We start from the raw sequence: 57,671 nt of genomic DNA on the forward strand, positions 1-57,671 counted from the left end.
GTATCTGCATCAAATAAAAGTGCAGCAGCTGCCTCAATATGTATTTTTTCTTCTGCATGGGATGTTGTTACTCCTAAGGAAGAAATTGACAATACAAACAATAGTAAAATAGACAAGATTTTTTTCATATAGATTATCACCTTCGCATCGTTATTTAGCATATAGCTCGTATCATTTTAGCATATCTTTACATATAAAAAGGTTACAATTTTACAATAAATTTGAAAAAATGTCGGTTTTTCTTCAAAAGTGCAGAAAAAAGGAGATTTTTGAGGATAAATATAGAGAAAAATAAAAAAAGGAACGAATTTCGTCCCTTTTTCAATATTATATGTGTAAAAATTTCTCTACTTTTTCGTCTGGTAAGATGTTTCCAACGAAGAATGTTCCGAATTCACCATAACGAGCACTTACTTCATCAAATCGCATTTCATATATAAGTTTCTTAAATTGAAGAACATCGTCAGCGAATAATGTTACGCCCCACTCGAAATCATCGAATCCAACAGATCCTGAAATAACTTGGCGTACTTTACCTGCGTATTGACGACCAATTTTACTATGACTGTACATCATTTTTTTACGCTCTTCCATAGGAAGCATGTACCAGTTATCATCACCTTGGCGACGCTTATCCATTGGATAGAAGCAAATATGATTTGCTTTCGGCAATTCAGGATATAAGCGAGCTAAAATTTGTGGGTTTTGGTATGGATCCTCATCAGCTGGAAGATAGTTGCTTAATTCAACAACAGATACGTAAGAATATGCAGGAACCATATATTCAGCTAAAGTTGTTTTATTCAATTCTGTCTCAATTTCATTTAACTCTTCCATTGTTGGACGTAAAATCATAAGCATAATATCAGCTTTTTGACCAACAACTGTATACATTGCGTGACTACCATTTTTCGCAGTAGTTACTTCGTTCCATTTTTCAACGACATTTAAAAATTCAGACACTGCTTGTCCGCGTTCGTCGCTAGATAATGTTTTCCATGCAGCCCAATCAATAGAACGTAAATCATGTAAACAATACCAGCCATCTAACGTTGTTGTTGCTTCACTCATTCTATTCACCTCAGTTAATGATAGTTTTACACGTTAACTATAGCATATATAGTTTTAAAATCATCTATATAAAATCTTGGCGCATAAAATTGTCACATTTAAGGGTTTAAGTAAGGTGAATTAGACGGCTGAATTTTATGAAAATATAATCATTTTTATTTTATCTATTTTTTGGGAGCTATAAGTTTAAAATATAGAAGAAAAGCAGTATTCTTAAAGATAGAGTTTTTTAACATATGTAGGAGGGTTTATTCGTGAGCAACTTATTTACAACAGTAAAAGAAAAAGTTCAAGGAAAAGGCATTTCTATCGTACTTCCTGAAGGAACTGATGAAAGAATTTTAGGCGCTGCAGAGCGTTTAGCAAAAGAAGAGTTAGTAAAACCAATCTTAGTTGGTAATAAGGAAGAAATTAGCGCAAAAGCTGCTAGCATGAATTTAACATTAGCAGGCGTTGATATTTACGACCCAGCTACATACGAAGAAATGGATGCAATGGTAGCATCTTTCGTTGAACGCCGTAAAGGTAAAGCAACTGAAGAAGACGCTCGCAAAATCCTTAAAGACGAAAACTACTTCGGTACAATGCTTGTATACATGGGCAAAGCACACGGTTTAGTAAGTGGTGCAGCTCACTCTACAGCTGATACAGTTCGTCCAGCACTTCAAATTATTAAAACAAAACCAGGCGTTACAAAAACTTCTGGCGTATTCATCATGGTACGTGAAGAAGAGAAATATGTATTCGCTGATTGCGCAATTAACATTGCACCAAACAGCCAAGATTTAGCTGAAATCGGTATCGAAAGTGCGAAAACTGCTGAGTTATTCGGCATTGATCCACGCGTTGCTATGTTAAGCTTCTCTACAAAAGGTTCTGCGAAATCTCCAGAAACAGAAAAAGTTGTAGAAGCAACTCGCATTGCAAAAGAAATGGCTCCTGAGTTAACTTTAGATGGAGAATTCCAATTCGATGCTGCATTCGTACCATCTGTAGCTGAGAAAAAAGCTCCAGGTTCTACAATTAAAGGTGATGCTAACGTATTCGTATTCCCAAGCTTAGAAGCGGGTAATATCGGCTACAAAATCGCTCAACGTTTAGGTAACTTCGAAGCAGTAGGACCAATTTTACAAGGCTTAAACATGCCTGTAAATGATCTGTCTCGTGGATGTAACGAAGAAGAAGTGTACAAGTTAGCTTTAATTACAGCAGCTCAAGCACTTTAATTCTAAAATGAATTAGTATGGAAAATGACCACCCTTAGGGTGGTCATTTTTATTTTTCTAAGCCAAGTGCTTTATTATTACGATCAATAATACGTTGTAAATTCGTCTCATATAAAGGAATCTCATCTATTGTTAATTGAGATGGTGTTAACTTTGGAGCGAATTGCTGCAATGTTTTTAAAAGACGCATCATCAAATCTTGTACTGTAATGGTTTCGCCAAGTAATTCTGAGAGTGAGGCCATCGTACTTGGTACAATTTCAGGGTACGTAAAGCGTGTTTCTTCTCCTTGAATTGCTAGGTTGTAGAAATCACGAACGAGTGCGGCACGCTCAGAGCCACTTCCGGTAGCACAGAGATAAATTTGGACAGCGACACCGCCGCGAATACGACGTTGTGAAATACCAGCGAATTTTTGATCGCGAATACTTAAGTCATAACTACCAGGACAGTAAGAGCCAACAATTTCTTTTGCCTCGATAGTAACGTCGTAATCCTTTAACATCTCCTTAATTAAATGCCACATCGTATCGTATCCAAGATCAATATCGATACCTTTTTCTGTTTCTTGGAATAAAAGTGATACGTTTAAAACACCTTCATCAAGCACGACTGCAAGCCCGCCAGAATTACGAACAATAACATTGAAGTTGTGTTGTTTTAAAAAAGAAATACCTTCTTCTAAATGCGGAAGGCGTGAATCTTGAATGCCAAGGACAATTGTATTGTGATGAACCCAAGAACGCATTGTTGCGGCTGACTTGCCATTTCCAATGCTTGTGCATAATGTGTCATCCATTGCGAATGACTGAAGTGCATGGAATGTTGGTCCCAAACTAGACTGATCTACAATGCGCCACTCTGGCTGAGATAAAATGGAACGGGAATTGCTCATATAACTAACCCCTTATCTTTAAAATGACAATCTCTATTATAGCAAAAAATGAAGAATGGAGTTTTCTCACATATAAAGGGGGAGCTTAGAGGTGAAATAATAAAAAGGATGCATTACATGCATCCTTTTTATTCTGCAATTTTTTCTAAATTACCGTTTCGGTCCATTCGGAAAGATGTTTGAGAACGTTCTTCGTCATCCATGACTGCCAATTTACGAGCTCGGTTCATAATGTTCATAAGTGTTTCGTAATCTTCTTGTACAGTATGAGATTGCTTTTCTAACTTTTCTAGTTTCTTTTCTAGTTCCTCATTCCGAAGGATTTGTGCTTTAATTTCTTGTTTCAATCTCGTATTCTCGTTTTCAAGAGCTGTTACTTTTATATTTGAAGATCCGACTGTTTGTAAAAAATAAATAACATCTTGCATTGTCATAGAGCTTCTTGCAGCAGGAGCAGTAGATTCTTGATATGGAATAGCTTCTTTATATTGTACGATTGATTCCTCTTGTACTAATTCTTCATAATCATTTATCGAATCTGAAGCTGGTGGTGTATAAAGTAAACGTTTTTTCGCTTGTTCACCGCTTGCAGCACGCATTTTATCTTTACGATGTTTTTTTGCTAGTTGAAGAGCTTGTTCATAGCTATAGCGAACGACAGCATTCCAGCGGAAACCACAAGCAGCAGATGTACGATTTAACTGATCTCCTACTTCCTCAAATGCATTTAATTGCGTACTTCCTTCTCGAACATGACGAAGTACCGTTTCAGCAAGTAATAAATCATCCTCATCTGTCCAAGCATCTTGTCTTACTTTCATAGATTCAACTCCCTTTCTTTTTATGAACTTCCTATTTTTATAATGGGCAAAAAAATAAACTTTTATACAAAGCTTTTAAAAATATGGTAGATTTCGATGAAAGGTAAAAATTTTCCCATGAATGGTGAGCTCTTCTGTAGGAGAGCATATAAATATGTAGCATTATGTAGAGAATAGGCTTTGTAGGGAAACTTGCAACGAGCTTCAAAGAGCGGTAAAATACCATTTAGTGTTTATTTTTAAACGTACTTGAGAAAAGTTTAAAATAGAGGAAGTGTTATATAATGGGAAACGAATTTCGCGTGTGCGATGACTGTCAGGCAACGAACGTTAAAACGTTAGTTCCGAAGTTAAAAAAAGTAGATTCATGTGCAACGATTGAAGTTGGATGTCAGTCTTACTGTGGTCCTGGTCGTAAAAAATCATTCGCATTTGTAAATAACCGTCCAGTTGCGGCTCCAACGGAAGATGAGTTAATCATAAAAATTGAAGCAAAGTTAAATAAGTAAGAAAAAGAAGAGTGAAAAGATTACTCTTCTTTTTTTATGCCCATAAGAGGAAAGATTTATTCTGCGAAAGTACTCTTGTGTGGACGAACGTTTTCTAAAGGATGGATATAACTTTTGTATTAAAGTTCCAATTTATATAAATTTATATTTCAAAATAATGGTTGACAGTCTTTTAAAGCGATAGGTAGAATAGAAGTGTCTGATTCTGAGAATCATTATCAGGAAAATAACAATTCACCTAATTTTTTTTATTACTATTTGAGAATAAATTTCATTTTAATAAATATATGTTGTTGGTTAGGATGGTTGAGGGATGGAAGCGAGCGCAAGCAGTATAGAACAGCAAGAAGAGAATGTTAAAGAGATTAAGAGCAGACCGCTCATCGCTTCTATTATTTTAGTAGCGGGTACAGTTTTGTTAGCTTTAAGCATGGCAGTTTCTATTTCTTTTGGGGCTGCAGATATTAGTTTAAAGACTGTATGGCAAGCTGTATTTCAGTTTGATGGATCTATTACACATCATAACGTAATTCAAGAGCTTCGCATGCCTAGAGCAATAGGGGGCGTAGTTGCAGGTGCCTTTTTAGCGGTATCAGGAGCAATTATGCAAGGCATGACGCGAAATCCACTTGCTTCACCATCGTTAATGGGAATTACAGATGGGGCTGTATTTGGAATTGCAATTATGTATGCATTTTTCCCTAATTCACCTTATTTAATGTTTGTTATCGCATCTTTTATTGGAGCTGCGTTTGGTGCAAGCATTGTATATGGAATTGGGTCTTCTTCACCAGGTGGATTAACACCTGTGAAATTAGCTTTAGCAGGTGCAGCTATTAGTGCTTTATTAGGGGCAATTTCATCTGGAATCGCATTGTATTTTAATCTTGCCCAAGAGGTGAGCATGTGGAATGCAGGCGGAGTTGCTGGAGTGAAATGGCAAAGTATTAATATGTTAGTGCCAATTGGCTTTGTTTGTCTCTTTATCGCAATTATGATGTCGAGATATATTACAATTTTGAGCTTCGGTGAAGAAATTGCGATTGGACTTGGTCAAAATACGACATTAATTAAATTTATCGGAACAGTACTTGTTCTTGTTTTAACGGGTTCCGCAGTTTCCATGGCAGGATCAGTTGGATTTGTTGGTCTTGTAATCCCGCATATGACTCGTTTCCTCGTAGGCTCGGACTATAGATGGGTTATTCCATGTTCTGCGGTCTTAGGCGGACTGTTAATTGAATGTGCAGATATGTTATCTCGCGTTATTAACCCACCATTTGAAACGCCAATTGGAGCAATTACAGCGCTAATTGGGGTTCCATTCTTCCTCTACTTAGCACGTAATGAAGGGAGAGGAAAGATGTGAGGACGAGTGTCTTAACAAAAAAGAACATTTCTATATTAACGATTTTAGTAGGACTAATCGTTTCTATATTTCTTATTAGTTTAAATACAGGAACTTTTAAAATACCCCCAATTGACGTATTAAAGTCATTGGTTGGACTAGGGGCTGAAGATCAGTCTGTTATTTTATTTGAATTCCGTATGCCACGTATGGTAATTGCTATACTAGTCGGATCTGCTTTAGCTATGTCAGGTGCGATTTTGCAAGGTTTATCACGAAATCCGCTTGCTGATCCAGGTATTATAGGGATTAATGCTGGAGCGGGATTAACAGTTGTTATATTCGTCTACTTCTTCTTCGGGAAAGTAGGGACTGGTACATTTTTATCTGTATTCATTCTTCCATTTTTCGCACTAGTTGGAGCGATATTAGCAGCGGTAATTATTTATTTACTAGCATGGAAAGACGGCGTTTCATCGACTCGATTAATACTTGTCGGTATTGCCGTTGCAGCTGGATTTGGAGCTGTTAGTTTAATTTTCTCTATGAAGATGACATCTAACGATTTTCGTTTTGCTACGATTTGGCTGGCGGGAAGTCTGTGGGGTACAGATTGGAAATTTGTATTAAGTGTACTTCCATGGATGGTTATTTTCTTACCGCTTGCTATAAGTAAAGCACACATATTAAATGTAATGAACCTAGGCGATTCTACAGCAGTTGGCCTTGGTGTAAATGTAGAAAAAGAAAGACGTAAATTATTATTTATTGCAGTTTGTTTAGCAGGTGCATCTGTTGCTGTTGCCGGTGGAATTGGCTTTATCGGTTTAATGGCCCCGCATTTAGCAAGGCGCCTTGTTGGTGGCAAACATCAAATCATGTTGCCCACAGCTGCGCTAATAGGAACGTTTTTACTTTTATTCGCAGATGTAATTTCAAGAAGTGTACTAACAACTTCAGAAATACCAGTCGGTCTTGTTATTTCTGTAATTGGTGCACCGTATTTCATTTATTTACTTATGAGGACAAAATAAAGGGAGGCTTTTCGTATGGCAACTTTAGCGGTTGATGCGGTATCTGTTGGCTATAATGAAGGTTTAATTATTGATGGATTAACAGTTGAAATTCCGGAAGGGAAAATTACAACAATTATTGGACCAAATGGTTGTGGGAAGTCCACATTATTAAAAACGGCGTCTCGTATTTTGAAGGCAAAGCAAGGTACTGTTTATCTTGACGGAAAAGCAATTGAGAAACAGCCAACGAAAGAAATTGCAAAGAAAATGGCGATTTTACCACAAACTGCAGAAGTACCAACGGGTCTTACTGTATTTGAGCTTGTGTCATACGGAAGATTCCCTCATCAAAAAGGGTTTGGCACGTTGAAAGAAGAGGATTATCGCTACATTAACTGGGCACTTGAAGTGACAGGAATGAAAGAATTTGCGAATCGTCCAGCAGAAGCGCTATCTGGTGGTCAACGTCAACGTGTTTGGATTGCAATGGCTCTTGCACAAGGAACAGAATTACTTGTATTGGATGAACCAACAACGTACTTAGATATGGCTCATCAATTAGAAGTACTAAACTTATTGAAAAAGTTAAATGAAGAAGAAGGTAGAACGATTGTTATGGTTATCCATGACTTAAACCACGCTTCTCGTTTCTCAGATCATATGATTGCATTAAAAGCAGGTAAGTTAATGAAACAAGGAACGCCAGATGAAGTTATGACAAGTGAAACACTTCGTAACGTATTTGAGATTGAAGCTCAAATCGTTCCATGTCCAGTAAACTGTAAGCCAATTTGCTTAACATATGATTTAGCGATGATTAGTAATCAATTGCGTAAAAAAGCATAAGTAGAACCCCCTCGTGAAGAGGGGGGACTTCTAATGGACGTTGAGCTTCTTATATAAGAATGGGAAGTTGAACGCCCGTTAGAATGGGGTATTAACAACAATTAATAAAAATATATTGATTAATTGTTATCTTCGTTTCTTATAGTTCATTGCAACTTATAAGATAAATACAGCTAGAAGGAGTGGGAACATGAAGAATTTTAAAATGGCACTATTAGCAATGGTATTAGTTGTGACTTCTGTACTATTTGCTGCTTGTTCTAACAAAGAAGAAGAAAAGAAAGCAGATGCAAAGACTGAAGAGCGCACTGTAAAACATGCAAAAGGGGAAATTAAAATTCCTGCAAACCCAAAGAAAATTGCTGACCTTAGTGGTTCAACAGAAGAATTATTAATTTTCGGTATGAAACCGGTTATTACTGCTAATACATCTCAAGAAAAAATTGATGCACATATTGAAAAGAAACTAAAAGACGTTAAACCAGTTGGTTCTGCTTGGGGCGATAAAATTAACATCGAAGCAGTAGCTGCTGCAAAACCAGATTTAATTCTTGTAAATAATCGTCAAGAAAAGATTTATGATCAATTATCTAAAATTGCACCAACAGTTATGTTAAACACTCCATTAGATCAATGGCGTCCAAAATTCGAAGAAGTAGGTCAAATCTTCGGTAAAGAAAAAGAAACAAAAGAATGGTTCAAAAAGTATGATGAAAAAGCAAGCAAATTACATGACAAAATCGTCGCTAAAACTGGTGAAGCAACATTCATGAAAATGGCTGCGTATCCAAATGCTTTCCGCGTATACGGTGACTACGGTTACGGTAGCGTAATCTTTAATGATTTAAAACTACCAGCAGTTAAAGGTACACCAACTGATAAACCACTAGTACAAGTACAAAAAGAAGCTTTAATCGATTACAACCCAGATTACTTATTCGTATTTACAACTGGTGACGGTTCTCAGCGCTTAAAAGAATTCCAAGAAGAATCAATTTGGAAAAACATGAACGCTGTTAAAAACAACCACGTATTCACAATTAAAAATGAAGACTTAAACAAAGGTTACTTCCCATTAGGGAAAGATATGATCTTAGACGAAGTTGCTGAATTCGTTTTAGGTAAATAATGTATAAAGGAAATCACTTTTACTTCGGTAAAGGTGATTTTTTCTTTTTATAAAGGTAATTAATACAGTCTTTCATTTCTTTCTGTTTCTCATTTCGTTTATAATATAAAGTAAGAATGTAGTAAAGAAAGGGGGATGTCGGAAAGTGGTATATTTAAACGACAAACTCAGCGAAACAAAAGTGTTTAAAGACCCAGTACATAAATATGTGCACGTGCGTGATCGTGTTATTTGGGATTTAATCGGAACGAAAGAATTTCAACGCTTGCGCCGTATTAAGCAGCTTGGAACGACATTTTTTACATTTCACGGTGCAGAGCATAGTCGCTTTACTCATTCGTTAGGTGTATACGAAATTATTCGTCGTATGATTGATGATGTGTTTGATGGCAGACCAAATTGGAATGCTGAAGATAGATTGTTATGTTTATGTGCGGCATTACTTCATGATGTCGGTCACGGCCCATTTTCTCACTCGTTTGAAAAAGTATTTTCATTAGATCATGAGAAATTTACGCAAAAGATTATCGTTGGCGATACGGAGATTAATGATGTATTAAGTCGTGTTGATAAGGAGTTTCCACAAAAGGTAGCAGATGTAATTGCAAAAACGTCTACTAATAAATTAGCAATTAGTATGATTTCGAGCCAAATTGATGCGGATCGTATGGATTATTTATTAAGAGATGCTTATTTTACAGGCGTAAAGTATGGAAACTTCGATATGGAACGTATACTGCGTGTAATGCGCCCGTATGGGAATCAAGTAGTCATTAAAAATAGTGGTATGCATGCTGTTGAGCATTACATTATGAGTCGTTATCAAATGTATTGGCAAGTATATTTCCATCCGGTAACGCGAAGTGCAGAAGTTATTTTAACGAAGATTTTACACCGTGCTAAATCATTGCACGAGAAGTATTATACATTTAAAAATCATCCTGTTCATTTCTATTCTTTATTTGAAGAAGAAGTAACAGTAGAGGATTATTTAAAGTTAGACGAGAACGTTATGTATTACTACTTCCAAGTATGGCAGGAAGAAGAAGATCCAATTTTAAGCGATCTATGCCGCCGTTTTATGAATCGAAATCTATTTAAATATGTAGAGTTTACAGATAAACACGGTTTAGATAATTGGATGGAATTAAGTAGTTTATTTAAAAAGATTGGACTTGATCCGGAGTATTATTTAGTAGTTGATTCAACATCAGACTTACCGTATGACTTTTATCGTGCAGGAGAAGAAGAAGAGCGTTTGCCAATCCTACTTCTTATGCCAAACGGAGAGCTTAGAGAGCTTTCACGTGAATCGGATATTGTTGAGGCGATTACAGGTAAGAAAAGAACGGACCAAAAGCTATTCTATCCACATGATTTAATCTATGAAGATGGAAGAAAAGGAAAATATAAAGAGAGAATTATTGAGTTGTTAGAAGGAAAGAAATAAGAAGCAGCTAGTGGCTGCTTCTTATGAAAAACTTGAAATTATTTGTCGCTTAAGCGTTTTCCGCCAACTGCATAATGGTTTTTAGACATTTCTTCGATGAAAACAACGATGTTTTCTTCAGGAGCACCAGTTGTTTCGCTTACTGCTGCTGTTACTTTCTCAGCAAGAGCTTTCTTTTGTTCTTCTGTGCGTCCTTCTAGCATTTTCACTGTTACGTATGGCATATATAATCGCTCCCTTTATGTAAGTTACACTCTTATTATAGCGGATTATGGGGAAGAACAATCGAAAAAACAAATATTTTCTTTTTTTGACATATTGAAGAGGAGATGAAGCATGGATCAGTTATTTAGATATCCGTTGCACCAAATTCCGTTGGTAGCAATGGCCATTATTATTGCATTATCAGTGCATGAATTTGCGCATGCATATGTTGCATATAAATTTGGAGACGATACAGCAAAGAAGCAAGGCCGTTTAACATTATCACCGATGGCACACTTAGATCCTATTGGGATGATTGCTGTATTAATTCTTGGTTTTGGTTGGGCAAGACCGGTACCAGTTAATCCGTATAATTTTAAAAGACCGCGTCTCGCAGGAATATTAGTTTCTATTGCGGGACCAATTAGTAATTTAATTTTAAGTGCAATCGGTTTAATTATTTGGTATAGCTTATTAAAATTTGGTGTACTATACTCGATTCCATCTGCAGTAGCAGATACGTTAGCTCAATTTTTCCAGATTTTTATTATGTTGAATATCGTTTTACTTGTCTTTAACTTATTACCAATCCCACCACTTGATGGATATCGCGTAGTGGAGGATCTAGCACCAACAAATATTCGTGCGAAAATGACACAGTATGAAAAGTATGGAGCGATAGCGTTATTAATTCTTGTTATTACACCGCTTAGCAATTACACAATCCAGCCTATTTTTAATGTTGTTATTCCGTATGTATTAATATTTTTACAGAATATCATTGCGCCTATTTTCGGCCTTTAAACGAGGAGGAGCTTACATATGACAGAGAAAAAGAAAAAAATCGGTTTTAATATCGTGAAAAATGATTCAACAGATGGACATGGTGGTTTTGGCGTTGGGTCATTAAGTTTAGAAAACATTTCACCTGTATTTGTCGATGTACTAGAGAAAACAGCATTTGTTGATATCGGTGCGATGCATGCGCGTAGTACAGTAGAAAAAGGTATTAAGTTTTTAACAAATAAAGATGAGGTTCCAAACGGAAAACCATTTTGGCTTGTTTGGGTAACGATTGAAAGAACTGCAACTGGTGCTTATTACGCAGGTGTAACAGCTTGTGAAATGACAGTAGACCGTGAAATTCGTCGCGGATATAAATCACTTCCAGAACACGTAAACAAAATGGATAAATCAATGAAGCGTCACATTATGGTTGACCATATGGATGAATCATCTAAAAAGGTACTTGGTACATTCTTGAAAGAACATAATGAAGCGATTTGGAACGAATCTAGTGAAGAATTGCGCCGTGCATTATTAAGTGAATAAAAAATAGCTGACGGATGCCCGTCAGCTATTTTTTTTACCAAGGAAGATATTTTTTCCACCAACTTATTTTTTTCTTTTCCTCAGTTGTCTTTTCAAATTCCTCTTTATCATCAACATGATCCATACAATATTCAGTTGGTTCTGTACCTTTTGCGAAATACATTTTCACAGAAATAGGACAATTTTTTGTAGCAATTTTACCGTTCTCTGGGTTGATATTAACCGCTACGACGTCACCTGGTTGTTTAAATTCTTTTTTGGGCTGTCCATCTAAGCCTTTCTCCATCGTATCAGTCCATATTTTCTTCGCATATCCTTGTTCTGCTACGTTTGAAATAGATTTAGGTTGATCATATCCGACCCATACACCTGTTACGATTTGCGGAGTAAATCCGATCATCCAACTATCCGTTTCAGTAGAACCAGATTTTCCGGCATATGTTCTTGATAATTTTGATAACATCGATTGGCCAGTTACAGCAGCATAACTGCTTAGTTTCTTATTAAACATACCAGTCATCATTTCTTCCATTACAAACGCTTTGCTCTTGTCGAGAACTTGTTTACTCTCTAAATGAGCATCGTATAATATATTTCCTTCATGATCCATAATGCGGCGAATGAAAGTAGGTTTTACTTCTTTTCCACCGTTTGCGAACATGCTATAAGCGTTAACCATTTCAATTGGTTTTACGGGTGATGTGCCGAGAGCTAGAGAAGGCACATCTTTTAATGCACTTGTAATTCCAAATTGTTTTGCTGTTTTTGTGAGTGCGTCATCTCCTAAAAATAAATTCGTTTTTACAGCATATATGTTATCAGAGACTGCGAGAGCTTGTGCCATCGTTACAAAATCATCTGCATAATAATCTTTATAGTTTTTTGGTTTATACTTTGAAACGCCGTCACCTAAAGTAAATACAGTATATTCGCTTTTTAAGCGCGTAGCAGGCGTGAATCCTCGTTCTAATGCTGCATAATATAGAAATGGCTTAAATGTAGAACCAGGCTGACGAACGGCTTGTGTAGCCCTGTTAAATTGACTCGTAGTATAATCAGTTCCGCCAACAAGAGCAGCCACTTCACCTGTCGTTGGATTCATAGAGACGAGAGCAGTTTGTATGTTTGTTGTGTCAGGTATATGATCTTTTACAGCTTGCTCTGCTACAGCTTGTAGTTTAGGGTCTAGCGTTGTATAAATTCGCAAGCCACCTCGTTGTAAAGCTTGTTCGTCTAATCCAACATCACGAAGAAGCGAAGCTTGTACAGCATCTTGGAAATATGGTGCGACTTCTGCGACTTTTTTCGTATCTAATGAGGCAAAAGTTAGTGTCTCTTTCTTCGCTAAGGCTGCTTGTTGCTTCGTAATATATCCTTGTTCGACCATTTCATCTAATATGAGAGCTTGTCGTCCTTTAGCACGATCCTCTTTCAAAAAGGGAGAATAGACACTTGGCCCTTTCGGGATACCGGCGAGCATACTAGCTTCTGCTAATGTTAACTCTTTTGCCGTTTTATCGAAATATAGACGGGACGCAGCTTCGATGCCATAAGCGCCATGTCCGTAATAAATTGTATTTAAATATCCTTCTAAAATATGATTTTTATTATAGTTTACTTCAAGGCGGACAGTGTACATTGCCTCTAATAATTTCCGTTTCCACGTTTTATCATGATCTAAATACAGATTACGCGCGTATTGTTGTGTAATTGTACTAGCTCCTTGTACCTTTGCCATCGCTTTTAAATCAGCAACAATTGCACCTGCAATCCGTTTCACATCGAAGCCGTGATGTTTATAAAATCTTTGATCTTCAATAGAAAGGGTCGCTTCTTTTACATAAGGTGAAATTTCATTAAGAGAGACATTGTAACGTTTTTGAATTTCATTACTTTGTCCAATAACAGTATCATCGTTTGCGTAAAAGACGCTTGTTTGCGGGACCGCAACAGGAGGAGGTCCCATAATTTTTGCGACTATAATAATAACAAAAAAAGAAAAAACGAAGAAAAGGACGCAAGAAAACATTGCGGTGAAGAAAAGACGTTTATATTTTTTAAGTTTTGGATTCATAGTTTGATCCATCTTTTTTCAGCCCCTCATTAATACAAGCGTTATTGTATTAGTATTGAGGGTTTTCGTTTATTTTAAACAATGAAATTTCGAAAATAAAAAAGCCCCTTTCATTAAGAAAGGAGCTCGAAGGCACGTGTTGGCCAATCGGTAATGATGACATCTACACCATAATCAATCATAGTTTGTAAATCTTTGTATTCGTTAATTGTATATGGACGGAAAACATACCCTTGCTCTTGTGCTAACTGCACAAATTCTTTCGTTAATAGCTGGAAGTTTGGATGTAATCCACTTGCTTCTCTATGTTTTGCTTCGGCAATTGGATCAGCAAGTGGTGTATCATATAAAATTGCTCTTGGGATTTCAGGAGCAATTTCTGCTAATAATGAAACAGAGTTATGGTTAAATGATGAAAATACAATTTGATTAGAAAGATGATATTCGCGCACAAGTGCAACAGCTTTTTCCTCAATATTTGGGTAATGAATAACATCTGTCTTTAATTCAATATTTAGTTGTAAGTTCGTTGTGGAAAGCCAAATGAAAACCTCACGCAACGTTGGGATTTTTGCTTCATGGAAAGAAGGGTCTTTATAGCTACCAGCGTCCAATGATTGTAGTTCCTCTACCGTTTTTTCCGAAACAAGTCCAACGCCATTTGTTGTACGATCGACGGTTTCATCGTGAATTACGACAAGTTCACCATCTTTTGATAAGTGGACATCGAGTTCAATTCCGTGAGCGCCAATGCGTTCTGCTTCTTGGAAGGCAATCATCGTATTTTCGGGATGTGTACCTTTTACTCCGCGGTGAGCGAAAATAAGTGGTTTACTCATATGAAATTCTCCTTATTATCTCTTTTCTTTCATTATGAAACTGCTTTAGGGAAAATACAATTGAATATGACAAACATTTACAAAAGTCTAACAGTTGCAGAAAAGTTAACGTTAACGTAAAATGTAATAATCAAGTGAAGGGAGGAATAAACATGTATAAAATTGATGAAGTAACAAAGCAAGTCGGTTTAACAAAACGTACACTTCGTTATTATGAGGAAATTGGTTTAATTCATCCCCCAGAACGTAGTGAGGGAAATATTCGTCTGTATACGGATGAGGATATTGCCAGAATTAAAAGAATTGTAGAAGCGAAAGAAGTGCTAGGAATCACACTTCAAGAAATGCAGCATTTCTTATCACTAAAAGAAAGAATGGAGCAAAGAAGAAATAGCGAGAACCCTCGTGATCGTGAAGTGATTCAAGAAATTAAAGATATGCTTGAAAAACAAGTGCAAACGTTAGACGAAAAAATGGAGCAAATGCAACGTGTAAAGGCAGAACTTGAAGATAGTTTACATCGTGCAGTAACATTTTTAGAGAGCACAAAAGGAGAGTAATCAAAATGGAGAGCAAACAAAAACTAGGGAGATTGATTACAGTGGTGGCTACCTTCCTTGCCTTTTCGGGTATAGGAGTAGTCGACCCAATTTTGCCGATTATTGCAGAGAAAATTGGTGCAACGCATTGGCAAGTTGAAATGTTATTTACTGCTTATATTTTAACGATGGCAATCATGATGTTACCAGCTGGTATATTTGCATCAAGATTTGGTGATAAACGGATGATGACAATCGGTCTTGCGATTGTGACTGTATTTGCGTTTATATGTGGTATATCGCAAACGATTGCTCAATTATCTCTTTTCCGTGCTGGATGGGGATTAGGAAATGCGATGTTTTTTGCTACAGCAATGACGCTGTTAATAGCATTAAGTAAAGAAGTTCATGAAGCAGTAGGATTATACGAAGCAGCGATCGGCTTAGGTATGGCTGGGGGGCCGTTATTGGGTGGAATACTAGGTGGACATTCTTGGCGTTATCCGTTTTTCGCGACGAGTATTTTAATTTTCTTAGCATTTATTTTAGTATTCTTTTTTGTAAAAGAACCGGAGCGAAAAGTGAAGCGTAAGGCTGCTGGCGTAGGAGAATTACTTAACCTGGTGAAGTATAAACCATTCATGCAAGGTGCTATTTCAGGGATGCTATACTACTACGGATTTTTTGTCGTGTTAGCATATTCACCACTTATTATGCATTTATCAGCTATTCAATTAGGCTTTGTATTTTGTGGATGGGGATTAGCGTTAGCTTACGGTTCTGCAATTTTAGCACATAAGCTAGAAGGGAAATATGGACCAAAAACATTATTGAAGGGTAGTTTACTCGTATTTGCGATTTTCTTAATTGCACTATTCTTTGTGAAAATTATGTGGTTACAAATTACTCTTATCGTTTTATCAGGATTAGCATCTGGCTTAAACAATGCATTATATACAAGTTATGTAATGGATATTTCACCTTATGAAAGATCTGTTACGTCAGGTGTTTATAACTTTGTTCGTTGGTTAGGTGGTGCGATTGCTCCAATTTTATCAGGAGTTATCGGGCACACAGTTTCACCACAAAGTCCATTTTTAGTTGGGGGAATTGTTGTGTTAGTTGGTTGTATTATGATCCTAATTCCAATTCGTAAACCAGTAGAACTAGAGACAAAAACCCTTTCTTAAGAAAGGGTTTTCTTTATACATATATGTTAGAACCCTCTGACTAAAATATATTTTCGGTATTTTTGTACTTTTAACTATACATTTTGGATGTTTTGTTTTATTTTTGTTAGGGGACATTAATGATGTCCCTATTATAAATTTGCATTGAAAGGCGTGATTGTACGATGGAACTATGGTTCACTGAAAAACAAACAAAACATTTTGGGATTACGGCGCGTATTAACCGCACATTACATACGGAGCAAACAGAATTCCAAAAACTTGATATGGTCGAAACGGAAGAGTTCGGAAACATGCTTATTTTAGATGGCATGGTTATGACAACAGAAAAAGATGAGTTCGTTTATCATGAAATGGTAGCGCACGTACCTTTATTTACACATCCAAACCCTGAAAACGTATTAGTTGTTGGTGGCGGTGATGGTGGTGTTATTCGTGAAGTGTTAAAACACCCAAGTGTAAAGAAAGCAACTCTTGTTGAAATCGATGGAAAAGTAATTGAGTACTCTAAACAATACTTACCATCAATTGCAGGCGCATTAGATAATGAGCGTGTAGAAGTAAAAGTAGGAGACGGTTTCCTACATATCGCAGAAAGCGAAAATGAATACGATGTAATTATGGTAGATTCTACTGAGCCAGTAGGACCAGCAGTAAACCTATTTACAAAAGGCTTCTACGCTGGAATTTCAAAAGCGTTAAAAGAAGATGGTATTTTCGTTGCACAAACGGACAACCCTTGGTTCACACCAGAGTTAATTACGACTGTGTTTAAAGATGTAAAAGAAATTTTCCCAATTACTCGTTTATACACAGCTAATATTCCAACATACCCAAGTGGTCTTTGGACGTTCACAATCGGATCTAAAAAACATGATCCACTAGAAGTAAGTGAAGAGCGTTTCCACGAAATCGAAACGAAATACTACACAAAAGAATTACACAATGCAGCATTCGCATTACCGAAATTTGTTGGCGATTTAATTAAGTAAGAAAATCGAGCTTGAACAAATAAAGTGTGAGTAGCTCATTTAAGGTGTTTGTCCAGAAGACTTGAACATGCTAGCTACTTACACTTCTGTAGAGAAAATCGTCTTCTTGTTGTTAAAAAGAAGACCCTGGTAAATCGAGAAAGAGGAGCAATTCGCTCCAAATTTGAGAAATAGTGAAAGGTTGGGATACCTTAAGTTCCACATAAGGAGGAAAAGAATATGCGTTTTGATGAAGCTTATTCAGGTAAAGTATTTATTAAAAGTCATCCAAGTTTTGAAGAGTCAAAGGTAGTTATTTATGGGATGCCTATGGATTGGACAGTAAGTTACCGTCCAGGATCTCGTTTTGGCCCTGCACGTATTCGTGAAGTATCAATCGGTCTTGAAGAATATAGTCCGTATTTAGATCGTGAATTAGAAGAGGTAAAATATTTTGATGCGGGTGATATCCCATTACCATTCGGAAACGCACAACGCAGCTTAGACATGATTGAAGAGTATGTATCAAAACTTTTAGATGCCGATAAGTTTCCACTAGGTCTCGGCGGTGAGCACCTAGTGTCTTGGCCAATTTTTAAGGCAATGGCAAAAAAATATCCGGATTTAGCAATCATCCACATGGATGCTCATACTGATTTACGTGAATCGTATGAAGGGGAGCCTTTATCCCACTCTACACCAATTCGTAAAGTGTGTGATTTAATTGGTCCGGAAAACGTATATTCTTTCGGAATTCGTTCTGGAATGAAGGAAGAATTTGAATGGGCGAAAGAAGTAGGTATGAACTTATATAAATTTGACGTATTAGAACCGTTAAAAGAAGTATTACCGAAACTTGCTGGACGCCCAGTCTATGTCACAATCGACATTGATGTATTAGACCCAGCTCACGCTCCAGGAACAGGAACGTTAGAAGCTGGCGGTATCACATCTAAAGAATTATTAGATTCCATCGTAGCAATTGCAAATTCAAATATAAATGTAGTTGGAGCAGACTTAGTAGAAGTAGCCCCAGTCTACGACCATAGTGATCAAACACCAGTCGCAGCAAGCAAATTCGTGCGGGAAATGCTGCTCGGTTGGGTAAAATAAAAGCGGAAGCGGCTCGCTCAGAATGTGAGGGGGATGGAGCTTCAGACGTAGAGGCTCTTTTTGCCTCGAAGGAAGAAGCGAAGCCACCGATCATTCTAGCCGCTGCAGCTAGATAAAGTAAGAGCCCTCTATATGATTAGAGGGCTCTTACTTTGTCGTTATGTGTCAGTAAGTCGATATATTTAAAAAATCGCCGGTATAATTTCATTTACCGTTACGCAACACAAAAAAAAGCTATTCTCAAACGATGGGAATAGCTCTTATTCTTATGCAACCTTCTCTTCCGAAGTAACTCCACGAATTTCATCAGCAGAGCGGATCGGATATTTACGGAACACAATAGACCCGATGTATCCGACAATAGTGGTAACGATTCCGCATAGTACAGCAGCAATCGTTACTTTTATAACGTCATTAAATCCGAATAGGACAAGAAGACCTGGAATTGGTGATGCTGTTCCTGGTGCATTATTAACAAGCTGGAATAGCGATGTAATAATACCGGCAAGTGCACCGCCAACGAAGTTTGTTGCATAAATTGGAATTGGATTTGCTGAAACAACATCTGCTTGTGTTAAAGGCTCGATTGCTACAGCGATTGTGTCTTTCTTTGAGCAAATTTTTAGTCGCTTAAAGAAAATAAAGTTCATCGGGGCTGAGGCTGCTACGGCAAGACTACCAATTGCCATTGGTAAACCTGTTAATCCAAGCATTGCAGTTAGTGCCATAGAACTCAGTGGAGAGGTAGAAATAACTGTTATTAATCCACCAAGCATAATACCCATAATGATAGGACTTTCTGTAGTTGCAACTGATATCATAGAACCGATTTTACCAAGTGTTGCGTTAACGAGCGGATCCATAAGCATTGCCATTCCACGTGAGATTGGTGCAGCGATAAATAGGATTGCTAAAAATTCCACACCAGCCGGTAATTTCTTTTCGAGAAATTTCACGACGAAGGCACAAACGTATCCGGCGAAAAATCCTGGTAAAATACCGAATCCACTAGTAGCGATACCAATTAAAACAGCGTATACGGGGGAAACACCGATTGCTAATGCGACTAAAATCGCTGCTGCGACACCGCTCATACTACCAGAAGCTTCTCCTACTGATTGTAAAAAGTCATTATGAAACATTTCTCCACCTATATAACGGTGAAATGCTTCAATAAGAAAACTTGCGATTGCTGCATTAGCTAAAGCGCCCATCGCCTTCATTCCGTAAGGCGCACGGTAACTGAAAAGTGTAAATAGACAAAGTACAACAAGTAATAGTGCTAAACCTTGCAAGATAGCCATTTGAAAACTGTCTCCTTTGATTTTTGTAATAAAAATTCGTATCATTCAATAATAATATAAAAGTGTATGAAACGGAAAAATTTTTTCTTGGGAACTTGCTGTAAGAAAAAATTCCTTACAATAATGTAAGGAAAGTGTAAGACTTTTAGATAGAGTATAGTATGCTCTTTTCCGTATAATACAAGTATAGATATAATACTAGTGAGAAAGAAGTGCAAACAGGAGGCGCATGTATGAAATTGGTAATTAAAGTTTTAGCTGTATTCGCCATCATTTTAGGGGGAACAGCATATTATTTAAACACAAAAACAGAAGGTGTACATGCTTTTGTAGACAACTTCTTTTCAAATAAAGAAATAAAAGATTATTATGCGGTTGTAGATAAAGGTGAGAAAAAAGACGGTGAATATTTGTATACATTTAAAGGGTATACAGAGGACGGAAAGCAACAAATTATTAAAAGAATGGTAAATCGTGAATTGCATGCAGGTGCTTTTATAAAAATTTATGCAAAAGGTATGCAAGGAAAAGGATGGGCTGAAATAACGAAAGAGTCAATCCCGCAAAAAGCGTTGCAAAAAATAGAAAAACCATAAAAGGAGCGAATCGTTCGCTCCTTTTTTAGTGCGTTAAAATAGTGATAGATGTATTTTCTTTGTTAGAAATGATTTTGGCATGTCCACCAATTGGAAAAGTAAAAATTGGAGTTGTATGTCCAAAATTTGCATTTGCAATGATAGGAATATGTGCAAGTTCAGGTTTTGAAGAAATCATTTCTTGAATGTCCGCTATCGTACATTCTGCTTCTTTTTGCATTCTTCCTATTACAATACCTGTTATATGTTCAAAATCAGGTTGCTGCATAAGGGAATGTAGATAGCGATCAAAAGTTTTAAGCGTTGATTTTCCTGTTAAACTGTCTTCTTCAAGGAATAAAATTTTGCCCTTTAAGTTTGGCATATATGGTGTGCCTTGTAGTAAATTAAGTGTGCTCATATTGCCACCGATAATTTCTCCTGTCGCTTCCCCCTCTTGAATTGGAACATACCCTTCATTTTTAATAAATTCTCGATTTTTCTGATCCATATACCAAGAATCATCGCTCCACGTTTCCGCCGGAATGATTTCAATAGGCTCATTAGCGGTTAAGCATTGTAAAAAGTAATCGTTTGTATACTCGAGCCCTTTCTCCATTCCAAATGAAGAGAAGTGGGGACCCGAATATGTAACAAGCCCTGTTTTTGTGTAAATTGCATTATTTAAGGCAGTAATATCAGAATAACCACAGAAAAATTTCGGGTTTTTACGAATTAAATCATAATCGAGATGTTTCAATAAACCATTGGAGTTGTATCCGCCAAGTGTCGTCAAAATAGCTTTTACATTAGGATCTCCAAATGCTTCATGGAGGTCTTGAATGCGGGAAGAAATAGAAGAGGAAGCAAATTGATCTATCTCATCGGCATATTTTGAGAATGTAACTTGAAAGCCCATGTCAGTTAAACTTTTTATAGCAAGTTTTCTATTTTCATTTGAAACAATACTTAAACTACAGGATGGTGAAATCACGCGTATTTCATCACCCTTTTTTAACTTTGTTGGTATCAATGAATTCACCTCTATAATTAAAAGAATATTTAGATTTAAAAAATATTTTATCACATGAAATAAAGTAGAAGTGAATTATTTTTTGAAATGGAGTTTTCCTGATTTTTCAGCAGACAGACAGCGTCTTTTTTTGATATGATAGGAAAAGTGATTTATTATAAGTAGTATTTAATATCTATAACATTTGAAAGGTGTGCAAGACGTGAAGAAACAACTTGCAGGCTTGCCGGTACACGTTCATTTCGTAACAGAAATCCGTGAAGGGGCGAGGAAGGAAACCGTTGCTTTTGAAGCAAATGGTCAATACTATGTAAAAGGTCAAGGTACATATGTAACATTCCAGGAGCCGAACGAACAAGGCGAAGTGAAAACAATTATTAAAATTCAAGATGAACAAGTTCTCATTATGCGTTCAGGTGCTATTTCTATGCGTCAGACGCATGTGAAAGGTGAATGGACAACGGGTACGTATACGAGTGAACTTGGTACGTTTGCACTGCAAACGAAAACTGATAACGTTCTTTTTAAATGGTCGGATGAAAAGAAAAAAGGACAACTCTTCTTAACGTACGCATTGCTTCTAAGTGAACAAGAAGCTGGCAGATATACAATTACAATTAATTTGAAGGAGGCAAAATAATGAATTCCTTAGAACAGGTAAAAGGATTGATTAAAGAAGAAATTCAAGCTGCTGTATTAAAGGCAGAATTAGCGACAGAAGAACAGATTCCAAACGTTGTATTAGAATCTCCAAAAGATAAAACAAATGGTGACTTCTCTACAAATATGGCAATGCAACTTGCACGCGTTGCGAAAAAAGCACCTCGTATGATTGCAGAAGAACTAGTTGCAAACTTCGATAAAGCAAAAGCTTCTATTGAAAAAATCGAAATCGCTGGTCCTGGTTTTATTAACTTCTATATGGATAATAGCTACTTAACAGATTTAATCCCAACAATCGTAAACGCTGGTGAAGCTTACGGTGAAACGAACACTGGTAAAGGTGAAAAAGTACAAGTTGAGTTCGTATCTGCGAATCCAACAGGTGACCTTCACTTAGGACATGCACGTGGTGCGGCAGTAGGTGACACTTTATGTAACGTATTAGCAAAAGCAGGATACGATGTATCTCGTGAGTACTATATTAATGATGCTGGTAACCAAATTCATAACTTAGCTCTTTCTGTTGAAGCTCGTTACATGCAAGCATTAGGTTTAGAGAAAGAAATGCCAGAAGACGGTTACCATGGTGCGGATATCATTGGAATCGGTAAACGTTTAGCTGAAGAGTTTGGTGATCGTTACGCAAAAGCTGATGAAAAAGAAAGCTATGAATTCTACCGTGAATATGGTTTGAAATATGAGTTAGCAAAACTTCAAAAAGACTTAGAGAGCTTCCGTGTTAAATTTGATGTATGGTTCTCAGAAACATCATTATACAAAAACGGAAAAATTGATGCTGCACTTGCTGTATTAAAAGAGCGTGATGAAATCTTTGAAGAAGGCGGAGCAACTTGGTTCCGTTCAATGACTTACGGTGACGACAAAAACCGTGTATTAATTAAAAATGACGGTTCTTACACATACTTAACGCCAGATATCGCTTATCACCGTGATAAATTAGAGCGTGGTTTCGATAAGTTAATCAACATTTGGGGTGCTGACCACCACGGTTACATTCCTCGTATGAAAGCTGCTATTCAAGCGCTAGGTTACGATAAAGAAACACTTGAAGTAGAAATCATCCAAATGGTACAACTGTACCAAAATGGTGAAAAAATGAAAATGAGTAAGCGTACAGGTAAAGCAGTTACACTTCGTGAGCTTATGGAAGAAGTAGGCGTGGACGCAATGAGATACTTCTTCGCGATGCGTAGCGGTGATTCTCATTTAGACTTCGATATGGACTTAGCTGTATCAAAATCTAATGAAAACCCAGTATACTATGCACAATATGCTCATGCTCGTGTATGCAGTATCCTTCGTCAAGGTGAAGAGTTAGGATTAGCTGCAGATGGAGACGTGAATTACAAACTTGTTACTTCTGAGAAAGAAGTAGAGTTACTGAAAAAACTTGGTGAATTCCCAGCTGTAGTTGCGGATGCAGCACAAAAACGTCTGCCACACCGCATTACAAGCTATGCATTTGAATTAGCAGCAGCATTACACAGCTTCTACAATGCAGAAAAAGTATTGAACCAAGATAACTTAGAATTAAGTAAAGCTCGTTACGAGTTAATGAAAGCAGTACGTACTACGCTTCAAAATTCATTAGCAATCGTAGGAGTATCTGCACCAGAAAAAATGTAATTAAAAAAAGCGAAAGCGGCTCGTTTAGAATAGGAGGGGGATGGAGCTCCTGACAGAGAGGCGTACTTTGCCTCGGAGGAAGGCGCGAAGCCACCGAGTATTCTAGCCGCTGGAGCTGGACAATGAAGAAAAGCGGAGCCGATTTTTCGCTTTCAGTAAAAGGCAATCACACGATGTTGTGATTGCCTTTTTGTATGGAAAGAATAATAAAATAAAATTTTATCAAACAAAAGGAGAATTTGCGTCGTCTTATATAAATGACAGGAGGCTTATGATGGAAGAAAAGGTAGAAGAATTAATTGATATATATAAGCAGCAAATATATTCCTTATGTTATAAGTTAGCGAAAACGAAAGAAGATGCGGAAGATATTTTTCAAGAGACTTGGATAAAAGTTTTTTCCTCTAGGCACCAACTTTCTTGCGTGGAAAACTATAAAAAGTGGATTACTACAATTTGTGTTCGTACGTTTTATGATTTTTATCGTAAGAAAAAAAGGTGGAAAGATCGAATATTGGATTTGTTTCATAAAGAAGATGGTGGAGAAATAGATTTCGCAGATGAAGTGAATATATCAGAAGAATTTATTCAAAAAGTGGAAGCGGAAATGATACGGGAAGTAATACGGTTATTAAATGAAAAATATAAAACGGTACTCGTACTCTATTACTATGAACAATATTCTTACAAGGAAATGAGTGAAATATTAAATATACCGATTGGTACGGTGAAGTATCGTCTCAATTATGCGAAAAAGAAAATGCGAGAACATTTGGAGGGTTTCGTGCATGAAGGAAGATAAATTTGAACAGAAAATAAAGAGCAGTTTAGCGGGAGAGATGATTCCTAGCAAAGAGCTGATAAATCATACGAAACAGAGCGTGCGAAATGCTCGGAAATTAGAAAAGAGATGGGTTGTTTTCATTCATGCTATTTGGATGATTGTATTAACAGTCATCCTAGAGCAGTTTGTTAGTCATTTGGATCATAAAATATCTGTCATTATAACGATAGTTATTATGATGCACCTATACATTCCTATATACGTTGTCATACAGTCATTTTTAAAGAAGGAGTATAAATTACATGATAGAGTTCGCTAATCCATTTGTAGTATTTGAGATAGCTGGGATTACAATGTTTTTGGCTTCTATAGCACTTTTAGTATGTGTAGCATCATGGGTGTATACAGATGCGAAAACGCGTGGAATAAGTAAGTGGTGGAGTGTTATAGCGATTGTATTGCCATTTTTTATTGGAGTTTTGTTATATATGATACGAAGAAGTAACAAGAAAATAGAAGGAGAACATACGATGAAGGTTATGAAAAAACAAAAGATAACATTAGTTGTCATATTTACAAGCGCGATGTTTGTATTACTTAGCGGTTTTGCTTTTGTTCAAACGCTAGATGATATGTGGAGAGCTGGTGATATATATTTAGAAAATGAGAAGCGAGGGGAGACAAGTTACGAGGCAAAATTCTCATCATGGGATATTGCTGGGAAAGGTATTGAACTTGAGTATGCAAAAGATACAGAAGTAACATTTTCTTATGAAACAGATGCAAAACGTGGTAACTTATGCTTTAGCTTATATGAAAGGAAAGGAGAAGGAGAAGGTATAAGAGAGTTAAAAGAAATCTGTGAATCGAAAAAAGGTACTTTTAAAGCTACATTAAAAGCAAATGAAAAGTATGTATTTAATATAAGTGGTTTAATGGTGAAAGATGGATTCGTAAAAGTGAATTGGCAAGAGAAATAAAAGGGGCCCTATAAAGGACCTCTTTTTTATTGAATAGTATAAGTAACAGAAAAACTAACAGGACTATAGTAAACGTAAGGTGCATGAAATTGAACATACATATTTCCATCTGCTTTTGCAGTGAAAATTCGGCCGTAACCATCAGAATAACGTCCAATAAGGTTATGATTTGAGTCATAAACACTGTAACTAGGAGTTTTGCTGTTAGGATGAATTGTTAGTTCTTGTCCTTTTTGAAGGAAAATAGGTTCTTGTTCAGAACTACCTCCAGTTTGCAAAGAATAAAATTTTGTAAAGCTTTGTTCTTGAGCGGCAGCAGCGACTTTTGCTTCAGGAATAAACGCAGTAGCTCCAGTAATTCCTGCTAAAGTTAATGCACCTGCTAAAATCATTTTTTTCATAATAGAAAAAGCCTCCTTATTAGTTGTAATCGGTGTTGTTACAGTTAATATTGTATACGATAATGAGCAGGATAAAATATGCTTTTATGCATATATATTTTTTCTCAATAAAAGACCACTAATAAAATCAGTGGTCTTTTAAATGATTAAGCAGCTTTCTGTTCAGTTTGAGTAACAGGTTTTTGAAGCGAGTTATAAACTCCTGTTCCGATAACGTCTAATGCCATTTTCATTCGTTCAGGTGAAATGTTTTCTAATACGTTATCTTGAGGTGTATGGTATACCTTCTCAATATGATAGATTAATGGATTCCAACTATCGACACCCATCCAAATAAATAGAGCAGCAGGAATACCAGCTTCAGCAAATGGAACATGATCACTAGAACCGAATTTACCTTGTAGGACGAGGTCATTATTTAGTTGTTTACCTGCTTGCAAGGCAGCGTCTGTTACAAAGTTTGTAGAGCCATCAGGTGTCATAGCGTATAAATTCTTTGCTTTATCATAATTTGTTGCAACCATGTCGGCGTTAAAGACACCTAAAATACGGTCACGTTCTTTTTGGGATAGACTATTAACGTAATAATCCGAACCAAGTAATCCAGTTTCTTCAGAACCAAAGGTAATAAAGCGAATTTCTTTATCAGTTTCTACATTTTGAAAAGCACGAGCTAGTTCTAATACTAATCCAGTTCCCGAAGCATTATCATTTGCGCCAGGTGCTCCGACAACACTATCATAGTGCGAGCTTACAACGACTGCTTTTTCATTACCCGTACTCTTTTTTGGTTTCTTTTTTGCGATAACATTTAGAGATGTTAATTTAGATTCATGTCTCGCTTTTAGGGAAAGAATTGTTGTCCCTTGTTTAGCGATTTCTTCTTTAAATGCATTTCCTTGCGCATAAGCAAGACCAAAGACAGGGATAGATTGCCTTTTCGTTAGGCGGGGATTGAAGGTTTGTCCATAATTTCCGCGTCCGCCAATTAAACTGTATAAAAGAACACCTTTTGCACCTTTGCTAACAGCATTTTCAACTTGTTTATTATAGTCTGTAACTGTCGTTCCTCTTTCAAATAAAACAATTTTACCGTTTACTTCATTTGGAATATCTTCTAATTTTGTCCCACCTTGAACAAAGATAAGGGGAGCTGTAACAGCTTCTGTAGAAATTAGTGCATTAGGAGCAGCGCCAACTTGCCAATTACGTTTTGTTGATAGTGGTGATTCAATGAATCCAACGTATTGATCTGGCACCTGAAATGGCTGATATTCTACGTCATAACCCATTAATTTAAGCTGCATACCAATGTAACGAGAAGCCCATTCTTCGGATTTTGTTCCACCGGGGCGAGGACCAATTGTTTCAGATAAGAAACGAACATGTTCAATTGCGCGGTTTGAATCAATCTGTTTTGTAATAGATGGAGTTTGTGTAACCTCTGACGTGGAATCTGCTTTTGCTTGCCCAATTGGAGCTAAGCTAACAGCGAGTGATACAGCAAGCAAAGAGCTTACTATTTTTTGTTTCAATGATTTTCTCATTTTTTCCTCTCCTATTCTTCTATTCTCTCTGACTGACAAAAGAAGACGGATAATGACTTTATTTTACCTTTGCACCTTTTATTTTTCAATATTCTGACATTGAGAAATAAAAACGATATATGCATATTTGCATATTTTTGAGGAAGATATGTATGCTATCATTTTAAACGAAGGTTCGCTTTCTACTCTGAAAGCTCCTACATTGCATGAATCTAGTGTACCCAAACTTTAGATTATGTAGAGAAATGGAACCACTGTAGGGTTTCATTTCTCATGTTTGAATCAGTTGATGGTAATTATGTTTCCGCATTTCATAATTATTATCAGTGATATATGTAAGGCATCCATATGAAAATAAGAGGCTGTTCAAAGGTTTTCCGTACTTTTGGGCAGCCTCACCCCGTTAAAAGGACGATACTTTATGTATCGTCCTTTTTGTATAAAAAAACATCCAATCAATTGAGAGATTGATTGGATGTAAAAACATTATTAATAATGTTTTTTGCGTTTTGTAGCTAAAATACTTAATAATCCAGCTAGTAGAAGGACGATACCTACTGTTTGTGTAGGGTCTTCTTTATGACCTGTATTTGGAAGGTGTTTATCCGTATTTCGATCATCTTGCTGTTTGTTATCTGTTTCATTTGATGTTTCTTCGGAAGTTCCGTTTTTGTGTTTCTCAGATGTTTCATTGCCTTTGTTTTCTTCTTTATTTGGAGGAGTAACTGGCTTGTCATCTCCACCTGACGAAGATTCAATCTTTTTATTTGAAACTGTAATTTGTAGTGGTGTAGCTTGGGCTTTATCAATTGTAAAGTTTATTGGTGATGCATCTAATTGATAGCCTTTAGGAGCCTGTGTTTCTACTAATTGATAATTACCAGGTTTCAAATCATTTACGATTACTTTTCCGTGTTGGTCTGTTTTTAAACCTTCTCGGATGATTTTTCCATCTTGGTCTAAAATATTGAAAATGGCACCTTCAAGTGTTCCATGGTGATCAATATCAACTTTAGTTAACTCAATTGAACCTGTTGTTAAACTATTTAAAGCTGTAACAGAGGTAACCTGAGATTGTCCTTTCGTAATTGTGAAAGGAATTGGTTTAATGTTTAAATCATAGCCAGTTGGAGCTTTCGTTTCAATAAACTGATAATCTCCCGGACGTAAATCAGAAACAGAAATCTTCCCATCTTTATCAGTAGTTAAATCAGAATGAACATCCTTGCCGTCCATATCTACAATTTTAAAGATAGCCCCTTCAAGAATAGTACCGTCGATGTCATCAACTTTAGTTAATTCAACTGCACCCTTAGTTAAGCTATTCGTAGCAGTAACAGAAGCTTTAGCGGTTTGACTCTTTTCAACAGTAAACTTGATAGGATTTTGATTTAAGTCGTAATGCTTAGGAGCTTTCGTTTCAATAAACTGATAATCTCCCGGACGTAAATCAGAAACAGAAATCTTCCCATCTTTATCAGTAGTTAAATCAGAACGAACATCCTTGCCGTTCATATCTACAATTTTAAAGATAGCCCCTTCAAGAGTAGTACCATCGATGTTATCAACTTTAGTTAATTCAACTGCGCCTTTAGTTAAGTTATTCGTAGCAGTAACAGAGGCGATTTTTTCTTGGCCTTTTTTAACTGTGAACTTAATAGGTGTTTCGTTTAAGTCATAGTGTTCAGGAGCTTTTGTTTCGATAAATTCATAGTCTCCTGGCGGTAATTCATCCACAACTAAACGGCCGTTTTTATCAGTAGTTAAATCGGTACGAACATCGTGTCCATCCTTATTAACAATTTTAAATACTGCACCTTCAAGTGTTGTGTTTTGCTTGACATCATCAACTTTGATTAACTCAACACTACCTTTCGTTAAGCTATTAATAGCTGTAACGAAGACATGTTTTGTTTGACTTCTTTCGATTGTGAACTTAATTGGTTCTTCATTTAAGTCGTAATGTTTAGGAGCTTTCGTTTCAATAAATTGATAGTCTCCTGGTTGTAAGTCCTTAGCGATGATTTTTCCGTCTTTATTGGTAACTAAATTCGTACGAATGTCGTTACCGTTCAAATCAGTAATTTTAAATACCGCACCTTCTAGCATTTCTTTCTTATCTATAGAGTCAACTTTCGTTAATTCCACGCCACCTTTTGTTAGGCCATTCTTAGCAGTAACAGAAGCGTGAGTTAGTTGACTTCTCTCGATAGTGAAGCTAATAGGTGTTTTATTTAAATCGTAATGCTTAGGAGCTTTCGTTTCAATGAATTGATAGTCTCCTGGGCGTAAGTTCGTAGCAATAATCTTACCATCTTTATCAGTAGTTAAATCAGTGCGAACAATTTTACCTTTCGCATCGATGATGTTAAACACTGCATCAGAAAGTTTTGTATCTGGATTTATATCATCCACTTTTATTAATTCTACAGTACCCTCAGTTAAGCTATTTGTAGCAGTAACTTGGAGCTTTTCTTTTTGGCTTTTCTTAATTGTAAACTTAATAGGTGTACTATCTAATTTATAGTGTTCAGGAGCTTTCGTTTCAACAAACTGATAGTCCCCAGGACGTAAATCAGAAACAGAAATTTTTCCATGTACATCTGTTGTAAGCTCAGTACGAATGTCGTTACCATTCAGATCAGTAATTTTAAATACCGCATCTTTAAGAGCAGTACCATCTACATCATCCACTTTAGAAAGTTCCACAGCGCCTTTCGTTAAGCTATTTGTAGCTGTAACGGAGATAGGATCAGCTTGGCTCTTTGTAATTGTGAATGGAATTGGCTCTTTGCTTAAATCGTAGTGTTTCGGAGCCGTTGTCTCGATGAATTGATAATCACCAGGACGTAGGTCAGAAACGCTAATTTTACCTTGTTGATTCGTAACAAGATTTTTGTGAATCACAGTGCCATTCATATCCACAATTTTAAATACTGCGCCTTCAAGAGTAGTGCCATCGACGTCATCCACTTTAGAAAGTTCCACGCCGCCTTTTGTTAAACTATTTTCCATAGTAACGGTAGCAATATCTTTTTGGCTTTTTTCAATTGTAAATATAATTGGTTTTTTGTCTAAATCATAGTGTTCAGGAGCCGTTATTTCAACGAATTGATACGTACCAGGACGTAAGTTTTCGATAACGATTTTACCTTCACTGTTTGTTTTTAAATCTGTTTTAAGTACTTTGCCATCTTGATCTAGTAAATTAAATACCGCATCGGCAAGTTTTGTTTGAGTGTTTAAATCATCAACTTTAAGTAATTCGATACTACCTTGTTTTAAGCTATTTGTAGCAGTTAAAGAAATAGCTTTCTTCTGTCCTTTTTCAATAGTGAATTTGATTGGTGTTTCATCTAAAACGTAATGCTTAGGAGCTTTCGTTTCGATAAATTGGTAATCACCAGGACGTAGGTCGTTAATTTCGATTATTCCTTGTTCATTTGTAACAAGGTCTTTATGAACTACATCACCGTTCATATTAACAATTTTAAATACTGCATCTTTAAGAACAGTGCCATCAACATCGTCTACTTTAGAAAGTTTAACTGCACCCTTTGTTAAAGCGTTTGTAGCAGTGAGATGAAGAGTTTCAGTTTGGCTCTTTTTAATTGTAAATACGATAGGGTTTTTATCTAAATCGTAATGTTCAGGAGCAATTGTTTCAACGAATTGATACGTACCAGGGCGTAGATTTTCAACAACAATTTTACCTTCATCATTTGTTTTTAAGCCTTCTTCAACTAGCTCCCCGTCTGCATCTAATAAATTAAATACGGCGTTAGCAAGTTTTGTATTCATATCAATATCGTCAATCTTTGTTAGTTCAACGCTACCGTTTTTCAAAGCATTTTTGCCTGTAACATTGATCTCTTTCGTTTGACTTCTTTCAATTGTAAATGGAATCGTTGTTTCATCTAATACATAGTGCTCAGGAGCTTTTGTTTCAATGAACTGATAGTCTCCAGGGCGTAAATCAGAAACAGAAATTTTTCCGTTTTTATCTGTAACAAGATTCGTATGAACTTCCTTACCATTCATATCCACAATCTTAAAGATTGCACCTTCGAGCATCGTACGATCGATGGCATCAATTTTTGTTAATGTTACTGCACCTTTCTTTAAACTGTTAGTAGCAGTAACAGTAATATTCTCTTTTTGACTTTTTTCGATAGTGAACGGAATAGGGTCTTTGCTTAAGGTATAGTCTTTTGGAGCTTTTACTTCAATAAATTGATAGTCTCCAGGACGTAAATCAGAAGCAGTAATTTTACCGTTTTTATCAGTTGTTAAACCTTTTCGAATTACCTTTTTAGTATCATGAGCGTCAACGATTATAAATTCTGCACCTTCAAGAGTAGTGCCATCAACATCATCAACTTTTGTTAAAGTGACGCCACCTGTAAGTAAACTATTTTTTACAGTAACAGGGATAGGAAGATCTTCCTTACTACCTTTTTTAATTGTGAACTTAATAGGTGTTTTGTCTAATTTATAATGTTCAGGGGCTTTTGTTTCGATAAATTGATAATCCCCTGGTGCTAAATCAGGAATAACTAATACTCCGTAATCATCTGTTGTTAAATCTTTCATAATTTCTTTGCCAGTTGCGTCTTGCAAGGTGAATACAGCGCCGGCAAGAGCTTTACTACTTTCCACATCATCTTCTTTAATAAGTTTAACTTTTCCTTTCGTTAAACTATTTTTAAATGTAAGTGGAAGGAGTTTTTGTTGTCCTTTTTCGATTGTAAATTCAATTGGTTCTATATTTACATCGTAATAAGTTGGAGCCTTTGTTTCGATAAGTTTATAGTTACCAGGACGCAAGTCATCTACAACTAGCATTCCTTTACTATTCGTAACAAGGTCCGTACGAACATCTTCATTAGTATCTCTATTAACGATTTTAAATACTGCACCTTCAAGTGTTTCCTTTTCATCTGCAGCATTCACTTTTGTTAACTCAATACCGCCTTTTGTTAAGCTGTTTTTAGCGGTAACAGTAGCCTGAGTTGTTTGACTTTCTGTAATTGTAAATTTAATTGGTTTTGTATTTTTGTCGTAATACTTCGGTGCTGTTACTTCGATAAATTTATAATCGCCAGGGCGTAAGCCAGTAGCGATAGCTTTACCATCCGCACCAGTTTTTACATTTTCGCGAATGACTTTCTTTTCATCATTTGCATCAACAATTTTAAATACAGCACCTTCAAGAGCTGTACCATCGATATCATCAACTTTTGTTAATTCAACATCTCCTGGTTTTAAAGCATTTTCAGCTTTCACAAGTAGAGTTTCTTTCTGACTTCTATCGATTGTAAATTCAATAGGTTCTGCTCGTAAAACGTAATGTTCAGGAGCAGCTATTTCAATAAATTTATACGTACCAGGACGTAGGTTACTAACTTTAACTTTACCGTGTTTATCAGTAGTTAAGTTAGTGTGAGGGGAAACGTCATTATTATTTGTATCGACAAGTTTGAATACTGCACCTTCTAGTGGTTTTTTCTCACCAAACTCATCAACTTTTAATAATTCAACTTCGCCGGTTTTTAAGCTGTTATTTGCCGTAACAGTAGCAAGAGTTTGTTGGCTTTTATCAATTGTAAACTCGATAGGGTTTGTACTTAACGTATAATCCTTAGGAGCTTCTGTTTCGATAAATTTATAAGCACCAGGCTCTAGATCTTTAACAGTAACTTTTCCATCTGAACCTGTTTTTATATTTTCACGAATTACTTGTTTCTCGTCATTCGCATCGACAATTTTAAATACAGCACCTTCAAGGGCAGTGCCATCGACATCATCGACTTTTGTTAAAGTGACACCACCTTTAATGAGGTGATTCGTCGCAGTAACAGTAACTGCTTTCTTTTGACTTTTTATAATTGTAAACTCAATTGGTTTTTTATCTATGTCGTAATCTTTAGGTGCTTTTTCTTCGACAAATTGATAGTCTCCAGGGCGTAAATCTTTTGCTTCGATTTGTCCTTGATCATTTGTCGTTAATTTTTCATATCCACGAATTACTTTGTTATATCGATCGCGTACACTGAACTCCGCACCTGCTAAAGTTTTTCCATCTTTATCGAATTTTGTTAAAATGGCCGATCCTGGAATCAAACTGTTTGTTGCAGTTCGGTTTATTACTGTTGTTTGATCTTCTTTGATTGTGAATTGAATAGGTGTACTGTCTAATTTATAATGCTCAGGAGCAGTTGTTTCTTGTAAGTAGTAAGTTCCTGGTTTTAAATTATCTACAGTAATTTGTCCTTGATCATTTGTTGTTAATTTTTCGTGTTCTGAAATTATTTTTTTGTCTTTATCAAGTAGTGTGAAAACGGCACCTTGCAGTGTGACGTTTTTATTCAGGTCATCAGACTTTGTTAAAACTACTTTACCGACAAACTTCTTATTTGCAAGTTTATATGTTGTAGTCTCTTGTGTACCAAGTTCAACAATTTTCCCTTGTTTTAAATCCCAGCTAATTACATAGCCTTCAGGAGCCTTTGTTTCTTTTAATAAATATTTATCGCGTTTTAAATTATTAAATTTAGCGATACCGTCTTTGTCTGTTGTAATTTTACGGATAACAGTTTTACCTGTACGATCGTATAAAGTAAATTCTGCCCCAGCTAATAGTGCGTTCTTATTGTCGTTATCTACCTTTATAATTTCAAGGTTTCCACGGCCTTTAGTAGCAGATCCTCCGCCTGAACCAGAAGACATTCTCACTTCAATCGTTTCAGTAGTTTCTGTGTTTTTAACTGTCAACTTATTGCCTGTGATTTTCGCTTTATTACTTACTTTTTCTTTATCGTCTGCATTAATAAGTGAGCGATATTCTAAAATATAAGCTCGATCAATTTTTTTCAAGAAGGCAATTTCGAAATGTTGCTTTCCGGTATTATTGTCTGTTGTTATTTTGAGTTTATAGTCTGTTCCTTCTTTTAATTCGTTTACTGTATCTTTTGTTAAATTTCCATATGGATCAACAGTTGTAGGATATAAGTGGAATGATTCTTCCACAATTACCTGATTTTCGGTTGGGTCATCTGTTACAACGGCATCTGCAATGGTTGATTGGCTTTCGTTAATTGCGATACTCCAATTAATATAGTTGTCGTCTTGCACAGCTTTTTTAGTAACGAAGCTGCCACCTTTATTTACTTGAGTGTCACCTGTAAGGGTGTTTACGATTTTAGAGCCATCTTTTAAATCTGCCTCGTTTTTGTAGGTGCCTTGGATAAGTTCACCATCAAGGCTTGTTTTAAAGATAATATAGTAAGGTGAATTAATTGATTGTTTGAAATGAACCTTTAGGGTGTTTTTATTTTTCTCTGTAGGTTCTTCAAGTTCATATTTCTCAGTTGGTACAGCATTACCAGGTTGTGCATTATCAGGATTTCCATTTAGAATCATATCGCGCACTTCAATGGATCCAGGCACTAATTTTTGTTTATCTTGTATTACGTCTATAACATAAGGATCTTTAATCTCAACATTATTATAGTTAAAGCCTATTATCCAAGTAATTTCCTTCGTTTGGGCGTTATAAGAACCGTATTTATAACCATTTGCCTTTGTGAAAGTATCAGGATCGAAATTAGCTTCAACTTTATTTGATTGTGGATTAGAATCCGTATCTATCCAAGAAAGGTTACCTGTATTTTTAAATGAAGTTTTACCACTTTCTAGCTTTGTATAATCAAAGTCTGTCGTATATTTTACGACTAATGTCTTTGTCATATTAGACTGATACGTACCTATAAGAGTAATTTTGAAGCCTTTATCTGTTACATCTAAAACATAGTCAGTCCCAGCTTGAAGGGTATAATTTCCGTCTTTAATTTCTAGTTTCTTGTCTTTTAATTGTAATCCACCATGATTAAAGGTGTCCGTAATAATCGCGTTGCTTAATGGATAGTTGTTATTATTTACTATAATTGTCCAAGTTGTTGTTTTGTCTTTATAATTTGTTTCAGCTTTATTATTAGATTTAATAATATTTTGCTGCTTGAAGCTAGCTTCATTTTCTTTACTTGAATCATTATCAGCTGTAACTTTATTTTTTACTTTTCCATCTTCTATAACTTTATTAGTTGGCTTGGTTTTATAGGTAATCACATAAGCACTATTAATATCATCATTAAACTGTAAATCGAATCCATTCTTCTTGTTACTTACAGTGTAATTATTAACAGCGTCTCCTGTTACAAGCGTTCCTTTTTCATTATATGAAGCGTTTTTTACAACAATAGAATTTGCATCTAGTTCGTGTGTATCGTCAAAAATATCTTTTAAAATCGCATCTGCTTTTTTGATCTCTCTTTGATCACCATTGTAAGTAATTATCCACTCAATTGTTTGCGTCTTTGGATCATATTTACTTGTTTTATTTAAGTGTGTACCACGAGAAACCGTTACAGTAGAACTTGCGTTTTGTTGCTTTTGATTATCACTCGTTATCGTAACGTTATTTCGGAAACTTTTAATATTTTCATCAGTAATTTTTGTGGCATATTCGATTTGATATGCTTTATTGATAGAATCTTTGAAAGCAATCTCCAATTTTGAGCCATCTGATGAAATAATATTGTAATCTGTTGGCTCAGCTTCTGCACCACGCGTTACATTCCCATTAACATCAACTTCTAAATAATAAACTTTAATAGAATCTTTATTTAAGCTTGTACCTTGTGGAATGTTATCTTTAAAAACAGCGTTTTTAAGGGTGTCTTTCGTTTTGTTCATCTCTACTTTCCAATTAATTTCATTTGTATTAATTGGTCTATCAGGTAAACCCTTTTTATTCGTAGCTGTTTGTACATTAGGCTTAAAATCAACTGTAATAGAAACATCCTTATCTTTAATCGGGAAAGGAATTTCTTGTGTTGTTGTACCTTTAATTTCAGCTTTATTAAATTCTGTCTTTAATTGTAGGTTACCAGCAACATCTGGATGCTCTTCAACATAATCGTTGAATGTCATCGTGACTTTTCCATCTTTTGTAACAGTAAAATTACCAATTTGATGGTTTTCACTATCATATAAAGGACTGTTAATTGTATTGTAAATCTTAAAATGTTTAGGAAGATCAAAAATATAGTAATCTCCATTTTTCACATTCATTGATTTTAAAAGTTCCCATGTAAACTCAATATTGGCAGGGGAATCTGTACTTGGACGGTTATCCTCTGTAAATGGTTTTCCGTCTTTATCCGTCAACTTTACACTGGTTAAAATGTTTGTTGTTATTTGCTTTGGACCTGAATTTGTATTCTCAGCAGGGGCGCTTGCTAGCTTTTGTTCTGGATTGTCAGTAGCAATTTTAGCTGCTGGGTTTTGTTCCGGATTATCAGTGGCAGTTTTAGCTGCTGGGTTCTGTTCCGGATTATCAGTGGCAGTTTTAGCTGCTGGGTTTTGTTCCGGATTATCGGTAACAGTTTTAGTTGTTGGGTTTTGTTTCGGATTATCAGTAACAGTTTTAGTTGCTGGGTTTTGTTCCGGATTATCAGTAACAGTTTTAGTTGCTGGATCTTGCTCCGGATTGTCAGTAACAGGTTTAGTTACTGGATCTTGCGCTTGTTTATTAGTATCCTGTTTGGTGCCATCTTCTTTAGAGTTTTCTACTTGAACAGGAACTGATATAGGCTGAACCATTGTTCCTAAAGGAAAAGCGATTTGAACTGATTTTTCCCCAGTTTTTAAAGTTGAGTTAAACACGGTATCAACTTTAATTTTTCCTTTAGCGTCTTTCAAATTTTCTACTTGATTATTAAATATTAATTTTAATTTATTATCTTTAGCTGTTATAAAATATTGACCAATATTTTTTTGATCTGTTACTAAATCCCCTTGCAAATCTTTAGATACTTTTAATGCAAGTGGTATTTGAACTACTGCTGTATCATTTGCGTGTGCAGCTTGTTGATCCTTTATTGACCAAGCGTATTCTACTTGAATGGTTGATCCTATCTTTATTAAATTGTTAGGATTTTTTGCTTCGTCAATAATATGATTCGTTGCATCTTTCATTTCAACAGTGTCAAATAAGGAATCTCCTGTTAAGGTTTCAGCTTTTACTTGATTGTATGGAAAACTAGCAAGTTGCGAAAATAGTACGAATACAATTAAACATACATTAAAAAGTTTTTTCATTTTTCCTCCTCTGAACATTCATTTGTCCATTGGGGACTTATTCCACATGAACAAATGGAATATTAAAAGTATTTTTTATAAGCTATTTATTTTTGTTATCCCTCCGTTTCTATACGCTTTCTCAGACAAACAGAATTATGTTCAAAGTAATATTATTTAACGTAAAACAAAATGTATATTTACACAGTTCTGCGGAAATATACACAATTCGACAAAAAATGTCGAAAAAAATACTGATATAAAGAATGATATCAGACCTTTATATGTGAGATAGTTTTCATGTATATCTAGTAAAAAAGAATGGTTATAAAGGTAAGTTTTACGATACATACTAACCAATGTAGTGTATCCCTTTGTGAAGGCTTATTTTTGCCTTAAAGTTATGTGGAAATAAAAATCTAGATAGGGTTGGTTTTGGTCAGAATGAAGACAATATGTACTTTGAAAATAGTCATCTATTTTGTCTAAAGAGAGTTGTGCGATTAGTGGACCGAAGTTGAAAGATGATAGTTTCTTACATTGTTAGAGAAATATAAGAATTACAGAATATTCGACTAAAACGTTACTACGGTCATTTTTGAGACTGTTTAAACAATAAGAAAGAAGGTGTTTTACTCCGTAGTCACAATATCTTTTTAGTAAAGATAAGCTGAAGTAACCTCCGCTAAAGATTATATACTTAAATGATAAAGAGTTCAACAATAGTTCACATATTTTCCCAAAAATAAAAACGGCTGTTTTATGTGGAATAAATCTACAAAACAGCCGTTTTTGGTATTAGATTTCTGTTAAGATTATTGGCTCACCGCGTGTTACGACAACGGTATGTTCACATTGTGCAACAAGACTTTTATCAGGTGTAACGAATGTCCAACCGTCGTCACCACGTTCAATAATATGATCAGCTTTCATAGAGATGAACGGTTCTACAGCGATAACAAGACCGTCTTTTAGAAGCGCATTATCCATTGGATCATAGTAACTTAAAATGTGATTTGGTGCTTCATGTAAGCTAAGACCAATGCCGTGACCAGTTAAGTTTTGAATAACATTGTATCCACTTTTATGTGCGAAGTTTGAAACAGCACGACCAATTTGATTTTGTTTTGAGCCAGCTCTAACCTTTTTCATTGCTGCCCAAAATGCATCAACCGCTGCTTGGCAAAGCTTTTCTTTTGCTTCGTCTTCTCCAAGAACAAATGAGATACCTGTATCTGCATAATAGCCATCAAGTGCAGCAGATACATCGACATTTACTAAGTCGCCTTCTTTTAATACACGATCTCCTGGAATACCATGAGCAACTTCCTCATTTACACTAATGCAAGTTACACCTGGGAAATCATATTCTTTTTCAGGTGCAGAAATAGCACCATGCTCATCTAATACTTTTTTACCGATCAAATCAAGCTCTTTCGTTGTCATACCTGGCTTCGCTTGTTTTTTCATTTCTTCACGTGCAAGCGCAACGATGCGGCCGATTTTTCGTAAGCCTTCTAAATCTTGTTCATTACGAATAATCATGAAAACCACTGTCCTTCCTCGAATGTATATCTTATCCGATTGTATCATGTTTATTTTCGTCCTGCTACTCGCTTGCGGTATGCGGGTTGATTCCTCTCATAAAGAATACATGACAATTGTCATATCGAGGTCATGACGTATCATACTGTTTCCTAAGTTTTCCAAGTAATACAATGTAAATATAAGAAACAGCGGGGGTGGAGAGTTGGAAAAGATTATTGAAGTAAATGGTGTTTCTAAAACATTTAAACATAAAAACGCAGTAAATAATGTTTCATTTCATGTAAATAAAGGAGAAATCGTAGCATTGCTTGGACCGAATGGTGCGGGTAAAACAACGACGATGTCGATGATGCTTGGATTAAAGGACCCAACGGAAGGTAAGGTCTCTATATTTGGAAAGAGTCCAAAGCATAGAGATGTTCGTAATAGCCTCGGTGCGATGCTACAAGAAGTAAGTGTCATTGATAGTATTACGGTGGAAGAGGCAATCGAGTTATTCCGTAGTTATTATACGAATCCTATAGCGAAAGAAACGTTACTGCAGTTATCAAATTTAGAATCAGAGCGAAAGCAAAGATGTGAGAAATTATCAGGTGGGCAAAAAAGAAGGTTAAACTTTGCGCTTGCACTTGCGGGAAATCCGGATTTGTTGTTTTTAGATGAGCCGACAGTAGGAATGGATATTACGTCTCGAAGAACGTTTTGGGAAACGATTCGAAAGTTAGCAAGTGAAGGGAAAACGATTATTTTAACGACGCATTATTTAGAAGAAGCAGATGCTTTAGCAAATCGTATCTTATTATTTGCGAACGGAAAGATTATCGCAGATGGTACACCAGACGAAATGAAAGCAACGATTTCGAGAAAAACAATCACATTTTACTCAAAGGAAAGCATTCCTACAAAATTACTAAAGGAATTACCAAATGTAACAGAAGTAAAGTCAAACGAAGGACGCTTCATTTTAACAACGGAGGATACAGATGCAACTTTAAAAGCCATTTATCAAAGGAGTTTACCTGTAACAGATGTTTCAGTTGAACGTGGAAGCCTTGATGAGGCATTTGAACAGTTTGTCGCAAATCAGAAGGAGGAAATCGCATGAGAGCGTTATGGATGCAGTGCAAAATAGAAATTTTACGTACATTCCGCAATAAATTATTTATCTTTTTCTCATTATTAATGCCTGTTATGTTTTACTACATTTTTACAAATGTTGTTCAAGTACCACAAAACGGAGATGCGTGGAAAGCACATTATTTAATTTCGATGGCAACTTTCAGTATTGTAGGGACTGCACTCTTTAGTTTCGGTGTGAGACTTTCTCAGGAAAAAGGGCAAGGATGGACACATCTTCTAAAAATTACACCACTTCCAGAGGGAGCATATTTAACAGCAAAAATTATCGCTCAAACAGTAGTAAATGCTTTTTCAATATTAGTTATTTTTATTGCAGGGATACTAATTAATCATGTTGAGTTAACGGTAGGGCAATGGATAGGTGCGGGGTTATGGTTATTGTTAGGGGTAACACCATTTTTAGCGTTAGGAACAGTAATAGGTTCCATTAAGAAGGCGGACGCAGCTGCTGGCTTAGCAAATATTTTAAATATGAGTTTAGCTATAGTTGGCGGGTTGTGGATGCCGATTGAAGTATTCCCAAAAATATTAAGAACGATTGGTGAATGGACACCGACATACCATTTCGGAAGTGGTGCGTGGGATATTGTAGCTGGAAAATCAATTGGATGGGAAAATATCGCGGTATTAGGAGGTTATTTCCTTATATTTGTTGTAGTATCAATATATATAAGAAAAAGACAGGAAGCGGTATAAATGATAGAGAAGAAGAGGATTGAGATTTTTCCGAAACATATGGGATTTTTTCCGTACATGTGGTTTGTTTATCTATTATTTCCAATTTATCACTTAGCACAAGCATCAGGATGGAAGCTTGTGCTAGGAAGCAGTATGTTGATACTTTTTATTATCACATACCGTCAGCTATATTTTGTTCAGAAGACGTTTATTTTATGGGCATGCATTCAAATGATACTCATCTTTTTATTTGCTTTATTTTATAATCCTTTTATGATATTCTTTGGCTTTTTCACAGCAAGTGCGATGGGATTTGCGCCAAATAAGAAAGTATTTCGAGTGCTGTTATGTTCGTTAGTTATCATGCTGGGAGCATTTTTATTTGTAAATATGAATCAACTAACAACTACAAGTTTAGTAAATATCGTTCCAATGTTTATTTTAATGCTTCTTACGCCATTTGGTATGCGCAATTTTAATCAGAAAAAGATGTTAAGAAATCAATTGGATCAGGCGAACGAGCAAATTAAAGACTTAGTAAAACGTGAAGAACGGCAGCGGATTGCAAGAGATCTTCATGACACATTAGGGCATACGTTATCTCTTATTACTTTGAAAAGCCAGCTTGTAGAGAAGTTAATTGTGAAAAATCCAGAGCGTGCAAGTGCGGAAGCGAAGGAAATTACACAAACGTCTCGTACAGCCTTAAAACAGCTGAGAGAATTAATTTCTGATATGCGTATGATTACGGTAGAAGAAGAGCTAGAGCAAATAAAAGCGATCTTACAAGCAGCTAATATTGAATTAGAAGTGAGGCAAGAAGCCAGCTCGAGTTCGTTATCACCAATTGAACAAAATATTGTCGGGATGTGTTTACGTGAGGCTGTTACGAATGTCGTAAAACATAGCAAGGCAACGCGGTGCACAGTTTCTGTATTAGAATCGCAAGGTGAGCTGATTTTGAAAGTAAAAGATAACGGAATCGGTTTAACAGATCAAAATCATGATGGAAATGGTATCCGCGGCATGAAAGAACGAATTGCTCTTATTGATGGTTTTGTTGAACTAGGTACAATCAATCTAGGGACGTTGTTAACAGTAAAAGTTCCAGTTGTTATTAGAACAGGAAAAGATGAGGTGAGGGCATGATTCGAATTATTATTGTAGAAGATCAACGGATGCTTCGTGGCGCATTAGGGGCCCTACTTGATCTAGAAGATGATATCGAAGTAATTGGGCAAGCGGCAAACGGGGAAGAGGCACTAAAATTAATTGAATCGTTAAAACCGGATATAAGTATTATGGATATTGAAATGCCGATTCAAAGTGGATTAGATGTTGCTGAAGCGTTAAAGAAAGAAAAATCATTATGTAAAGTAATGATTTTAACAACATTTGCACGGCCGGGATATTTTGAAAGAGCAATGAAAGCTGGTGTGCACGGCTATTTGTTAAAGGATAGTCCAAGTGAAGATTTAGCAGCAGCAATCCGTAATGTAATGAAGGGAAAACGAGAGGTCTCCCAAGATTTAATGTTCGGCCTATGGCAGGAGCAAAATCCGTTGTCAGATCGCGAAAAGGAAGTATTGTTGCTTGCGAAAGAAGGAAAGACGGCAAACGAAATTGCGAAGGCACTTTATCTTTCACCGGGTACAGTACGTAATTATATTTCTGAAGTATTAACGAAGCTCGATGCGAAAAATAGAATTGAGGCAATTACAATTGCGGAAGAAAAGGGTTGGATGTAAAAAGAAGGTTACCTATGAGAGGTGACCTTCTTTTTATACTTATTTTACTTCTATTACTTGATTTACTTTTTGTAATGACTTGTAACCATGTGCTTCAAATGCCTTTGCAAATTCATTTGATACGGCAGTGCCATATAGATCCTTTGCAGCTTGTACGATGTGAGATTGAAGTGATTCAAAGTCTTCAGCGGAAGTTGCGTAATTTTGCAATGCACGCATAACAACTTTACTTACTTTTTCATTACCTTGTTTTTGAACAGCAACACCGTTATATGTTTTACCTTCAGCTAATTGATATAATACGTGACTAATAATACCAGAATTTACGTGTGATTCTTGATTATTACCATCGTTATAGAAATCTTGTAAATTTGTATATAGTTTATGGCCGCCGTCACCAATTTCCCTTGGGATATCACGAATTGTTAGGCCACCTAATGTATCGCCCATAATCCAGTTTCCTTTATCTTTCTTTACGTAATATTCGATTTGTGTACCCCAGAAATCTGCTAATCCCTCGTTTAGTGCAGATGTTTCAGCGCTTGGATATCTCACGACTTTATTTTTTGTCGTGCCACTGAATACAGCATGTCCAAATTCATGAGCTGTTACATCAAGAGCTGATGTTAGTTTTCCGTCTAAACCATCACCAAATACCATTTGGTTCCAAGCAGGATGCCAAAATGCATTTACATAGTCTTCTTTTAAACCATCACTAACTTCAGTAGAATCAAAACCGTGTACACTAGCAACAACTTTTGAATCTTTATTGTCGTAACTTTTTAGATTATGTTCTTTCTTAAAGTAATCATAAATATCACTCATGTTCTTCATAGCGCCCGCGGCTTCTTTATCTGCAAAATTAGGAGTGCTACTTGAAATTAGTGTCCCTGGATAACCAGCTTGACTATATCCCCCGAGGGAATCGGCGTAGTTTGCATTATAAATATAAATACCATTTCCGCGTGATAAATCGGCTAAATAAAATTTTCCATCAGTTCCTTTGGCAATATTGAAAGAGATGTTTTCTTGAAGTGCATTTTTCCCAGTTCCTTGCTCACTTGCAGGGGATAATCTAGGTGATGTTACTTGATTTATAGTCTTATTCTCTTTGTTTTTAATGAATTTTTCTTGGAAAAGTACTTCGCCAGTTTTTAGATCAACGATAGCATTGCCGTTTATAATTTGTTCATTATTTTCATAAGTAAATGTAATAACAGTTGCGAATGTATAATAGCCATCTTTTTTCTTATAAACAACGGTTTCGCTAGAGAATTCCGTCTCAGCTGCATCACTTGGAATTTGAACTATATCGCGTAATTTAGATTTTACTTCATTTTTCGACAAAAAATTTGTTATAGTAAGATTAGGTTGTTGATTTAAATTTTGAACAACTTTACCACTAACAGTTGTGATCACTCCATTTTTATCTACTTTTACAATGAGATCTTGGCCATATACTTTATAGTTTTTATATGTTTGTGCAAGGCGAACTTCGGTTTGATTTTCTTTGGTTTCTTTATTTGTAGGTTGGAAATCTACATTTTTTTCAGTAGTGACTTGTTCTTGTTGAGCTTTAGCCCCGTTTACCTCACCTTTTAAATACTTTTTAGCAATATTTTCTTTCGTATCATTTTGAGGTTGTGTTAATTTCCCGATTGTTAAACCAGGCTGAGCGATTTCAACTTTGACTGCACTTTTGTCTAATTCTTGAGCATGAATAGCTTCTGTTGATAAAGGGCAAAGAAGACCGAATGCAACGAAAGCACTAGCAAGTTTTCTATAATTCATCTATAACACTCCTAATCTATTATTGTATGTGAGATGAATTGTATGAAAAATTTGCCGAATTATATATATATTATGCATTATTTCATATCAAAAATTGTCGAATTCACATTATTGTAGTGGTATGACAACTCAAAAAATTAGATTGTTATAATGGGATGGTGAGTAAATATGCACGCAGAAAAATTAGGAAATGAAATTAAGAAAATTAGGACGATGAGAGGATTAACACAAAAACAGTTATCCGAGAACATATGTCATCAATCGGAAGTGAGTAGAATTGAATCGGGCGCGGTATACCCAAGTATGGATATATTGCAAGGTATCGCAGCAAAATTACAAGTTCCCATTATTCATTTTTATGAGGTACTCATTTATTCTGATATTGAGAGGAATAAGCAGTTAAAAGATCAAATTATTATGCTTTGTAAGCAAAAGAAATATAAAGAAATTTATAATAGAGTATGGAATGAGTTGAAAAAGGAAGAATATCACCCCGAGCTTCAGCAATTTCTTCAATGGCAATATTATGTAGCTGCTTACATATTGAAAAAAATCGATTACGAATATTGTATTTTAGAATTAAAGAAATTGCTCAATCAACAATTGGCAGGAATAGATGTATATCAGAGTCTTTATATTGAAAACGCAATTGCAAACATTTATGCTGAAAATGGCTATTTGAAGAAGGCTATTGATTTATTTGAAAATATATTAAAACAATTAGAGTCATTGCATGATAATAAAGAATTTGATGTGAAGGTGAGACATAATCATGCAAAAGCATTATTCTCAGATAATCAATACGAAGAAGCGCTTTGTCACGCAAATAAAGCTATTGAACTATCTTGTCAAATTAATAGTATGACATTAATTGGACAGTTATACTTTCGAAAAGGTCAATGCCTAGCAAAGCTAGGGTGTGATAGAGCGGAAATTGAAGATGCTTACGAAAAAGCGTGCTTCTTTTTTGATATATTAGGAAACCATACATTAAAAGAATCACTTATAAAAAAAATTAAGAAATAAAAAGGACCTAAAAAACAAATATGCATAATTGCATAATATATGGATAAATTTTCATGATATATTTAAATAAAAATGCGGGTGATGGAATATGAAGAAACTACTTATTGGTAGTATATTAACGTTAGCAATGGCATGGGGTATTTCATTAGGAGATACAGCATTAGAGAAAAGTCAAATAATTTCTCACAGTGATCAAGAGGTACAATTAGCTGGAGAGATACCTTATGAATATTAAAAAACAACCGTCTTACTTAGACGGTTGTTTTTTTATGGAGTAACATCCAAACGTCTTTACTAGAAACAGGTTTGCTAATAAAGAATCCTTGAATGTGATCACAATTTTGTCTATGTAAAAATTCCCATTCTTCTTCCGTTTCTACACCTTCTGCAATCACTTCTAAATTTAGTTCTTTTGATAGTGTAATAATGGAAGAGACAATTGCTTCTTCTAAAGGGCTAGTTGTAATTCCACAAATAAACTCTCGAGCAATTTTTAATGTGTTAATTGGATATTTTGTTAAATAAGCTAAAGAACTATAACCAGTTCCAAAGTCATCGATTGAAATTTGAATGCCGAGATTTTGAAGCTGTTCTAGTTTTGCAACTACAGATTGATTTTGATTAATTGCGATGCTTTCCGTAATTTCAATATCTAGTGCTTCTGGTTTCAGTTCTGTTTCTTCCAACACCTTTGAAATAGTTGAGATTAAATCTGCATGGTTAAATTGAACAACAGATAAATTCACACCAACTTTTAAGTGGGAAAAACCTTGATTATGCCATCTTTTTGCCTCTAAACAGGCAGTACGTAAAATCCAATTACCAAGTTCAATAATAAAACCAGTTTCCTCTGCTAGAGGGATAAATTGGGCCGGAGATACGATACCAAGTTTTGGATGCTTCCAACGTATTAATGCTTCAAAACCGATAATTTGTTTTGTTTTTGTGCTTACTTGTGGCTGATATTCAAGGAAAAATTCATTTTGTTGTAATGCTTTTGAAAGTTCACCTTCTAAGAATTGAATTTCATTTTGAGCAATACTCATTTCTTTTGAGAAGAAAACAAATCTGTTTTTTCCATTTGCCTTCGCACGGTACATAGCCATATCAGCATTTTTCATTAACTCATTTACATCAGTTCCATAATCAGGATACATCGCAATTCCGATACTTGGTGTAATAGAGAGTTCTTCGCCTTGAATGAAGAATGGTTTGTTTAAAATAGTTAAAATCTGTTCAGCTATAAAAATTGCACTTTTTTCTGAGTACATTTCTGGTAATAGAATGGTAAACTCATCTCCACCTTGGCGAGCGACGACATCTTTTGAACGCAAGCAACCGCGTAGTCTTTTTGCTACTTCAATTAATAATAAATCTCCGACGTCATGACCAAGTCTATCGTTAATTTTTTTAAATCGATCTAAATCAAGGAATATGACAGCAACATCATTTGCGTTAGTTTGTGCTGTATTTAACATGGCTTTTAAATCCTTTTCGAATTTTCGGCGATTTGGTAATCCAGTAAGTGCATCGTGAAAGGCTAAATGCTCTACTTGTTTTTGTTTTTCATATAAAGTGGTAATATCACGCGCTATCCCAAACATTCCGACCACTTCTTTGTTTATAAAAATAGGGATAAGTGTAATATGGAGATAATAATAATAGCCTTCTTGTTCTTTTGTACGAACTTCTAACGTTTGTGGCCTACCTTCCTTTGTAATTTGTAAAGCCTTCTTTAGTAGTTCGTGGTCTTTTGAATCAATGAAGTGTACCAGAGTATAGCTTGCTACTTCGCAATAATAGGCAGTAAATAAGCTTTCGCACGCCTTATTAGATTGTTGAAAAATACCATTCATATTTAAAGAGAAAACGGCATCGGGATGATCTTCGAATAAAGATTTATAGCGTTGTTCACTTTTTGATAATGCAAATGCACCTTCTTCAACTTCGTCCTCTAGTTGTGTAGTCAACTGTTCATATGTAAGGATTAGTGCTTGATTATCTTTCCATATGTAAAGTTGTCTCAAGAATAACAAAATAAGTGATAATACGAGACCAATTAACATAAATTTATCATCCCAAGGTTGAATGATAATAAAGGAAAAAGTAATAATTATACTAAAATAAGGTAGTATAAAACGTACATAATCGAATCGATAATATTTTGCTTTCGTTTCATGTTGCATTGGTTTATCCAAGATATATAGTATGGAAGAAAGTCCAATTAATAAAATAGAAGCAGTGTGTATTAAATAATTAAATTCAGGAGAAGTTTTCATCCCAAAATTTAATTGAAACAGATGAATGTAACCATATACGAGTATAATAGTGAAACCGATAATTAATGCGATTCTACTAGAAGAATATTGTTCTCTTCTATATAGACTAATAACTGCGTAAATTACTAATGATTGTGCAATAAAATAGCCGATTAAAATCCAAGTTTCCTTTGTTAGCATACGGAAACTTGAAAGGTCCAAGATAAAAGTTAAAGTGAAATAAATGTTCATAATAACAATAAAGATGCTATCGAATGAAAATTGAGCAAGACCCTTAATAGAGTAAATTTTTATAAACTTTATAGCAAATCCAACAAAGAGTAAAACATATTGTATGATAAAAAAAGGTAATGCTTTATATGAGAATATAACTTGCTCATGAATAGAAAGTGAATGAAGGAATAAAGTTATCTCCATAGCTAACCCGCATAGACAAGTACATAATAATAAAATCCAAAATAATTTATCACCATGCGTCATTTTTCTAATCGCTTTACATAAGCAATAGCAAGAAAAAAGTGCAGCGAAACAGAATAAGAAAAGAATCCCGATTTCTTTTATATTCAACTCATTTGGTATAAGGAATATCCAAAGAGCAAATATAAATATGTATATTATGACAGATTGTATATACTTTTTTTGATTAATCATATTATGACTCCGTTTCAATAAAGTTGAATCTCGGGGAGAAAATGCTAATTTAAATAATAGCATATAAAATAGAATATTTTTTACTATAAAAATTACTTTTTTGAAATAATGGTGCAAAGTTACAATTTACCACTGTAACTTTGCACCACTTATTCTTTTAATTCCTCTTATAGCAGAAAGTTCATCTATTAATTGGAATAGTGCTAAGTCTTTTTGTTTACTTTCAATCATAATATCGAAATTATGATTGTTTTTTTTTGCAACGTGTAAGAAGGGCTTGATAAACTCTAAATCGATATATTCAGCATGAGCCCTAAATTCTTTTTCCGATCTCGGAGAGGAAATGTGAACTTTAGGAGAGATATTTGTATGTGACCAAGTTTCAAAAATTGCAGGAAGCAACTCTTCTAGTGGTTCCTCGCAAAGATTGGCCATATGATGATGATAATCAAATACAAATGGGATATTTTCTTTTTGGCAAATTGATAAAGTTTCAGAAGTTGTATATGTTTTATCATCGTTTTCAAGAGTCATTTGTTTTTTTATATGTGCAGGAAGTTTTTTTATGTTTTCATGGAAGCGCTCAATTGCCTTTTCTTTATTTCCATAGGCTCCACCTACATGAATATTAATGTAAGAAGAATCTGCAATGCCTATAGCATCCAATACTTTATAATGATAAGTCATATCCTTAATAGCGTTAGTAGTAATATGTGGCTTGTCGCTTGTAAATAGCGTAAATTGATTTGGATGAAAACTTATTCGTAAATCGTGTTCTTTAATTAAAGCTCCTATTTTACGCCAAAGTGGTGTGAATACCCCAATATAGTCAAACTCGACTTCGGGATGTGTTGCAAGTGGAACGATGGAAGACGATAGGCGATATAGTGGGATTTCATGCGCTATATTGTAATGTAGGATACGTATTGTGTGCTCTAAATTTTGCCTTATAACATGGTACAGTTTGTCTTCTCGCTCTTGCTTGCTGAGTTTCTTAAAGCTTGTAAACGTCATTGTTTTGGCAGGAGAACAGTCCCAGAGTGCCATTGCATGTGAGACATATCCAAACCGCATAATCATATGAGATACACCTCTTTTATTCATTGTCTTTCCTATAAAAAGAAAGCAAGCATTGTTCCAATCCATTCCTTTCCTCTATCGATAAGAGAAGTTGGGTTTACATCGCTATAGGAAAGTATGGATGCATTCTCTAGATCTTCATGGAATTTATTTTTTACTGTTTGAACGAAATGTTTACTATATAACAGGCAGTTTATTTCATGGTTAATATATAAACTTCTCATATCAAAGTTTGCTGTTCCGATATCACAAATATCATCATCCACTATAATAATTTTGGCGTGAAAAAAACCTTGTTGAAATGCATAAATATTGCAACCAGCCTGTATTAATTTTCGGCAGTACGGGAATTTTGCTTCTCGAACGAGAGGGTGATCAGCTTTTTCTGGAACAAGAATTGTGATTTGAACCCCTCTTTCTCTTGCTTTTAATAAGGCATTCATAATTTTTTTTCCGGGAATGAAATATGGTGTACCGATACAGATTTCTTTTTTTGCTCCGTTAATTAAATGTAAAAAAGTATGCTGTAAATAAGCACCATCAGTCGGAATAAATTGATGCAGTATGGTACCTGGGTTTTGTTTTGGAAAATAAAGAGAAGCATCCAATAAATCCTGTTTCGTATCATCAAACCAGTCATGCAAAAATTGCTTTTGTAAATCTTGAACTCCTTCTCCTGTAAGACGTAAATGATAGTCTCGCCATAATCCTAAATATTCATTATGCCCCAGATACTCTTCGCCGATATTAAATCCCCCGATATAGCCAGTTTTCCCATCAATCACTGTAATTTTTCTATGGTTTCTTTGATTGGCAGAAAAGAAAAGCAGAGGAAATTTTACCTTATGACAAAATGAAAAAGATACACCATGTTTTCGGAGGGAGCGAATAGCTTCGTTTGATAAAGAATGGCTGCCAAATCGATCAAGTAAAAGTCGTACTTCAATTCCTTCCTGAGCCTTATCAATCAGCAACTTTAAAAATTCACGACTGATTTTATCGTTTTTTACAATGAAGAATAAAATATGAATGTGGTGCTGTGCTTGTTTTATATCAGTAAATAAAGCGTCATACAAATCTTTCCCGTATGTATAAAGGTGAAAATCACTTTGACGTAAAGGGAAAGTGCGAGAGCTTACCCGCTTTAAATGAAGAAGTCTCCCGTATGAAAGGTCAATTGTAATCCAAAGAGCAATGGATATTAACAAAAGAGATAAGTAGAGCATCAGTGAATTCCCTCCTTCGCATTCTTTTCACCTTCAGTGTGTTACAAATGATACGGGTAGCACGGCTGTCATTATAAATTTCATCAGATGATAGTATGTTGCACTGATTAAAGTTTCACTTTACCCCGCTTTAACGGGCATTAAGCTTCCTACTTCAAAAACTGATGAATAAGTAGAAGTTAGTTTGGAAATCAACTGCCCGTAAAATCCCGATTGGTTCAACTAATAATCAGTGGGGGATGAACCACCCCTACTGATTAAAGTTTCACTTTATAGTTTCACCGAAATAAACAGCTTTATGAAAAAATGTGTTGTTCTATAACAAAAAACTGTTGACTGAATGCTCACTCATTATATAATGGGGATAGGGGATATAATTCAGAAAATTATATATTTTTGAAGATTCAAAAAAAGAAAGAGGGCTTACAAAGAGAGGGGTAGCATAAAAATGAATAGCTTACTGATCATTAATTGGCTGGCTGCCATTGCTGTTATTGCTTATGCAGGATATTTGTTTGTATATCTTATACGGACGAGAATGGCCTACATACAATTAGGAAAAAAAATTGAATTTGACCGTCGTTTTAAAGAGCGTTGGGATCTCCTTAAGGTCAATGTTTTCGGTCAGAAAAAGCTGCTGAAAGATAAGAAAAGCGGCATCATTCACGTTATGTTCTTTTACGGATTTATTCTTGTCCAATTTGGAGCAATTGACTTCGTTTGGAAAGGACTCGCACCAGGATCACATCTTCCACTTGGACCACTATACCCTGCATTTACATTCTTCCAGGAAATTGTCACACTTGTTATTTTAATTGCAGTATTTTGGGCTTTTCATAGACGTTATGTAGAAAAGCTTGTTCGTTTAAAACGTAACTTCAAATCAGGTCTTGTTCTTATCTTTATCGGTGGCTTAATGATTTCTGTGCTACTTGGTAACGGTATGGGACTTATATGGCATGGCGAGGAGCTTTCATGGAGTGAACCAATCGCTTCTGCAATCGCTTACGTTTTTAGCGGGATAAATGAAACCGTAGCCATTTCAGTGTTCTATTTTTCTTGGTGGGTGCATTTACTAATTTTGTTAACGTTTTTAGTGTATGTTCCACAATCAAAACATGCGCATTTAATTGCGGGACCAGCTAATGTATTCTTCGGTCGTCTTTCAAACCCAGGGAAGCTTGAAAAGATTGATTTTGAAGATGAAACGCAAGAAACATTTGGTGTTGGTAAAATTGAAGACTTTAGACAAAATCAACTTATTGACTTATACGCTTGTGTAGAGTGTGGTCGTTGTACAAATATGTGTCCGGCAACAGGAACAGGAAAAATGTTATCGCCGATGGACTTAATTTTAAAACTTCGTGATCATTTAACTGATAAAGGAGCTGCGGTAACATCAAAAGCACCGTGGGTTCCAGTAGTTGCCTTCAATAATACACAAGGAAATCAGTTAGCGATGATGGCAGCTGGAAAAGGACAACAAGAATCAGCGGCTACAACTCTCGCTTACGATCCGAGTTTAATCGGAGATGTTATTACAGAAGAAGAGATTTGGGCATGTACAACGTGTCGTAACTGTGAAGATCAATGTCCAGTTATGAATGAGCATGTTGACAAAATTATTGATTTACGTCGATATCTCGTTTTAACAGAAGGAAAAATGGACGCGGAAGCACAACGCGCGATGACAAATATCGAGCGTCAAGGGAATCCGTGGGGTCTGAACCGTAAAGAGCGTGAAACATGGCGCCAAGGTGATGACGAAGTAACAGTTCCAACTGTAAAAGAAAAATCAAAAGCTGGGGAGGAATTTGAGTATTTATTCTGGGTTGGTTCAATGGGATCATACGACAATCGTAGTCAGAAGATTGCGATATCGTTTGCGAAGTTAATGAACGAAGCAGGCATTTCATTCGCAATTCTCGGTAATAAAGAAAAGAATTCTGGAGATACACCACGCCGCCTTGGAAATGAATTTGTATTCCAAGAGATGGCGACAAAGAATATCGAAGAATTTGAAAAGGCAGGAGTGAAGAAAATCGTTACGATTGATCCTCATGCTTATAACACATTTAAAAATGAGTATCCGGACTTTGGCTTGCAAGCAGAAGTCTATCATCATACAGAATTGTTAGCTCAGTGGGTGAAAGAAGGGCGCTTAAAGCCTGTTCACGCTATTGAAGAAACAGTTACGTACCATGATTCCTGTTATTTAGGAAGATACAACGAAGTGTACGAAGCGCCACGTGACATTTTGAAAGCGATTCCTGGAGTGAATCTTGTAGAAATGGCACGTAACCGTGAAACTGGAATGTGCTGTGGCGCAGGTGGTGGCTTAATGTGGATGGAAGAAACAACAGGTTCTCGTATTAACGTTGCTCGTACAGAACAAGCATTAGCTGTACAGCCATCCATTATCGGTACAGGTTGTCCATATTGCTTAACGATGATCAGTGATGGAACGAAAGCGAAAGAGGTAGAAGAGAAAGTTCAAACTCTTGATGTGACAGAGATTTTAGAACGATCTGTTATCGGACAGAAAAAAGAAGCGATGTAGTTTATAAGAATGTATACAACTTTAGAAAGAGGTGCAATGATTGCACCTCTTCTCAACGTAGGGATACCGAGCGAGCGCTCAGTGTTAAAAAATGAAATGGGGGAAAGAAACATGAGTAAAACAGTTATTTTAAGTGCTGCAAGAACACCAGTTGGAAAATTTGGAGGATCTTTAAAAGATGTAAAAGCGACGGAACTTGGAGGAATTGCAATTAAAGCAGCGCTTGAAAGAGCAAATGTTGCGGCTAGTGATGTTGAAGAAGTTATATTTGGAACGGTTATTCAGGGGGGACAGGGGCAAATTCCATCGCGTCAAGCTGCAAGGGCTGCTGGAATCCCTTGGGAAGTACAGACGGAAACAGTGAATAAAGTTTGTGCATCAGGACTTCGTGCGGTTACGTTAGCGGATCAAATTATTCGTACTGGCGATCAATCACTGATTGTAGCTGGCGGTATGGAGTCGATGAGTAACAGTCCTTACATTTTACGCGGAGCAAGATGGGGATACAGAATGGGCAACAACGAAGTTATTGATTTAAACGTTGCTGACGGTTTAACATGCGCATTTTCAGGTACACACATGGGTGTTTATGGCGGAGAAGTTGCGAAGGAAGATGGAATTTCTCGCGAAGCACAAGATGAATGGGCATATCGTAGCCATCAGCGTGCGGTTTCAGCGCATAAAGAAGGACGTTTTGAAGAGGAGATCGTGCCAGTAACGATCCCGCAAAGAAAAGGCGATCCTATTGTCGTTGCAAAGGATGAGGCGCCACGTGAAGATACAACGATTGAAAAGTTAGCAAAGTTAAAACCTGTATTTGATAAGGAAGCGGCTGTGACAGCTGGTAATGCGCCAGGACTAAACGATGGTGGTGCCGCACTTGTGTTAATGAGCGAAGACAGAGCGAAGCAAGAAGGAAGAAAGCCATTAGCGACAATTTTGGCGCATACAGCAATTGCAGTGGAATCTAAAGATTTCCCAAGAACGCCAGGTTATGCAATTAACGCATTGCTTGAAAAAACAGGCAAGACAATTGAAGACATCGATTTATTCGAGATTAATGAAGCATTTGCAGCAGTAGCAATTGCAAGTACAGAAATCGCAGGAATCGATCCAGAAAAATTGAATGTAAATGGCGGCGCAGTGGCGATGGGACATCCGATTGGAGCAAGCGGAGCGCGCATTATCGTAACACTAATCCATGCACTTAAGCAGCGCGGCGGCGGAATTGGAATTGCTTCGATTTGTAGCGGTGGCGGTCAAGGGGACGCAGTGATGATTGAAGTTCACTAATTAAAGTTCAAGGGTATAAAATTTATTAACAATTAAGGGGGAAGAAAAAATGGGTGTACAAAACATTGTTGTAATTGGTGCAGGGCAAATGGGATCAGGAATTGCGCAAGTATGTGCAATGGCAGGGTATGACGTGAAGGTACAAGATTTAAAACAAGAGCAATTAGATAGAGGATTGGCTATCATTACGAAAAATTTAGCGCGCCAAGTAGAAAAAGGACGCATGAAGGAAGAAGAGAAGGAAGCGACATTAAATCGTCTTACAGTAACGCTTGATTTAGATTGTGTGAAAGAAGCGGATCTTATTATTGAAGCAGCTGTTGAGAAAATGGATATTAAAAAGAAAATCTTTGCGAATCTAGATGAAATTGCTCCAGAACACGCAATTTTAGCGACGAATACGTCATCTCTGCCAATTACAGAAATTGCAGCGGTAACGAAGCGTCCGGAAAAAGTAATCGGCATGCACTTTATGAATCCAGTTCCAGTTATGAAGCTTGTTGAGATTATTCGTGGTTTGGCTACAGATGATGCGGTATATGAAGCAATTGAAGATATTACGAAAAAAATTGGGAAAGTACCAGTTGAAGTAAATGATTTCCCAGGCTTTGTATCAAACCGCATTTTGCTACCGATGATTAACGAAGCAATTTATACGTTATATGAAGGTGTAGCGACGAAAGAAGCAATTGATGAAGTAATGAAGCTAGGTATGAACCATCCGATGGGGCCTTTGACGCTCGCTGATTTTATCGGTTTAGATACGTGTTTATACATTATGGAAGTGTTGCATGAAGGATTAGGAGATAGTAAATATCGCCCATGTCCGTTATTACGTAAGTATGTAAATGCAGGATGGTTAGGGCGTAAAACAGGTCGTGGATTCTACGTTTACGAATAAATGCCCCTTTTGTTACAAAATAGTGGTCTTACCAAATTATTTAAAGGATATATAGCAAATGGAGGCGTAATATATGAACTTTCGTTTTAATGAAGAGCAGCAAATGATGAGGAAAATGGTTCGGGATTTTGCACAGAAGGAAATTGCTCCCTTTGTTCCTAGTATGGAACAAGGGGTGTTCCCGAAAGAGATTTTGCAAAAGATGGGTGAGCTTGGATTAATGGGTATTCCAGCGCCTGCAAAATACGGCGGGGCGGAAATGGATTTTATCTCTTACATTCTAGCAATTGAGGAAATCTCAAAGGTAAGTGCAACAGTTGGTGTAATTTTAGCTGTACATACGTCAGTGGGAATGAATCCAATTTTATATTTCGGAACAGAAGAACAGAAGAAAAAATATGTTTCTAAACTTGCAACCGGGGAATATTTAGGCGCATTTGCTTTAACAGAGCCAAATGCAGGATCAGATGCAGGGAGTTTGAAATCAAGAGCTGTCAAAAAAGGCGATCATTATATTATTAATGGATCGAAAGTGTTTATTACAAATGGTGGTGAAGCAAGTACATACATTGTATTCGCTTCTACAAATCCAGAGGCAGGAAAAAGTGGTATTTCTGCATTTATAGTAGAGAAAGATACACCTGGTTTAATCATCGGAAAAGATGAACATAAGATGGGGCTCCTCGGTTCTCGTACAGTACAACTTACTTTTGAAGATATGAAAGTGCCAGCGAAGAATTTACTTGGGGAAGAAGGACAAGGATTCAAGGTGGCGATGGCGAATTTAGATGTTGGGCGAATTGGAATCGGTGCACAGGCGTTAGGAATTGCTGAAGCGGCGCTTGCATGTGCGATTGATTATGCAAAAGAACGAGAACAATTTGGGAAACCAATTGCGGCGCAGCAAGGGATTGGCTTCAAGCTTGCAGATATGGCAACAAGTGTCGAAGCAGCAAGGTTACTCGTATATAGAGCGGCGTCTCTTAGGGCACAAGGATTACCATGCGGTAAAGAAGCATCTATTGCGAAATTATTTGCTTCTAAGACAGCGGTTGAAGTCGCGATTGAGGCGGTGCAAGTATTTGGTGGTTACGGTTATACGAAAGAATATCCAGTAGAACGATTTTTCCGTGATGCGAAAATCACGCAAATATATGAAGGAACAAGTGAAATACAGAAACTTGTTATTAGCCGTGCTTTATAAAAGGGCGAGGGGGAGACGGAGATGCATTTTAAACTATCAGAAGAACATGAAATGATAAGAAAAATGGTTCGAGATTTTGCTAAAAATGAAGTAGCACCAACAGCAGCTGAGCGTGATGAGGAAGAGCGATTTGATCGAGAGTTATTTGATCAAATGGCAGAGCTTGGTTTAACCGGTATTCCATGGCCTGAAGAGTACGGCGGAATTGGAAGCGATTACTTAGCGTACGTAATTGCGATTGAAGAATTATCTCGAGTTTGTGCTTCAACAGGTGTAACACTATCTGCACATACTTCACTTGCGGGATGGCCAATTTTTAAATTTGGGACAGAAGAACAAAAGCAAAAGTTTTTACGACCGATGGCTGAAGGGAAGAAAATTGGTGCATACGGCTTAACGGAGCCAGCATCTGGATCGGATGCTGGTGGAATGAAGACAATCGCAAAGAGAGATGGCGACCATTATATTTTAAATGGATCAAAAATTTTCATTACAAATGGCGGTATTGCTGATATTTATGTTGTTTTTGCGCTAACTGATCCTGAATCGAAGCAGCGCGGTACGAGTGCATTTATTGTAGAAAGTGATACACCGGGATTTTCAGTTGGGAAGAAGGAGAGCAAGCTAGGGATTCGCTCTTCACCAACGACTGAAATTATGTTTGAAGATTGCCGTATTCCGGTAGAGAATCTACTTGGAGAAGAGGGGCAAGGATTTAAAGTTGCGATGCAAACATTAGATGGAGGTCGTAACGGTATTGCGGCGCAAGCTGTTGGTATTGCACAAGGGGCTTTAGATGCTTCTGTAGAATATGCAAGGGAGCGCCATCAATTTGGAAAACCAATTGCGGCGCAGCAAGGGATTGGCTTTAAACTTGCGGATATGGCAACAGATGTAGA

47 protein-coding genes (2 of these 47 only partly in view) are annotated in these 57,671 nt (G+C 36.2%); 30 read left to right on the plus strand and 17 right to left on the minus strand.

Going from position 1 to position 57,671, the window contains the following annotated elements; translation table 11 throughout:
* Together ACTJJY_RS10920 and hemQ are read right to left on the minus strand one after the other, a co-directional pair.
* Nucleotides 1-128 carry the start of a serine hydrolase gene (locus tag ACTJJY_RS10920; protein ID WP_440605501.1) on the minus strand. 1,144 nt of this gene lie to the left of the window's left edge, so 128 of the gene's 1,272 nt are visible here — the first part of the coding sequence; the start codon lies at nt 126-128; its stop codon lies beyond the left edge, outside the window.
* A 199-nt stretch (nt 129-327) separates the two neighbouring features.
* Nucleotides 328-1,071 (minus strand): hydrogen peroxide-dependent heme synthase, encoded by a 744-nt coding sequence (hemQ, locus tag ACTJJY_RS10925; RefSeq protein ID WP_440605502.1) that lies wholly within the window; start codon nt 1,069-1,071, stop codon nt 328-330.
* A gap of 254 nt (nt 1,072-1,325) precedes the next feature.
* On the opposite strand from hemQ, the gene pta reads away from it, so the two are divergent.
* Nucleotides 1,326-2,297, plus strand: a complete 972-nt coding sequence (gene pta, locus ACTJJY_RS10930; RefSeq protein ID WP_000067215.1) for a phosphate acetyltransferase — start codon at nt 1,326-1,328, stop codon at nt 2,295-2,297.
* A 49-nt stretch (nt 2,298-2,346) separates the two neighbouring features.
* On the opposite strand, the gene ACTJJY_RS10935 is transcribed toward pta, so the two are convergent.
* Both ACTJJY_RS10935 and ACTJJY_RS10940 read right to left on the minus strand, forming a co-directional pair.
* Nucleotides 2,347-3,192 (minus strand): lipoate--protein ligase family protein, encoded by an 846-nt coding sequence (locus ACTJJY_RS10935; RefSeq protein ID WP_000071943.1) that lies wholly within the window; start codon nt 3,190-3,192, stop codon nt 2,347-2,349.
* Nucleotides 3,193-3,320: 128 nt separating this feature from the next.
* Entirely contained in the window at nt 3,321-4,013 is a 693-nt protein-coding gene (locus ACTJJY_RS10940) for an RsfA family transcriptional regulator (protein WP_440605503.1), read from the minus strand.
* A 284-nt stretch (nt 4,014-4,297) separates the two neighbouring features.
* Between ACTJJY_RS10940 and ACTJJY_RS10945 the strand changes: the two genes are divergently transcribed.
* The 6 genes from ACTJJY_RS10945 (at nt 4,298) to ACTJJY_RS10970 (ending at nt 10,311) form a co-directional block, all read left to right on the plus strand.
* A complete protein-coding gene (locus ACTJJY_RS10945) occupies nt 4,298-4,522 on the plus strand; it encodes a DUF1450 domain-containing protein (protein ID WP_440605504.1) in 225 nt (74 codons plus the stop codon).
* A gap of 313 nt (nt 4,523-4,835) precedes the next feature.
* The gene (locus ACTJJY_RS10950; protein WP_097988106.1) at nt 4,836-5,891 is read left to right on the plus strand and encodes a FecCD family ABC transporter permease; all 1,056 of its coding nucleotides are present in this window, start codon (nt 4,836-4,838) and stop codon (nt 5,889-5,891) included.
* The gene (locus tag ACTJJY_RS10955) at nt 5,888-6,904 is read left to right on the plus strand and encodes a FecCD family ABC transporter permease (protein ID WP_440605505.1); all 1,017 of its coding nucleotides are present in this window, start codon (nt 5,888-5,890) and stop codon (nt 6,902-6,904) included. The genes ACTJJY_RS10950 and ACTJJY_RS10955 overlap by 4 nt, the downstream gene beginning before the upstream one ends.
* A gap of 15 nt (nt 6,905-6,919) precedes the next feature.
* Nucleotides 6,920-7,732 carry an ABC transporter ATP-binding protein gene (locus ACTJJY_RS10960; protein WP_000212068.1) on the plus strand — a complete coding sequence of 271 codons (813 nt, stop codon included), beginning with the start codon at nt 6,920-6,922 and terminating at the stop codon, nt 7,730-7,732.
* Nucleotides 7,733-7,922: 190 nt separating this feature from the next.
* A complete protein-coding gene (locus tag ACTJJY_RS10965; RefSeq protein WP_000787724.1) occupies nt 7,923-8,861 on the plus strand; it encodes an ABC transporter substrate-binding protein in 939 nt (312 codons plus the stop codon).
* 145 nt (nt 8,862-9,006) lie between these two features.
* Nucleotides 9,007-10,311 (plus strand): HD domain-containing protein, encoded by a 1,305-nt coding sequence (locus ACTJJY_RS10970; protein ID WP_000262730.1) that lies wholly within the window; start codon nt 9,007-9,009, stop codon nt 10,309-10,311.
* A gap of 38 nt (nt 10,312-10,349) precedes the next feature.
* Here the strand turns inward: ACTJJY_RS10970 and ACTJJY_RS10975 are convergent, their stop codons facing one another.
* Nucleotides 10,350-10,535 (minus strand): 2-hydroxymuconate tautomerase, encoded by a 186-nt coding sequence (locus tag ACTJJY_RS10975; RefSeq protein WP_001147171.1) that lies wholly within the window; start codon nt 10,533-10,535, stop codon nt 10,350-10,352.
* Between the two features lie 112 nt (nt 10,536-10,647).
* On the opposite strand from ACTJJY_RS10975, the gene ACTJJY_RS10980 reads away from it, so the two are divergent.
* Nucleotides 10,648-11,319, plus strand: a complete 672-nt coding sequence (locus ACTJJY_RS10980; protein ID WP_144614859.1) for a site-2 protease family protein — start codon at nt 10,648-10,650, stop codon at nt 11,317-11,319.
* An 18-nt stretch (nt 11,320-11,337) separates the two neighbouring features.
* Complete coding sequence (locus tag ACTJJY_RS10985; protein ID WP_144614861.1) at nt 11,338-11,847, plus strand: YwhD family protein; 510 nt, start codon at nt 11,338-11,340, stop codon at nt 11,845-11,847.
* A gap of 34 nt (nt 11,848-11,881) precedes the next feature.
* Here ACTJJY_RS10985 and ACTJJY_RS10990 read toward each other — a convergent pair whose 3' ends face one another.
* Nucleotides 11,882-13,933: a transglycosylase domain-containing protein gene (locus ACTJJY_RS10990; RefSeq protein WP_440605506.1), complete on the minus strand. Its 2,052-nt coding sequence runs from the start codon at nt 13,931-13,933 to the stop codon at nt 11,882-11,884.
* 101 nt (nt 13,934-14,034) lie between these two features.
* A complete protein-coding gene (locus ACTJJY_RS10995; protein ID WP_440605507.1) occupies nt 14,035-14,760 on the minus strand; it encodes a glycerophosphodiester phosphodiesterase in 726 nt (241 codons plus the stop codon).
* Nucleotides 14,761-14,912: 152 nt separating this feature from the next.
* Between ACTJJY_RS10995 and ACTJJY_RS11000 the strand changes: the two genes are divergently transcribed.
* The 4 genes from ACTJJY_RS11000 to speB all read left to right on the plus strand — a co-directional run bounded on the left by ACTJJY_RS11000 (nt 14,913) and on the right by speB (nt 18,573).
* Entirely contained in the window at nt 14,913-15,320 is a 408-nt protein-coding gene (locus ACTJJY_RS11000; protein WP_000276560.1) for a MerR family transcriptional regulator, read from the plus strand.
* A gap of 5 nt (nt 15,321-15,325) precedes the next feature.
* Entirely contained in the window at nt 15,326-16,489 is a 1,164-nt protein-coding gene (locus tag ACTJJY_RS11005) for an MFS transporter (RefSeq protein ID WP_440605508.1), read from the plus strand.
* A 164-nt stretch (nt 16,490-16,653) separates the two neighbouring features.
* Complete coding sequence (gene speE, locus ACTJJY_RS11010; protein ID WP_000424696.1) at nt 16,654-17,481, plus strand: polyamine aminopropyltransferase; 828 nt, start codon at nt 16,654-16,656, stop codon at nt 17,479-17,481.
* Nucleotides 17,482-17,700: 219 nt separating this feature from the next.
* Nucleotides 17,701-18,573 carry an agmatinase gene (speB, locus tag ACTJJY_RS11015; protein ID WP_001209831.1) on the plus strand — a complete coding sequence of 291 codons (873 nt, stop codon included), beginning with the start codon at nt 17,701-17,703 and terminating at the stop codon, nt 18,571-18,573.
* A gap of 266 nt (nt 18,574-18,839) precedes the next feature.
* Here speB and ACTJJY_RS11020 read toward each other — a convergent pair whose 3' ends face one another.
* Nucleotides 18,840-19,877, minus strand: a complete 1,038-nt coding sequence (locus tag ACTJJY_RS11020) for a PTS sugar transporter subunit IIC (protein WP_000996313.1) — start codon at nt 19,875-19,877, stop codon at nt 18,840-18,842.
* 233 nt (nt 19,878-20,110) lie between these two features.
* On the opposite strand from ACTJJY_RS11020, the gene ACTJJY_RS11025 reads away from it, so the two are divergent.
* The gene (locus ACTJJY_RS11025; RefSeq protein WP_106823458.1) at nt 20,111-20,473 is read left to right on the plus strand and encodes a YxeA family protein; all 363 of its coding nucleotides are present in this window, start codon (nt 20,111-20,113) and stop codon (nt 20,471-20,473) included.
* A gap of 25 nt (nt 20,474-20,498) precedes the next feature.
* Here the strand turns inward: ACTJJY_RS11025 and ACTJJY_RS11030 are convergent, their stop codons facing one another.
* Nucleotides 20,499-21,485: a S66 family peptidase gene (locus ACTJJY_RS11030; protein ID WP_440605509.1), complete on the minus strand. Its 987-nt coding sequence runs from the start codon at nt 21,483-21,485 to the stop codon at nt 20,499-20,501.
* A gap of 202 nt (nt 21,486-21,687) precedes the next feature.
* Between ACTJJY_RS11030 and ACTJJY_RS11035 the strand changes: the two genes are divergently transcribed.
* From ACTJJY_RS11035 to ACTJJY_RS11055, 5 genes are all read left to right on the plus strand, one after another.
* Nucleotides 21,688-22,125, plus strand: coding sequence for a DUF1934 domain-containing protein (locus ACTJJY_RS11035; protein ID WP_000744343.1), 438 nt, complete (start codon nt 21,688-21,690; stop codon nt 22,123-22,125).
* Nucleotides 22,125-23,795 (plus strand): arginine--tRNA ligase, encoded by a 1,671-nt coding sequence (gene argS, locus ACTJJY_RS11040; protein WP_440605510.1) that lies wholly within the window; start codon nt 22,125-22,127, stop codon nt 23,793-23,795. Before ACTJJY_RS11035 ends, argS begins: the two co-directional genes overlap by 1 nt.
* A gap of 274 nt (nt 23,796-24,069) precedes the next feature.
* A complete protein-coding gene (locus ACTJJY_RS11045; RefSeq protein ID WP_440605511.1) occupies nt 24,070-24,597 on the plus strand; it encodes an RNA polymerase sigma factor in 528 nt (175 codons plus the stop codon).
* Nucleotides 24,584-24,898, plus strand: a complete 315-nt coding sequence (locus ACTJJY_RS11050) for an anti-sigma factor (RefSeq protein ID WP_440605512.1) — start codon at nt 24,584-24,586, stop codon at nt 24,896-24,898. The genes ACTJJY_RS11045 and ACTJJY_RS11050 overlap by 14 nt, the downstream gene beginning before the upstream one ends.
* Nucleotides 24,882-25,559 (plus strand): anti-sigma factor, encoded by a 678-nt coding sequence (locus tag ACTJJY_RS11055; RefSeq protein WP_440605513.1) that lies wholly within the window; start codon nt 24,882-24,884, stop codon nt 25,557-25,559. Before ACTJJY_RS11050 ends, ACTJJY_RS11055 begins: the two co-directional genes overlap by 17 nt.
* Nucleotides 25,560-25,585: 26 nt before the next feature.
* Here ACTJJY_RS11055 and ACTJJY_RS11060 read toward each other — a convergent pair whose 3' ends face one another.
* The 4 genes from ACTJJY_RS11060 to map form a co-directional block, all read right to left on the minus strand.
* Complete coding sequence (locus ACTJJY_RS11060; RefSeq protein WP_440605514.1) at nt 25,586-25,960, minus strand: hypothetical protein; 375 nt, start codon at nt 25,958-25,960, stop codon at nt 25,586-25,588.
* Between the two features lie 146 nt (nt 25,961-26,106).
* Entirely contained in the window at nt 26,107-27,507 is a 1,401-nt protein-coding gene (locus ACTJJY_RS11065; protein WP_440605515.1) for a M28 family metallopeptidase, read from the minus strand.
* Nucleotides 27,508-27,996: 489 nt separating this feature from the next.
* On the minus strand, nt 27,997-37,668 hold the full coding sequence (locus ACTJJY_RS11070; RefSeq protein ID WP_440605516.1) for a SpaA isopeptide-forming pilin-related protein: 9,672 nt from the start codon (nt 37,666-37,668) through the stop codon (nt 27,997-27,999).
* Between the two features lie 777 nt (nt 37,669-38,445).
* A complete protein-coding gene (map, locus tag ACTJJY_RS11075; RefSeq protein WP_003313889.1) occupies nt 38,446-39,240 on the minus strand; it encodes a type I methionyl aminopeptidase in 795 nt (264 codons plus the stop codon).
* Between the two features lie 157 nt (nt 39,241-39,397).
* Here map and ACTJJY_RS11080 point away from each other — a divergent pair, with 157 nt between their 5' ends.
* From ACTJJY_RS11080 to ACTJJY_RS11095, 4 genes are read left to right on the plus strand one after another with little or no spacing between them, the layout of a single operon-like run.
* Complete coding sequence (locus ACTJJY_RS11080) at nt 39,398-40,300, plus strand: ABC transporter ATP-binding protein (protein ID WP_440605517.1); 903 nt, start codon at nt 39,398-39,400, stop codon at nt 40,298-40,300.
* Nucleotides 40,297-41,031 carry an ABC transporter permease gene (locus tag ACTJJY_RS11085; protein ID WP_001202427.1) on the plus strand — a complete coding sequence of 245 codons (735 nt, stop codon included), beginning with the start codon at nt 40,297-40,299 and terminating at the stop codon, nt 41,029-41,031. Before ACTJJY_RS11080 ends, ACTJJY_RS11085 begins: the two co-directional genes overlap by 4 nt.
* The gene (locus ACTJJY_RS11090; protein ID WP_440605518.1) at nt 41,032-42,162 is read left to right on the plus strand and encodes a sensor histidine kinase; all 1,131 of its coding nucleotides are present in this window, start codon (nt 41,032-41,034) and stop codon (nt 42,160-42,162) included.
* Entirely contained in the window at nt 42,159-42,761 is a 603-nt protein-coding gene (locus tag ACTJJY_RS11095; protein ID WP_440605519.1) for a response regulator transcription factor, read from the plus strand. The genes ACTJJY_RS11090 and ACTJJY_RS11095 overlap by 4 nt, the downstream gene beginning before the upstream one ends.
* A 39-nt stretch (nt 42,762-42,800) precedes the next feature.
* Here ACTJJY_RS11095 and ACTJJY_RS11100 read toward each other — a convergent pair whose 3' ends face one another.
* Complete coding sequence (locus ACTJJY_RS11100; RefSeq protein ID WP_440605520.1) at nt 42,801-44,552, minus strand: M4 family metallopeptidase; 1,752 nt, start codon at nt 44,550-44,552, stop codon at nt 42,801-42,803.
* A gap of 168 nt (nt 44,553-44,720) precedes the next feature.
* Between ACTJJY_RS11100 and ACTJJY_RS11105 the strand changes: the two genes are divergently transcribed.
* The gene (locus ACTJJY_RS11105) at nt 44,721-45,578 is read left to right on the plus strand and encodes a helix-turn-helix domain-containing protein (protein ID WP_053563303.1); all 858 of its coding nucleotides are present in this window, start codon (nt 44,721-44,723) and stop codon (nt 45,576-45,578) included.
* A gap of 88 nt (nt 45,579-45,666) precedes the next feature.
* Complete coding sequence (locus tag ACTJJY_RS11110; protein ID WP_000734719.1) at nt 45,667-45,813, plus strand: quorum-sensing peptide PapR; 147 nt, start codon at nt 45,667-45,669, stop codon at nt 45,811-45,813.
* Nucleotides 45,814-45,829: 16 nt separating this feature from the next.
* On the opposite strand, the gene ACTJJY_RS11115 is transcribed toward ACTJJY_RS11110, so the two are convergent.
* The 3 genes from ACTJJY_RS11115 to cls form a co-directional block, all read right to left on the minus strand.
* Nucleotides 45,830-48,508: a DUF4084 domain-containing protein gene (locus tag ACTJJY_RS11115; protein WP_440605521.1), complete on the minus strand. Its 2,679-nt coding sequence runs from the start codon at nt 48,506-48,508 to the stop codon at nt 45,830-45,832.
* A gap of 126 nt (nt 48,509-48,634) precedes the next feature.
* A complete protein-coding gene (gene uvsE, locus ACTJJY_RS11120; RefSeq protein ID WP_440605522.1) occupies nt 48,635-49,588 on the minus strand; it encodes a UV DNA damage repair endonuclease UvsE in 954 nt (317 codons plus the stop codon).
* 32 nt (nt 49,589-49,620) lie between these two features.
* Nucleotides 49,621-50,814, minus strand: coding sequence for a cardiolipin synthase (cls, locus tag ACTJJY_RS11125; RefSeq protein WP_440605523.1), 1,194 nt, complete (start codon nt 50,812-50,814; stop codon nt 49,621-49,623).
* Nucleotides 50,815-51,262: 448 nt separating this feature from the next.
* On the opposite strand from cls, the gene ACTJJY_RS11130 reads away from it, so the two are divergent.
* From ACTJJY_RS11130 to acdA, 5 genes are all read left to right on the plus strand, one after another.
* Nucleotides 51,263-53,374 (plus strand): heterodisulfide reductase-related iron-sulfur binding cluster, encoded by a 2,112-nt coding sequence (locus ACTJJY_RS11130; protein WP_001086772.1) that lies wholly within the window; start codon nt 51,263-51,265, stop codon nt 53,372-53,374.
* 9 nt (nt 53,375-53,383) lie between these two features.
* Nucleotides 53,384-54,667 carry an acetyl-CoA C-acetyltransferase gene (locus tag ACTJJY_RS11135; protein WP_106823484.1) on the plus strand — a complete coding sequence of 428 codons (1,284 nt, stop codon included), beginning with the start codon at nt 53,384-53,386 and terminating at the stop codon, nt 54,665-54,667.
* A gap of 49 nt (nt 54,668-54,716) precedes the next feature.
* Complete coding sequence (locus ACTJJY_RS11140) at nt 54,717-55,568, plus strand: 3-hydroxybutyryl-CoA dehydrogenase (RefSeq protein ID WP_000538874.1); 852 nt, start codon at nt 54,717-54,719, stop codon at nt 55,566-55,568.
* Nucleotides 55,569-55,641: 73 nt separating this feature from the next.
* Nucleotides 55,642-56,772 (plus strand): acyl-CoA dehydrogenase, encoded by a 1,131-nt coding sequence (locus tag ACTJJY_RS11145; protein ID WP_078994090.1) that lies wholly within the window; start codon nt 55,642-55,644, stop codon nt 56,770-56,772.
* Nucleotides 56,773-56,793: 21 nt separating this feature from the next.
* Nucleotides 56,794-57,671: the 5' portion of an acyl-CoA dehydrogenase AcdA gene (acdA, locus tag ACTJJY_RS11150; protein WP_000545539.1), read on the plus strand. 262 nt of this gene lie beyond the right edge of the window; only the first 878 of its 1,140 coding nucleotides appear in the window; the start codon lies at nt 56,794-56,796; its stop codon lies beyond the right edge, outside the window.

It is taken from the genome of Bacillus sp. 22475 (assembly GCF_052044835.1).
Classification (GTDB): domain Bacteria; phylum Bacillota; class Bacilli; order Bacillales; family Bacillaceae_G; genus Bacillus_A; species Bacillus_A cereus.

Excerpts from the sequence above, each read along its gene's own strand:
- hemQ (WP_440605502.1), bottom strand. The coding sequence starts at position 1,071 with ATGAGTGAAGCAACAACAACGTTAGATGGCTGGTATTGTTTACATGAT.
- ACTJJY_RS10935 (WP_000071943.1), bottom strand. The coding sequence starts at position 3,192 with ATGAGCAATTCCCGTTCCATTTTATCTCAGCCAGAGTGGCGCATTGTA.
- ACTJJY_RS10940 (WP_440605503.1), bottom strand. The coding sequence starts at position 4,013 with ATGAAAGTAAGACAAGATGCTTGGACAGATGAGGATGATTTATTACTT.
- ACTJJY_RS10945 (WP_440605504.1), top strand. The coding sequence starts at position 4,298 with ATGGGAAACGAATTTCGCGTGTGCGATGACTGTCAGGCAACGAACGTT.
- ACTJJY_RS10950 (WP_097988106.1), top strand. The coding sequence starts at position 4,836 with ATGGAAGCGAGCGCAAGCAGTATAGAACAGCAAGAAGAGAATGTTAAA.
- ACTJJY_RS10960 (WP_000212068.1), top strand. The coding sequence starts at position 6,920 with ATGGCAACTTTAGCGGTTGATGCGGTATCTGTTGGCTATAATGAAGGT.
- ACTJJY_RS10965 (WP_000787724.1), top strand. The coding sequence starts at position 7,923 with ATGAAGAATTTTAAAATGGCACTATTAGCAATGGTATTAGTTGTGACT.
- ACTJJY_RS10975 (WP_001147171.1), bottom strand. The coding sequence starts at position 10,535 with ATGCCATACGTAACAGTGAAAATGCTAGAAGGACGCACAGAAGAACAA.
- ACTJJY_RS10980 (WP_144614859.1), top strand. The coding sequence starts at position 10,648 with ATGGATCAGTTATTTAGATATCCGTTGCACCAAATTCCGTTGGTAGCA.
- ACTJJY_RS10985 (WP_144614861.1), top strand. The coding sequence starts at position 11,338 with ATGACAGAGAAAAAGAAAAAAATCGGTTTTAATATCGTGAAAAATGAT.
- ACTJJY_RS10990 (WP_440605506.1), bottom strand. The coding sequence starts at position 13,933 with ATGGATCAAACTATGAATCCAAAACTTAAAAAATATAAACGTCTTTTC.
- ACTJJY_RS10995 (WP_440605507.1), bottom strand. The coding sequence starts at position 14,760 with ATGAGTAAACCACTTATTTTCGCTCACCGCGGAGTAAAAGGTACACAT.
- ACTJJY_RS11000 (WP_000276560.1), top strand. The coding sequence starts at position 14,913 with ATGTATAAAATTGATGAAGTAACAAAGCAAGTCGGTTTAACAAAACGT.
- ACTJJY_RS11005 (WP_440605508.1), top strand. The coding sequence starts at position 15,326 with ATGGAGAGCAAACAAAAACTAGGGAGATTGATTACAGTGGTGGCTACC.
- speE (WP_000424696.1), top strand. The coding sequence starts at position 16,654 with ATGGAACTATGGTTCACTGAAAAACAAACAAAACATTTTGGGATTACG.
- speB (WP_001209831.1), top strand. The coding sequence starts at position 17,701 with ATGCGTTTTGATGAAGCTTATTCAGGTAAAGTATTTATTAAAAGTCAT.
- ACTJJY_RS11020 (WP_000996313.1), bottom strand. The coding sequence starts at position 19,877 with ATGGCTATCTTGCAAGGTTTAGCACTATTACTTGTTGTACTTTGTCTA.
- ACTJJY_RS11025 (WP_106823458.1), top strand. The coding sequence starts at position 20,111 with ATGAAATTGGTAATTAAAGTTTTAGCTGTATTCGCCATCATTTTAGGG.
- argS (WP_440605510.1), top strand. The coding sequence starts at position 22,125 with ATGAATTCCTTAGAACAGGTAAAAGGATTGATTAAAGAAGAAATTCAA.
- ACTJJY_RS11045 (WP_440605511.1), top strand. The coding sequence starts at position 24,070 with ATGGAAGAAAAGGTAGAAGAATTAATTGATATATATAAGCAGCAAATA.
- ACTJJY_RS11050 (WP_440605512.1), top strand. The coding sequence starts at position 24,584 with ATGAAGGAAGATAAATTTGAACAGAAAATAAAGAGCAGTTTAGCGGGA.
- ACTJJY_RS11055 (WP_440605513.1), top strand. The coding sequence starts at position 24,882 with ATGATAGAGTTCGCTAATCCATTTGTAGTATTTGAGATAGCTGGGATT.
- ACTJJY_RS11060 (WP_440605514.1), bottom strand. The coding sequence starts at position 25,960 with ATGAAAAAAATGATTTTAGCAGGTGCATTAACTTTAGCAGGAATTACT.
- ACTJJY_RS11065 (WP_440605515.1), bottom strand. The coding sequence starts at position 27,507 with ATGAGAAAATCATTGAAACAAAAAATAGTAAGCTCTTTGCTTGCTGTA.
- ACTJJY_RS11070 (WP_440605516.1), bottom strand. The coding sequence starts at position 37,668 with ATGAAAAAACTTTTTAATGTATGTTTAATTGTATTCGTACTATTTTCG.
- map (WP_003313889.1), bottom strand. The coding sequence starts at position 39,240 with ATGATACAATCGGATAAGATATACATTCGAGGAAGGACAGTGGTTTTC.
- ACTJJY_RS11085 (WP_001202427.1), top strand. The coding sequence starts at position 40,297 with ATGAGAGCGTTATGGATGCAGTGCAAAATAGAAATTTTACGTACATTC.
- ACTJJY_RS11090 (WP_440605518.1), top strand. The coding sequence starts at position 41,032 with ATGATAGAGAAGAAGAGGATTGAGATTTTTCCGAAACATATGGGATTT.
- ACTJJY_RS11095 (WP_440605519.1), top strand. The coding sequence starts at position 42,159 with ATGATTCGAATTATTATTGTAGAAGATCAACGGATGCTTCGTGGCGCA.
- ACTJJY_RS11100 (WP_440605520.1), bottom strand. The coding sequence starts at position 44,552 with ATGAATTATAGAAAACTTGCTAGTGCTTTCGTTGCATTCGGTCTTCTT.
- ACTJJY_RS11105 (WP_053563303.1), top strand. The coding sequence starts at position 44,721 with ATGCACGCAGAAAAATTAGGAAATGAAATTAAGAAAATTAGGACGATG.
- ACTJJY_RS11110 (WP_000734719.1), top strand. The coding sequence starts at position 45,667 with ATGAAGAAACTACTTATTGGTAGTATATTAACGTTAGCAATGGCATGG.
- ACTJJY_RS11115 (WP_440605521.1), bottom strand. The coding sequence starts at position 48,508 with ATGATTAATCAAAAAAAGTATATACAATCTGTCATAATATACATATTT.
- uvsE (WP_440605522.1), bottom strand. The coding sequence starts at position 49,588 with ATGATTATGCGGTTTGGATATGTCTCACATGCAATGGCACTCTGGGAC.
- cls (WP_440605523.1), bottom strand. The coding sequence starts at position 50,814 with ATGCTCTACTTATCTCTTTTGTTAATATCCATTGCTCTTTGGATTACA.
- ACTJJY_RS11130 (WP_001086772.1), top strand. The coding sequence starts at position 51,263 with ATGAATAGCTTACTGATCATTAATTGGCTGGCTGCCATTGCTGTTATT.
- ACTJJY_RS11135 (WP_106823484.1), top strand. The coding sequence starts at position 53,384 with ATGTATACAACTTTAGAAAGAGGTGCAATGATTGCACCTCTTCTCAAC.
- ACTJJY_RS11140 (WP_000538874.1), top strand. The coding sequence starts at position 54,717 with ATGGGTGTACAAAACATTGTTGTAATTGGTGCAGGGCAAATGGGATCA.
- ACTJJY_RS11145 (WP_078994090.1), top strand. The coding sequence starts at position 55,642 with ATGAACTTTCGTTTTAATGAAGAGCAGCAAATGATGAGGAAAATGGTT.